Below are 44,230 nucleotides of genomic sequence, written 5' to 3'. Positions count from 1 at the left end.
TGGGCCGGGTCTATCGCCCGGATGTCGCCATCAATGCGTCGCAACGCTCCTTCCTGCGCGCCATTGCCATGATGGAGCCGGTGGATGGCCGCGCGCGTGATGAAATGATTGAAACCGCGCACGCCAATTACATCGCCTTTTCCACCCCGGTCGAAACGCCGGGCGATGTCAAAATGGCCCATGTGGTGGCGGAACTGCGCGATAAACTGCCCGATAATGCGATTGTCACCAATGGGGCCGGCAACTATGCCGCCTTCCTGCATCGCTTCTTCCGCTATCGGGAATACCGCACCGAACTGGCCCCGACGTCGGGATCGATGGGTTATGGCCTGCCGGCCTCGGTCTCGGCAAAGCTCGCCCATCCGGATCGCCCGGTGGTCTGTCTTGCAGGTGATGGATGCTTTTTGATGCACGGCCAGGAATTCGCCACCGCCGTGCAATATGGTGCCAATATCATCACGCTGGTCGTCAATAACGGCATGTTTGGCACGATCCGCATGCACCAGGAACGCAACTATCCCGGTCGCGTTTCGGGCACCGAACTGCACAACCCTGATTTCGCCGCCTACGCCAAGGCCTTTGGCGGATATGGCGAAACCGTCACCAAAACCGGGGATTTCGGCCCGGCTTTTGAGCGCGCTGTCGCATCAAACAAACCAGCCATCCTCGAAATCCAGGTCGACCCACAGGCCCTCACCCCGATCAAAACCCTTGATCAGATCCGCGCGGGTACCTGAGAAAAGTCAGTTGTTTCGAAAATGCAATAAGTGAGATCAGCGTTTGGGAATGCTGATCTCGCCGCTTTCAAGTCCGGCCTTGAGCGCATCGACGGCAACGGCCAGTTTTTCATCGACCACATGCAGATAGGCCGTCCAGTCGGAAAGCTTGGAAAGCTCTTCCTTGCCGTCGGAAATGCCGCGCAAACCGATTAGCGGCACCTCAAACTTGTGGCACGCGCGCAGGATGGCAAAGCTTTCCATATCAACCATGTCGGCATCAATCACGTCGTAGGCCGCACCCGACACCACATTAGCCCCGGTCGACAACCGCGCTTCCGGGATGCCTGGAATACGATGCGGCATCGCGATTTCGGCAGGCAACTCGACAAACGGCGTGCAACCCTTCTCAAAACCCAGAACCGACGCATCCATATCGCGATAGGATACCGAAACCGCCTGATAAACTTCGGCCTGCTCAAGTGTCCGCGACCCGGCCGACCCCAAGGTCACCACAAGTTCCGGCAAATCATCCGACAGCTTCAATTCGGTCAGCGCAGCCGTCAGATTAATTGCAGCCTCCACCGGTCCAACCCCGATCATCAAAGGCGTAAACCGCTCCTTGAGGTATTCGCCATACTCCGCCGGTGCCGCCATACAAAACAGCACGTTGTGACCAGACAGGTTGTGAAGGTAGCCGCGCATCTATGATCTTCCAAATTCTTGAAACCGAGAATGACACCTTAAGGGCACGAAAAGATTTTCGCAGCCCCAAATCAAACATCCACCATCACCTAAACCGGATTTGATCAGATGGCTTTCGAACGCTTTGGACCAAAGAGTTTGGCGAGAAAACCAAGTCCCAGCGCAAGCGCAATCAGATCAAGGAATGCCATCGTAATCACCCCGATCACGGCAACACTCGTGTCTTCAAGAAGTGGTTCGAAACACTGATCATTGATTTCCATAAGCAAACCGATAATGAGCAGATAAGCCCCATAGCGTTCTTAGAGCTCATTAAATTCGTGTTCTTTCTCTGCGACCTCTTCGCCATAGGCCCGTTTTGTCAGAAGCCCACGCTCTTCAAGAAAGACCCCGAAACCCACCAGAATGACAGCGATATCTTCTTCGAGCGTTACGTCAGCACCCAGTATGCCTGCTGCAAATGCATAGGACAGGGTTTCGAAATGTGCCCAGCCGGTCATCACGACCATCGCCATGACAACAAAGGTCCAGATTGCCAAAGAAACCGGATGAATGGTGAATAGGAAAAAGAGCTTCGTCATCGTTCCCCCAAAAATGCGACAACTCATTCCAGCCGGCTAACAAACAGGGAAAAACGGTCCCGTCGCAGTTAATCCGACAGCTGAAAACGAGTATAGCAACTTTTGGGAAATTTGGCGCACCCGACAGGATTCGAACCTGTGGCCTTTGCCTTCGGAGGGCAACGCTCTATCCAGCTGAGCTACGGGTGCCTAATAGCGGATTGCGTGATACAGGTTTTGAGGACAGCAAGCAAGAATTTTCAGTGCAGTTTAATAGAGCTGCTTTGCAAGCGGAGTTCAACCGCTCAAAACAAACTCGGGAAGCCCATCAACCTCGCACAGACAGCACTTTGCAAAGATTAAAATTTCCAATCTATAAATTTTTCTCTGCTATCAGTTGAATACAGTCATGCATAATATCGCTTCATATCGGCTTTATAGTGGTTATTCCAATGCAGCAGTCAAACGCCTACGATATCGCCAAATCTCTCATTCAGATGGCCGATCAGTTCTTTGCTGTTCCGGCAGATTTCGAAGCAACCTCTGAGTACTCGACATTACGCACAGAACCTGTTCTGCAAGCTGCGCTTGAACTCGCACCGGATAGTCCGGATATCGCATACGCACTGGCTCGCTTCTACGAGAGCCGGGAAAACATGGCCGCTGCGATCAAAACGCTGACTGATCTACGATTTAGAGGCATCATTGCGGATGCGACCATCCTTCTTGAATGTAAGTTACGTTTGCATATGAGTGATCTTGACGGCGCACTTGATGTGTTCAGACAAGCAAAAGATCAACTAAGCCCAAACTTTTTCCAACCCAAGAACCTTTCTGTGCTGCTAAGAACGTTTGTCGGATCTGAGGCGTTTAAACAACCGTTAGACAAGTATTTCGACAAACTTTTCTTTATTGAACACCTTTTAAGCAAGCCCAATAGCTGGCTGCAGTCGATCGGACCGGCTCTTCAGGAAAGCGTTATGTACGACCTCTTTGCATATATGAAGGCAAAGGTTGAGAGTCAGGGCGCGCGCTTTATCGTTTTTTATAATGACGATGTGCTACGTGTGAAAAATCGTAGCGAAACGGAAAACATGCTTCTTGGCATGAAGCTTTGGCAAAATATGGGGTTCCGTGAAAAGTGGCTAAGAGGCTGCCCGCCGCATATTGAAGAACATTATAAAGACATCCCGCATTTCTCTACTGAGTATCTCGGTCAGGTTTTTGATGGCCCGCAAAGTCACATCCAATCAACGCGGCTTGTTCTTCAGGACATGGAATCTTCTTACATCAATGTAAGCCAAGGCTGCCGCCATACGGTGGGACAACCCAAGAACGCAGATAATCGGGTCATGCTATTTGGTGCATCAGATGTTTTTGGATATGGCTCAGAAGATGGCCACACAATTTCCAGCCACCTGCAAAGCTATCTTACCCAAAAATCCGGTAAAGGCGGAGATAAGACATTCAAAGTTGAGAACCATGGACTGCGTGGATCAACCGTTCTTGTCTGGTTCAACAATATCCTTCACCAGCATCTGGTAAAAGATGATGTTGTAATTGTTTGGTCGACATTTGAATTACCTGAAGAGTTCGTTTCAAAGTCTGGAATTGAGTACGAACACATCAATCTCAGTCGACCACACGATCATGGCGAACTATTCATTGACCATTCCCACGTCGGCCCGCGTGGCAACAAACTTTTCGGCGAACGGATTGCTCAAAGACTTTCTAAGCCTGCTGCCACAACACAGCCCGATGCTGCCCCAATAACGGCGGAGCAATACGCACGTGCTCACAATGCCCTTGGTCTGCAAAAATACACTTTGTACCGGACATTTAGCAAAATGTTCGAATCACAAGGTCTCGATACATATTTGTCGTATCTTGATGAAGTGCAGGTCCCCGGACACAAAAAATACGGCAGCGTGGCTGTAAATTGTAACCCGTTTACACTCGGCCATTTGCACTTGCTTGAATATGCGGCAAAGCAAGTTGATTTTCTTTATGTGTTTGTCATTGAGGAGGATATGTCATTCTTCCCATTCAAACACCGCAAAGAGATGGTGCGCAACGGGCTCGCGCATCTCAAGAATGTCAAAGTGATCGACGGAGGGCGTTACATCTGCACTACGGTCACTTTCCCAGAGTACTTTTCTAAAGAAGATAAAAATGATGTACCTGCAGATGCCTCGGTAGAAGCCTGGTTTTTCTGCGAATACATCGCCCCACGCCTCGGCATAACCGAGATCTTTCTGGGGGATGAGCCAAAGTGCCAACTCACCAAAAAATACAATGCAAAAATGGCTGAAATACTTCCAACCTTCGGGATTGGGGGGGATATTATTCCAAGAATTTCAAACGGAAATCAGGTCATTAGCGCATCTAGCGTACGTGCCTTCCTCAAAGAAGGTGATTTTGAATCCATTGGACAAATCACCCCGGAAACAACGCTGGAGTTTCTTAAGAAGCACTATGCACCACAGACCGCCTAATGCGTAACTACACAAGTCAAACCTTCGGGTTTGACTTGTGTATATGTATGTCATCATCGTGCTGGAATGAAAGCCCCCAGAACGCAGCAAGCTTCTTATACTTTTCTTTGTCATAAAGGTCGGCACAGAAGAAGCGCTTTGGATCTTTATCTTCAAAAAATGCGCGGATCTGAAGGCGATGGTTCATGAATGCGCGACGGTAAACTTCTTTCCGTGAAGCTAAATCAAGTCTCGCAGGCAACCCTCGATCTACCAAACCGTAATAGTCTTCAAGGCAATTGTAGACAGTTGCGTGACGTTTTGCATTCCCTGGGTTTGCTCCTTTTGAATGGCTTATCATAGAGTCAAACCAGTCTTCAAAAGGTCGATCAAAGTAAACAAAATACGAATTGGGCACAGCCCAGTAGAGGTATTTCACCAAGTTTACGTGTGACCAGGGACCATCCTCGAAAATCTCGCCGTTTTTAAATTCTTCGCTCTCCAAAATGGCCGGAAAATTCCCGTCAATCGATAGTTGCGGCCAATTTTTCGCATGAGATACAGACCAACTAACAGCCTTATAACCGTTATTGGCAAAAAACTGCCCAAAAGACTTGGTTCCTGTTCTTTGCAGAGAAACATAAAAAATCTTGTCAGACATAAATTAGCGGCCCCAAGAACTTAAAAAAAACACAAGACTGTTTACAGCTTGAGTATCAAGAAAAACGAAATCTAACCTTAACTTTCAACATCGCGGCGTTCATAAGGATCACGAACCACCCATGTACCGTTCCATTCGCGGTCTTGCTCGCGCCTCTCAAGGCGTTCCATGCGGTTCATCATCAGCTGGGCGGCGAAGTCGCTGTCATCAAATTCGATAACTTCTTCATAAAGCGGGCGGGCGACATCGAAATTGCCGTCACGGTAATGCGCCATGGCGGTTTCGTATTTGCTGCGCCATTCGCGCCGTTCATCGGAAAGCTGTCCGCCGGGGGCGAGGACTTCATACAGGAAGACGACCTTTTCAGTACCCAGCAGCACGACATGGTCAAGATCGCGCATTTCCACTTCGCCCGACGCCATATTGGCAGTTTCGTGCGATGCCAGAATTTGCGTGCCATAGACCCGGTTGGCCTTTTCAAGGCGGTTGGCATAGTTCACGCAATCGCCGACCACGGTATAGGCGCGGGACTTGTCTGTGCCGATGGAGCCGACAACCACCTCGCCGGTCGCGATACCCACGCGGATTTCAAGGCCGTGATCGCCGATCAGATCGGCATATTTCGTTTTAAGCGCGTTAAAGCGTGCAACCTGCTCAAGGGCGGCCTGACAGGCATGTTTGGCATGTGCGCCTTCGCCACAAAACGGCGGCCCCCAGAAACCGATGACGCGGTCACCAACGAAATTGTCGATAATGCCACTTTGATTGGCGATCGGTTCGGTCATCGCGGTGAGATAATCATTGAGGAAATCGACAAGCTTTTCCGGCGGTGTATGTTCGGCCAGCCAGTCAAACCCGGTCAGGTTCACGACACTGACCGTCATCACGCGCTTTTCGGAGTTCTCAAGCGCGGTTTCCTGATTGATAAGATTATTGATGACTTTCGGATCGACATATTTGCCAAACCGCTCGCGCATCCGAAAACGTACACGTAGTTCACGGGTCATGCGGTTAAAGGCTTCGCCCAAGCGGCCAAAATCACCCTTGGAACTGAATTCAAGCTTGGTATCGAGCTTGCCCGATTGAATGGCATTAAGCGCGTTTGTGGTTTTGCGCACGGCAACCACCACCGCATGCGCCATGTAATAGGCCAACGAAATACCGATAATGACGGCGGCCAGCATCATGATGAATTCGGCCTGGATCAGGAAATCTTCACGTTTGGAGACGTTTTCCACCGTCTGGGCGGCGTAATCTTCAAGAAGGCGGATTTCATTGCGCAGGTTAAGCACGATAATCCGGTGCAATCCGCGCACGGTTTTTTCCTGCGCCCCGGCATCGGGAAGGTTGCCCGCCCGGACCTGATCAAGCAGCCGTTCAACACCCAGCGAAAACTGCGCGGATACATCGGCGAATTCGCGCATGCGGACATCAAGATCAAGCAGCACACCCTCTTCAAAGTGACCGGATGCCTGCGCCCGACCAAGGGCGGCAAAGGTAAAGGATTTGCGGAAGGCCTGTTCGATCTGGGTCTGTTTGGCCTCAATCTCGATCTCGATACCATTCAGGAGCGATGTCTGCGGCCCGTCGCTTTCGACCACGCGCATATAGCGATCAATCAGCGAAATCTGTTCAAGCTGGCGCGCACGTACGTCGGAAAGCGAATCCTTGACCGGCGTCACATAACGCGACACCGCCTCAAGATCACCATTGATGCCAAGGGACTGGATCACGGAGAACCCGGTGGCCACAACGAGCCACACGACAAAAAAGGCCGCGACACCCAGGAACTTTGCCCGAATGGTCCTTAGCATGCCGGTCCTGATCCTCCGGTTAAGTGATGTTGCACCGTCAATCGCTGCTTGGCATATCGGAACGAAACAGCGGTTCGACAACCCGCATAATGCATTGCAACTCTTTAAAAAAGGCTACCTGATCACGGTTTGTGGGTCAAAATGCAATCATTTGATTGTGCAGGAATAATTTTGATCGGTTTTGCCGCCTATCACCCGGCGCCGGATATCCTCGATCACCACCGGCCCGTTCAGATCGCGCAGAAGCATGTGATAACCCGCCGGATAAAGGCAGCGGTCATAGGTCGGCAGATTGCCCGCAGATAACACCTCATCAAGGGCTGTAACCGCCTCGGGCGGAATGACCTGATCCTGTTCACCCGACAGCAAAAGGGTCGGCACGGTAATATCACCGGCCCGAAGGCGCGCCAGATCCATGATATCGGCAACCCCGGCAATCAGATCCACACGCACTGATGACATCATGTATGGATCACGCGATAACCTGCGCAGCATTTCGATATTATCCGATGGCCAGATATCAAGCCCCCGCCCGGTCAGCGGCAACCAAGGCAAGCTGTGCGAAATGATCGAAAGCGGCGCTGTCTGATACCACGGCATCATATCGCGATTCCAAACGGCTGGTGCCACCAGCACCAAACCATCCATCAAATGCCCACGGGTGGCCGCCGTGATGATCGCCACCGCCCCGCCCATCGAATTGCCCAGAAGATAAACCGGTTTGTCAGGATAGCGCGCCCGCAAAAGAGTCAGAACATCACTGGCATCATTGACCATGCTGGCCGCCCCGGCCCAGAACGGACGCGACGGGCTTCGGCCAAAGCCGCGCTGGTCATAGGCAAAGATCGCAATGCCCTTTGGGCCGATCTGTTCACCCAACTCCATGAAGGCATTGGCGTAATCACCCATCCCGTGCAGGGCAAGGATCACCGCATCGGGATTTTCAAGATCGCCCCAGCTTTGTAGCGGCAGTTCCGTGCCATCAGATGCAACAAAAACATCCGGCCCAAGCACGGTTTGGGCAATCGGCGGCCCCGCCGGGCGAACCGTCGGCGCACAGGCCGCAACCAGCCCGATCAGAACAACGGCAACGAGCGGCTTCAAAAGCATCTGGAGACGGGCAAGCAAGGACACAGGGCACCGGATCAGCACGGGGTGAGGAAAGGCAACTAAAGCCGATAAAACAAAACCCCGCAAGGATTTGCGGGGTTTTGCATGTCATCAGTAACGCGATTGATCAGGCGGCCTTGCCTGCGCGTTCCTTGTTATTGTCACGGGTCAGCTTCAGGAAGATGTCCTCAAGATCACCTTCCTCGGTCGAGAGATCCTTGATCGCAAGGCCACAGCCATGGATCGCCTCAAGGATTTCCGCCATTTGCGTGTTGCTTGGGCGGTACGAAAGCGCGATCTGGTTTTCCGATTTAAGCTCTGCCCCCCAGGGCGAAAGCGCATCAGGAACGGCGTTCAGTTCGTTATTCACGGTCAGAACCAGCGTCTTGTGATCAATCCGGCGCAGCAGACTGCGCTTGTCTTCATGGGCAATGACATTGCCCTGATTGATGATCGCGATCTCGTCACAAAGTTCTTCGGCTTCTTCCAGATAGTGCGTGGTCAGAACGATGGTGACACCAGCGGCGTTCAGCTCCTTGACGTAGGCCCAAAGCTGCTGACGCAATTCGATATCGACACCCGCGGTCGGTTCATCAAGAACCAGAACCGGCGGGGGATGCACCATCGCCTTGCCGACCAGAAGACGGCGACGCATGCCGCCTGAAAGCGACCGGGCATACGAGTCTGCCTTGTCAGACAGGCCGATGGCGGCCAGAATCTCATCCGTGCGGCGTTCGGATTTCGGCACGCCATAGAGGCCCGCCTGCAATTCCATCACCTGACGAGGGGTGAAAAATGCATCAAGGTTCAGTTCCTGCGGCACGATCCCGATGGAGCAGCGGGCGGCCCGCATCTGGGCTTCGATATCGTGGCCCCAGATTTTCGCCGTACCGCTGGTCTTGGTGACCAGACCGGCCAGGATGTTGATAAACGTAGACTTTCCGGCTCCGTTCGGGCCCAGAAGGGCAAAAAACGAGCCGCGCGGGATCTTGAGCGAAACGTTATCAAGCGCACGTTTTTCGCCGTTCGAACCCTTATAGACCTTGGTCAGCCCTTCGACTTCGATGGCATAGTCGGGCATTGCAGTCATATGTCAGTGATCTCCACTCTTTTCCGCGTCGCTTGTTTGCGCTAAGACCATGGGGCGCCATGAGCACGCGGAAGTATTGATTGAATATGCCCAATCGGTATCATTCCCGGGAAACCGGGGTCAATGCTGTCCACAGTGCGTGGCCAATCCCGATGGTCATACAAGCCTGAAAATGGCAAACTTGGAACTGGATATATGAAGATCACCGAAGAAATCAAAGTCGGCACGCTAAATGTTGCCTGTGACGGCGGAAAAGGTCACCTTGGGCACCCGACCGTTTACCTCAATCTTGAGGACAAGGGTGAGGTGGTCTGCCCGTATTGCTCGAAAAAATATATCTTCGACAAATCCCAGGCCGAGCACGCAGCCCACTAATCCAATCTGCACCAATTCGGGTACAGTATGGTGTCAGACCCCGCCGGTCCTTGCGCACTGGCGTTCTGGCAAACCATATAGTGTCACCTGATTTGTACCTGCATTTGTACCTGCCTATGCTGTCGTGAGCGCCATCACGGCCAATCCACGGGGAACTTCCATGACGTCTTCTGCACCTAACAGCTTTCGCGCTCTGCCCGATCCGGACGGACATTTTGGCAATTTCGGTGGACGCTTTGTCGCCGAAACCCTGATGCCGCTGATCCTTGATCTTGAGCAGGCCTACAAGGACGCCAAGGCAGACCCCGCCTTCAAAAAGGAGATGGATTACTATCTCCGTCACTATGTTGGCCGTGAAAACCCGCTTTATTTTGCCGAACGCCTGTCTGATCACCTTGGCGGTGCAAAGATCTATTTCAAGCGCGAGGATCTCAACCATACCGGCGCGCACAAGATCAATAACTGCATCGGCCAGATCCTGCTGGCCAAGCGCATGGGCAAAACCCGTATCATCGCCGAAACCGGCGCCGGTCAGCATGGCGTTGCGACCGCGACCGTCTGCGCACGCTTCGGCCTGCCCTGCACGGTTTATATGGGCTCCAAGGATATCGAACGTCAGTCGCCCAACGTCTTCCGCATGAAGCTGCTGGGGGCCGAGGTCAAACCCGTGGTGTCGGGTTCGAACTCGCTGAAAGATGCGATGAACGAGGCACTGCGTGACTGGGTCACCAACGTTGAAGATACCTTCTACATCATTGGTACGGCAGCTGGCCCGCACCCCTATCCGGAATTGGTACGTGATTTCCAGTCGGTGATTGGCAACGAAGCGCGCGAACAGATCATGGAAGCCGAAGGCCGCCTGCCCGATCAGGTTGTTGCTGCTGTTGGCGGCGGATCAAACGCGATTGGCCTGTTCCATCCGTTCCTGGATGACAAGGGTGTTGAAGTTGTCGGTGTCGAGGCCGCCGGTCATGGCGTTCATACCGGCAACCATGCTGCCAGCCTGTCGGCCGGTCGCCCGGGCGTTCTGCATGGCAACCGTACTTATCTGCTGATGGATGATGACGGCCAGATCAAGGAAGCCGATTCGATTTCGGCCGGTCTTGATTATCCGGGCATCGGGCCGGAGCATAGTTGGCTTAAGGATATCGGTCGCGCGCGCTACGAGCCGATCACGGACAAGGAGGCGCTTGAGGCCTTCAAACTGTGTTCGGAACTCGAAGGCATCATTCCGGCACTGGAATGCAGCCACGCGATTGCGCAGATCATGAAAGAAGCCCCGAAAATGGGCAAGGACAAGATCATCGTCATGTGCCTGAGTGGCCGGGGTGACAAGGACATCTTTACCGTGGCCGAAGCACTGGGAGTAGAATTGTGAGCGACGCTATCATCGGCGGCCAGGACCGCATCGCCAAACGCTTTGCCAAGCTCAAGGAAGAAGGCCGTGCCGGTCTGGTGACCTTTATCACCGCAGGCGACCCGGACCCGGAAACCTCGTTCGAAATTCTCAAACAGCTGCCTGATGCTGGTGCCGATATCATCGAACTCGGCATGCCGTTCACCGATCCGATGGCCGATGGCCCCGCCATTCAGGAAGCATCGATCCGTGCCCTTGATGCCGGCATGCATATGCGCAAGACGCTTTCGATTGTGCGTGGCTTCCGCGATGAAGACCATGAAACGCCGATCATTCTGATGGGCTATTACAACCCGATCTATATCTATGGCGTTGCCGAATTCCTTGAAGATGCCCGCAATGCAGGCGTTGATGGCCTGATCGTTGTGGACCTGCCGCCGGAAGAAGATCCGGAACTGTGCATTCCGACCGTGGAAAAGGGTCTTTCATTCATTCGCCTGACGACGCCGACCTCGGATGACAAACGTCTTCCGAAACTTGTTCAGAATACCTCGGGCTTTGTTTACTATGTCTCGGTTGCCGGTGTGACCGGTGCCGGTTCGGCCAGCAATGACCAGATTATTGAAGCGATGGGGCGTCTGCGCCGCCACACCGACCTTCCGATTGCGGTGGGCTTTGGCATCAAAACCGCCGAGCAGGCCGCAGACGTTGCCAAGCAGGCAGATGCCGCAGTGGTCGGGTCGGCAATCGTATCAAAAATTGCCGAAAGTCTTGACGAAAACGGCAAGGCCACCGATAAGACCGCCTCTATGGTTACCGGCCTTGTAAGTGAACTTGCAAACGGGGTCCGAAACGCGCGCAAATAGCTGGCGCTGCGTTTGAAAGAACCGATATAGACAGAACCAAGGATCAGTATCCGATATGTCGTGGCTGACTGAATTCGTCCGTCCAAAGATTCAGAAACTTGTTCGCCGCACCGATGTGCCCGAAAATCTCTGGCACAAATGCAAATCCTGCGAACAGATGATCTTCCATCGCGATCTGGCAAAGAACAATCATGTTTGCCAGCATTGCGGTCATCACATGCGGATTTCCGCCAAGGACCGTCTCGAAACCCTGTTTGATGGTGGCAAGTACCAGACCATCGAACTGCCGAATGTTCCGGTCGATCCGCTGAAATTCCGCGATCAGAAGAAATATACCGACCGCCTCAAGGCGGCCCAGGCCAAGGCAACCTTCAAGGATGCGCTGGCTGTGGCCCATGGCGAAGTTGGTGGCCATGCTACCGTTATTGCTGTTTTCGATTTCTCCTTCATGGGTGGATCGATGGGCATCGCGGTTGGCGAAGGCATTGTTGCCGCAGCTGAACTGGCCTGCGTGCAGGATGCGGCCCTGATCGTCGTTCCGGCATCGGGTGGCGCGCGTATGCAGGAAGGCATTCTCAGCCTGATGCAGATGGCCCGCACCACGGCCGCCATCGAAAAGGTCAAGGAAAAGGGCCTGCCCTATTTCGTGCTTCTGACCGATCCGACCACCGGCGGTGTTTCGGCATCCTTTGCCATGCTGGGCGACATCCAGATCGCAGAACCCGGCGCACAGATCGGCTTTGCCGGTCGCCGCGTGATCGAAAGCACCATCCGCGAAAAACTGCCTGATGACTTCCAGACGGCCGAATACCTTCTGGAACATGGCATGGTGGATATGGTCGTGCCACGTTCGGAACTGAACGCGACCTTTGGCCGCCTGATCGATATGATCCGTCGCACCAAACCGGGTGCCGCCGTAGTTCCGATCAAGGACGCCAAGGCCAAGTCGTCCAAGGCCAAAACCCCGAGTGCGGATAAGTAACTTGGCCAAAAGCGACGCAATCCTTGCTCGCCTTGGCAAGCTGCACCCGAAAGTCATCGATCTTTCGCTAGGGCGGATTACCCGGCTTCTTGAGAAGCTTGGCAATCCGCACCTTTCGCTTCCGCCCGTCATTCATATCGCCGGCACCAATGGCAAGGGATCGACCCTTGCCTATCTGCGTGCGATCTATGAGGCAGCCGGCCTTCGGGTGCATTGCTCCACCTCGCCGCATCTGGTGCGTTTCCACGAACGCATCACCCTTGCCGGTCAGATGATTTCCGAAGACGCGCTTTGTGACCTTCTTGAAGAAGTCGAGACGGTCAATGGTGGGGAATCGATTACCTTTTTTGAAATCACCCAGGCTGCTGCGTTCCTCGCATTCTCGCGCGCACCGGCCGATGTGCTGTTGCTTGAAACCGGGCTTGGCGGGCGTGTCGATGCGTCCAACGTCATTGATAAACCTGCAGCAACCGTGATCACACCGATCTCGCTCGATCATCAGGGCTTCCTCGGCGATACAATCGCCAAGATCGCGTTTGAGAAGGCCGGGATCATGAAAACCGGGGTTCCGTGCATCACCGCCCCGCAAAGTCTTGAGGCGTTTAACACGCTGGCCTGTCACGCCAACCGTATTTCGGCCCCGATCTTCAATGATTTCGAGGTTACCGAGGAACGCGAGGACGGCTTTGCCATTCGTATTGGCACCGATCAGATCGATTTGCCGCATCCGGCCCTGCCCGGACGTCATCAATATACCAACGCCGCCACGGCGATTGCGACGGTGTGCAAGGCGCGCATTCCCGGCTGTGACGGCATGGATACCAAGATCCTTGCCCGCGGCCTTGAAACAGCAAGCTGGCCTGCGCGGTTGCAAAAACTGACTTCCGGGCCGCTTTGCGCTGCCCTGCCGGATGGTTGCGATCTGATTTTGGATGGCGGCCACAACATTGCCGCCGCCGAAGCCATTGCCGATTGGCTATCGCGCCAGCCTGCCGGTGACACGGTTGTCATCATGGGCATGCTCGATAACCGCGATGCCGAGGCTTTTCTCAAGCCACTAGCACCCCACATCAAAGCCTTTGCCGGTGTGCCGATCCCCGGCGAGCATCAGGCCCACCTGCCTGAAACCCTGCGCGATGCCGCGATTGCGTCCGGAATTACCCCGGCCTTTTCCTGTGACGGGTTCGAAGCGGCCATTACCCCGCTTCTGGATGCCTGCCCGCGACCCAAACGCGTGCTGATTCTCGGCTCGCTTTATCTTGCGGGTCTGGTTCTGGACAATCATTCCTGAATTATCCTACAGTTTGGATTGATACTATCCTTTAACTGTAACAACCTCCCCATTCGGGGAGTGCAATCACTCAACTAAAACAATATATCAGTCGGTACAAATTCAAACCGACGCACAGGGAACGCCAAGAATGTCTACTCTTGCCAAATCAAGCGGGCGCACTGATGTGCCATCCGGCTCGGTCGCAGTTATTTCTGCGTCATTGCCTCTGACCTTCAAATCCAACGTTGAAAAGGCGCTTGCTGCAGTTGTCAGCGACTTTTCCGGGCGGTTTAGTATCAACGAAGACAGTCAGGAACTGCTTCCCTACTGGATGTCCGTTCTTGGCTATGACAGCGAGTTTGCTCAAAGCCCGGCGGTCGATCGCCTTGCTGCGACTTTCTTCAAGTCCGAGATGGACGGCAGTGATATCGCCAACGTCTATGCCGCAGCACTTGAGAAAGTCACGGCAATCCTTCTTGCCGGATCACGCTGGAAGCCTGGTCAGGCAGCAGCCATGATCAATGCATCGCAAACGGCATTTCTGCAGTCACAGGAAGTTCTCACGCATGCGCTGTGTCAGCAGCGTTTCGCCGAAATTCAAAACAGCGCAAGCAACAAGTTTGCCGACGAGATGCTTGATCAGAACGTCGATCTATCGATGTCGATCAACGAAGTGGCTGTGATTAACTCAACCCTGATGAAAGAAATGGCCGACATTGACGGTCAGGCCCAGTCAATCGCAGCCGCTGTTGAAGAAATGGCGACCGGCATTACAACCATCAGCGAGAATTCCCGCGAGATCGCCGAAAAGTCGCAAAGCGCGCGCAACACCGCGCAAGGCGGGGCAGATACCATCTCAAACACGGCGGAAAACATGCGCCGGGTGGCCCATGCGGTTAATGACGCGACCAAACGCGTAGAATCGCTTGCCGAGACCTCTGAAAAGATCGGCGCGATGGTCGAAACCATTGAAAATATTGCATCCCAAACCAACCTGCTTGCACTTAACGCCACGATTGAGGCCGCGCGTGCCGGTGAAGCTGGCAAGGGGTTTGCCGTGGTTGCCGGTGAAGTGAAAAACCTTTCAAGCCAAACAGCCAAAGCCACGGTCGATATTCGCGACAATATCGTCATGCTGCGCGAAGAAATCGGCGGCATTGTCGAAGCAATGCGCACTGGCGCCGAGGCTGTTGAGGCTGGCGATGCCTCAATGAACGAGGCCGTCGGCTCGATGAACGACATTGGCGACATGGTTTCAGACGTCACGGACCGTATGGGCGACATCGCGGCCATTCTCGAACAGCAGGAACAGGTCGCAGCAGAAGTTTCAGACCGTGTGGCAAATATCGCCGCCGATACGGCCGATAACGTCAAACGCATCGAAACCAGCATCAGTGCGACGGACTCTGTCGTCACCAAGGTTGGTCAGCAAATTGGTGCCTTGGCCGAGTTCGACATTCCCAAGAAGGCCATTCGCATTGCCAAGTCTGACCACGTTATCTGGAAGAAACGTCTGGCAGACATGCTCGCCGGTCGTCAGGCCCTTTATGCCGACGAATTGGCAAGTCATATGAGCTGCCGATTGGGCAAATGGTACTACAGCCCCGAGGGCAAGGCGCTTGCCGGTTCTGCGGCCTATAAGGAAATCGAAGGTCCGCACAAGATCGTGCATGAATGCGGGATCGAGGCCGTCAAACGCTATAACGACGGGGATGTCGAAGGTGCACTGGAACTTTATGGCAAGGTTGAAAGCGCCTCGCGTGAAGTCGTTCGACTGCTCGATGCCTTGGTGAAAAGCTGATTGAAGAAGATATCATAAAACACTGATATATCTTCGCTTTCAAAATCCGGATCATCATCTGCGATAAGGGCGGATCACATTTCCCGTCCCTTTCGCAGGTGATTATCCATAAATCCTAATATTTGGCATTATGGATATTCCGCAAGCTGTTGAAATCATAGTTGAACAGTACGGTCAGACGTCAGGCAATTCGATCTTGCGGCGTGCGGTGCCATTTGTCGACCCGTCAGCGCCATCCGTGCTGCGCAGGCGCAGGTTGCCTGCCTTGTGCACGCGGCGGCGATCGCCCTGAACCGGGGGTGGCAGGCCTCTTCCGCCCTTGCCCGCTGCATCATTTTTGGTCAGGCCGGGATCGCCGTTTTTCGCGGCCTCGCGCTTGACCTTGCGGCCGGTAATCCAGGTATAGCCCAGCACATAAAGCAGAAATCCGCCCACACCCACAGTCAGGGTCAGGAACTGCAGAACCGGCAGGAAACTGCCAAATATCTGGCCGCCGCCATAGATCATGAAGATGCAAAGGGCAGCCACTGGTGCCAGTGCCAAGAAGAAGATCCCACGCACCCTGTGGCGGATCGGGCCGTAATGCATCAGCATCGCATAGAACAGATACATCAGCGCGACAAACACCACGAGTTTGATCAGCAAGATGAAATGATCAAAGTTGGCAAGGCGTTGATTGCGTTCGTAAATACCGAAAACCACAAACAGGCCATGGACGATCAGGCCAAAACTGCCAAAGGTCAGAATAAAGCGCAGCCATACATTGACGCTAAAAAAGCTGCGCCATCCTGAACCGTTCGCCTTGCGACGGTCTTTCTGCTTTTTGCGTTTCCGACTGGCGAGCTTCATGTCATCTGAAAGCTCACGCGCCGGACCTGCAGTTTCCACGCCGATGCCTTTTGGCAAAAATTCCGGCTTGCTTGTTTTCCGGGCCACGAACCCGCTCTCCCATGTCCCTTGGGATGAAGTTACCCGCTACAATAGCAACCCCGGAGCAGGCTGATAAGCACAAAGAAGAATGATGCTAAAAAACCCGGGAAATGAGGGCCTTACCCTTCATGTTTCGAATTCGAAACAATACAGGAAGCAGGCTTTGATTTGCCCGGCAATCACATGGACATTTCTGTCAGGAGGCTTGGCTGTTTTTGCCCGAAATCCTCAGGCGGCACTCGACTTCATGGCCCGGATCGGGCATTCTTCGGGCCAATCATTTCAAAGCATAAAAGAGCACGAAACGCATGACAGATTCCGCCCCGTCCAGCACCGGTTCGTCCGCCGACAAATCCCCGCGTCGCGTCGTTCTGGTTGACGGTTCCGGCTTTATTTTCCGCGCTTTCCACGCCCTGCCGCCGATGACGAGCCCCGATGGCACGCCGGTGAATGCGGTTTATGGCTTCTGCACCATGTTGATGAAGCTGCGCGAAGATACCAAACCCGACCATATGGCGGTGATCTTTGACACAAAGGGCAAGTCGTTCCGAAACGATTTTTACCCGGAATACAAGGCACACCGGCCGCCGCCCCCCGAAGAACTGGTCCCGCAATTCGGCCTGATCCGCGATGCGACGCGGGCCTTTAACCTGCCGTCGATCGAACTTGAAGGCTACGAGGCCGACGATCTGATCGCGACCTATGCCCGCCAGGCCGAGGCCGAAGGTTCTGACGTGATTATCGTGTCTTCGGACAAGGACCTCATGCAGCTTGTCACCGATCGGGTGCAAATGTTTGATGCGATGAAGAATCGCACCATCGGGACTGCCGAAGTGCTTGAGAAATTCGGCGTCAGCCCGGACAAGGTCATTGATATTCAGGCGCTTGCTGGTGATTCCGTTGATAACGTACCGGGTGTGCCCGGGATTGGCGTTAAAACCGCCGCCCAACTGATTGATGAATATGGCGATCTTGATTCTCTACTGGAGCGCGCTGGGGAAATCAAACAGCCCAAGCGCCGCGAGAAACTGATCGAGAATGCCGAACTTGCCCGCGTTTCGCGCGATCTGGTGACGCTCAAAACCGATGTGCCGGTGGTCGAACCGCTGGGCGACTTCGAATTGCGCGAACCCGATCCGGAAGTTCTTTTAAGCTTCATCGCAAGTCACGGCTTTAAATCATTGCTTTCTAAAGTAAAGTCGAAATTCGGCGGTGATGTTGAATTTGAAAGCCCTACGGCCGCCGGCATTGGCGTTAATGATATCAAGGTCGAAAAGGCCGAATATGAACTGGTGCAGGATGAAGATCGTCTAAAGCACTGGATTTCCGAAGCAGAATACCTTGGAACAGTTGCGGTCGATACCGAAACCACATCGCTTGATGCCCATACGGCCAAACTGGTCGGCGTTTCGCTGTCGACCGAGCCCGGCAATGGCTGCTACATCCCGCTCGGTCATGTCAGCGGCGAAGCACAGGGCGGATTTGACTTTGGCGATAACCCCGCAGAAAGCAAGGACGCACCCAAGCAGATCAAGCTTGAACGCGCGATCGAGCTACTCAAGCCGCTGCTTGAAGATCCGGGCGTGCTCAAGGTCGGTCAGAACCTTAAATACGATATGATCGTTCTGGCCCGTCACGGCATCAAGGTCGCGCCGATGGATGACACCATGGTGCTGTCCTATGTGCTTGATGGCACCAGCCACGGGCACGGCATGGATGAACTGGCCGAGCTGCATCTTGATTACAAACCGATTTCCTTTAAGGACGTCTGCGGCAGCGGCAAGACCCAGATCACCTTTGATCAGGTCCCGCTCGACAAGGCGCTGGATTACGCGGCCGAGGATGCCGATATCACGCTGCGCCTGCACCGGTTGCTCAAGCCCCGCATCGCCCAAGAACATATGGCCAGCGTCTATGAGACGCTTGATCGCCCGCTGGTCCCGGTTCTGGCCGAAATGGAAGGGCTTGGCGTCAAGGTCGATGCCGAAATCCTTAAAACCCTGTCTGATGATTTCGCCAAACGCATGGCCGCCCTTGAAGAAACCATTCACGAAATGGCGGGCGAGCCGTTCAATCTTGGCAGTCCCAAGCAGCTGGGCGAGATCCTGTTTGATAAAATGAGCCTGCCGGGCGGGAAAAAAACCAAAACCGGCGCCTGGCAGACCGGGGCGGATGTGCTTGAAGCGCTCGCCGCCCAGGGTCATGACCTGCCGGCCAAGCTTCTGGAATGGCGTCAGCTTTCCAAGCTGAAAAGCACCTACACAGATGCTCTGGCTCATCACATCAATCCCAATACCGGGCGTGTGCACACCAGCTACGGTCAGACCAACGTCAATACCGGGCGTTTGTCATCCAATGACCCGAACCTGCAAAACATCCCGATCCGAAGCGAGGAAGGCCGCAAGATCCGCACCGCCTTTGTCGCCGAGCCGGGTTACAAGCTTATTTCTGCCGACTATTCGCAGATCGAACTGCGCCTTCTGGCCCACGTCGCCGAAATCGAAGCACTTCGCGATGCCTTTAAAAACGGCGAGGATATCCACGCCGCGACCGCATCAAAGGTCTTTGGCGTCCCGATCGAGGGCATGGACCCGATGGTCCGCCGCAAGGCCAAGGCGATCAACTTCGGCATCATTTACGGCATCTCGGCCTTTGGTCTGGCCAATCAGCTTGGCATTGCCCAGAAGGAAGCCAAGGAATTCATCGAAGCCTATTTCGAGATTTATCCGGGCATCCGCGACTACATGGATGAGGCCAAGGAATTCGCCAAAAAGCACGGCTTTGTCCGCACCCTGTTTGGCCGCCATATCCATATCAGCGGCATCAATGACAAGAACGGCATGCGCCGAAGCTTTGGCGAACGTGCTGCCATCAACGCGCCCATTCAGGGCGGGGCTGCCGACATCATCAAACGCGCGATGATCGCGGTGCCCGGTGCCTTGCTTGATGCCGGGCTCAAGACCCGCATGCTGCTTCAGGTCCACGATGAATTGATCTTTGAAGCCCCGGAAGACGAAACCGAAAAGGCGATCAAAACCATCCGCGAGGTCATGGAAAACGCGGCCCATCTGTCGGTACCGCTTATTGCGGACGCTGGCATTGGCGATAGCTGGGCCGACGCCCACTAGTCCGGGTACCTAAAACCACAAAAAAAGACCCCGCTGCAGATCATTGCAGCGGGGTCTTTTCGTATCAGTTCAGCTTAAGCGTGCTAAACGCTTAGAGTCCCAGTACTTCACGCATGGAATAAAGCCCCGGCGCCTTCCCTTCGGCCCATTTCGCCGCACGAACCGCACCCTTGGCGAAGACTTCGCGTGAGGATGCCTTGTGGGTGATCTCGATCCGCTCGCCCTCGCAGGCAAAGACCACCGTGTGATCGCCGACAACATCGCCACCGCGAAGGGTCGCAAAGCCGATGGTGCCGTCTTCGCGTGCACCGGTATGACCATCACGCGATCGGACGGAAACTTCATCAAGGTTCACACCACGGCCCTTGGCAGCGGCTTCACCCAGACCGAGTGCTGTACCCGACGGCGCATCGACCTTGTGTTTGTGGTGCATTTCAACGATTTCGATGTCTGCGACATCCTTATCAAGGATGCTTGCCACCTTCTCGACCAGCGCAAAGGCAAGGTTTACACCGACACTCATATTCGGGGCAAAAATGATCGGGGCCTTTTGGGCTGCGACTTTCAGCTCGTCCTTCTGATCATTGGAAAGGCCGGTGGTGCCGATCACAAGGATGGTTCCGGTTTCTGCGGCCAGTTTCGCGTGCTTCATGGTCGCAGCCGGGGCGGTGAAATCAATCACCGCATCAACCGCTTCAAACAGCGCCTTGGGATCGTCACCGACGACAACGCCGCTTTCTTCAAGACCGGCGATCAGGGTGACGTCCTTGCCGATGAACGGGCTTCCGGGCAGGTCGGTGCCGCCACCAACTTCACAGCCCTTGGTCTTGGCGGTTTCATTCACCAGCATCCGCCCCATACGGCCAGCACATCCAACAATCCCGATCTTCATTTCCGGTCTCCTCCGGGCAAGCAAATTCATACGTGCGTTTGCTTTAGCACATGCAGGCCCGTAATGGCATCACCGGAAATGCACAAAATCCGGTGATGCCGATAAGGATCAGGCTTGGGACTGCCCCGCGATCCCGTCCAGTTCGGCAATCGCATCAGCAGGTAGCGACAGCTCGACAGATGCAAGGTTCTGTTTGAGATGATCCAGTGAGGAAGTCCCGGGGATCAGCAAGATGTTGGGGGATCGCTGCAACAACCAAGCAAGGGCAACCTGCATCGGCGTCGCGTCCAGACGCTTCGCAACGCCTGAAAGCGTGTCAGATTGAAGCGGCGTAAAACCACCAAGCGGGAAGAATGGCACATAGGGGATGCCATCCTTGGCCAGCTGATCAATCAATGTGTCATCGCCGCGATACGCCAGATTATACTGGTTCTGGACACAAACGATGTCGCAGATCTTGCGACCTTCTTCGATCTGTTTGGCCGTCACATTCGAAAGACCAATATGCCTGATAAGGCCTTTCTCCTGCAGTTCCGCCAGAACACTGACCTGTTCTTCAATCGATCCTTCTGCCGGACCATGCAGGCCATGCATGGAGCGGAAATTGACCACATCAAGAACATCCAAGCCAAGATTGCGCAGATTGTCATGCACGGCATTGGTCAGTTCTTCCGGGCTCAGGGCCGGTAACCAGGATCCGTCGTCACCACGCTTTGCACTGATCTTGGTAACAATCGTCAGGTCATCCGGATAGGGATGAAGAGCTTCGCGGATCAGCTGGTTGGTAATATGCGGCCCGTAAAAATCACTGGTATCAATGTGATCAACACCGGCCTCGATCACGGCGCGCAGCACAGCAATCGCGGCTTCCTTGTCCTTGGGTGGACCAAACACACCCGGACCTGCCAGCTGCATCGCGCCATACCCCATGCGCTTTACGCGGCGATCCCCGATGGTAAAGGTTCCTGCCTGTTTCAAATCACTCATGAAAGCCTCCTTGGCTGTCTGGAAATTGGACATGCGGGAAGGCTACCGATTGCATCAGTGATCAACAATCCGCTACAATTTAAACAAGCTGTACGGATTTAAGAACAATGAAACTTGATCTCGCAACAATCACCGCCTTTGTCACCGTTGCCCGCGCAGGCGGCTTTCGCGAGGGCGCACGCGCCAGTGGCGGCAGTGCATCACGGCTTTCCGAGCAAGTCCGACGGCTTGAGGCACAGCTTGGTGTCAGGCTGTTTAACCGCAGCACACGCAGCGTCACCCTGACCGAGGCCGGCGAAGGGCTGCTTAATCGATTGTCGCCCGCGATTGACGAGATGGAACTGGCCCTTGATGTGGTCAACAGCTTCCGCGACAGGCCTGTCGGCAACCTGAAACTTAATGTGCCCACAGTGGTCGCGCGATTGATCCTGCCCAAGATCCTGCCGGACTTTCTGGCCGCCTATCCCGATATCCGGGTCGAGATTCTGACCGAGGAAAGCTTTGTCGATGTGCTGGCTGAGGGCTGTGACGCTGGCATTCGCTATGACGAAGCGCTTGAACTCGACATGATAGCGGTTACGATTGGTCCTGCCACGCAACGCTATGCTCTGGCTGCGTCGCCTGCCTATCTTGAAACACATGGCACGCCGGAACATCCACGCGACCTTCTGAAGCATGCCTGTATTCGCGGGCGGTTTCCCAGTGGGGCTATGATGGAATGGGAATTTGAGCGCGGCGATGATCTGATCGTGGTTAATCCCGATGGGCCGCTTCTGGTGCGTCCGGGCGGCGGTACCGATCTTGCGATTGATGCGGCCTGTGCCGGAACCGGGATCATTTACCTGTTTGAAGACTGGCTCAATCCCTATCTTGATGACGGGCGTCTTGTTCCCGTCATGAAAGACTGGTGGCTAAGCTTTCCGGGGCCAAAGCTTTACTACCCGGATCGCAGACTTGTCCCAAGCCCCTTGCGGGCCTTCATTGATTACATCAAGGCACATCCTTGGCACTAACCAACCATAAGAAAACCCCGCCTCGACATCCCGAAGCGGGGTTTGAAATCTTAAAGTTCTTGGCAAAAACACCTGCTCAAAGACTTAGTCGGTCAGGTCTTTCCAGATTTCTTTCATCTTGGAGAAGAACCCTTCGCTTTCCGGGTGCGAACCTTCTTCGCGCGAAATCTCGTCGAATTCCTCAAGCAGTTCTTTCTGACGGTCTGTCAGATTGACCGGGGTTTCGACGCTGACTTCGACAAACATGTCACCGCGTGCCTGGCTGCGCAGGATGGTCATGCCCTTGCCGCGCAGACGAAGCTGTTGGCCGGACTGTGTGCCCGCCGGGATATTGATCCGCGTACGCGTGCCTTCGATCGTCGGGACCTCGATGGTGCCACCAAGGGCAGCCTTGCTCATCGGGATCGGAATCCGGCAATAAAGGTTGGCACTTTCGCGCTGGAAGAAGCGGTGATGCTGAATATCAAGGAAGATATACAGATCGCCCGGAGGTGCACCATTGGTGCCCGCCTCGCCCTCGCCCGCAAGGCGAATGCGCGTGCCGTCTTCGACACCGGCCGGAATGGTGACCTGAAGGGTCTTTTCCTTTTCAACGCGGCCAACCCCGTGACAAGCCTTGCACGGGTTTTTGACCATCTTGCCCTTGCCATGACAGCTCGGGCAGGTGCGTTCAATGGTAAAGAAGCCCTGCTGTGCGCGAACCTTGCCATGACCGTTACAGGTCGGGCAGGTAACCGGCTGGGAACCGGGTTCTGCGCCGGTTCCGTCACATTCGTCGCACTGGACCGATCCGGGAATGGTAATTTCGGCCTTCTTGCCTTCGAATGCTTCTTCAAGCGTGATCGCCATGTTGTAGCGCAGATCCGCCCCACGGGACGATCCACCGCCACCACCGCGACGTCCGCCGCCCATGGCGCCAAAGATCTCGTCAAAGACATCGGCAAAACCGCCGCCGCCAAATCCACCGCCGAAGCCGCCACCAAAGCCGCCTCCGCCACCGGGGCCGCCCTGTTCAAAAGCAGCGTGGCCAAAGCGGTCATAGGCCGCACGTTTTTCCTGATCCTTCAGGACTTCGTAGGCTTCGTTAACCTGTTTGAATTTGACTTCTGCTTCGGTATCGCCCGGGTTTTTATCCGGGTGATATTTCATGGCTTGCTTGCGATAGGCGCTTTTCAGCTCGGCTGCGCTGGCATCTTTGCTGACACCCAGCAGCTCGTAATAATCTTCTTTCGCCATCTGTAACTCCGAAATACGGTCGGGCCGTTCCAGCAAATCCTTGCGTCCGGAACGGCCCGATTTTTCTTTACAGGGCGTCGTTCAAGACGACCTCTGCGGTCGCCTTACTTGTCTTTTTTGTTGTCATCGACTTCTTCGAAGTCGGCGTCAACAACACCGTCGTCGGCCTGTGCAGAGGCATCGGCTTCTGCCGCTTCACCGTCGCCAGCTTCTTCCTGCTGAGCCTGATACATGGCTTCGCCAAGTTTCATCGAGGCCTGCTGCAGTTCGTTCAGCTTGGTGGTGATGGCTTCAGCATCTTCACCGTCCTTGGCTTCTTTCAAAGCCGACAGGGCGTTTTCGATTTCCGACTTGGTCGCGTCGTCAACCTTGTCACCATGCTCCGAAAGGTTCTTTTCGGTGGCGTGGATGATGGCTTCTGCCTGGTTGCGGGCTTCCACAAGGGCTTTACGCTTCTTGTCGGCTTCGGCGTTGCTTTCCGCGTCCTTGACCATGTTTTCGATCTCGTCGTCGGAAAGACCACCAGATGCCTGAATGCGGATCTGCTGTTCCTTGTTGGTCGCCTTGTCCTTGGCAGACACGTTGACGATACCGTTGGCATCAATGTCAAAGGTCACTTCAATCTGCGGAACACCGCGCGGTGCCGGCGGGATACCAACCAGATCGAACTGGCCAAGCATCTTGTTGTCGGCCGCCATTTCACGTTCACCCTGGAAGACGCGGATGGTCACGGCCGTCTGATTGTCTTCAGCGGTCGAGAAGGTCTGCGACTTGCGGGTCGGGATCGTGGTGTTACGGTCGATCAGGCGGGTGAAGACACCACCGAGCGTCTCGATACCAAGCGACAGCGGGGTCACATCAAGCAGAAGAACGTCTTTGACGTCACCCTGCAGGACACCACCCTGAATCGCGGCACCAAGGGCAACAACCTCATCCGGGTTCACACCTTTGTGCGGATCACGGCCAAAGAACTCTTTAACGCGTTCCTGAACCTTCGGCATACGGGTCATACCACCGACCAGAATGACGTCGTCGATTTCACCTGCGGTGATACCGGCGTCTTTCAGGGCCGCTTTACACGGGGTCATGGTGCGTTCGATCAGATCGCCCACCAGACCTTCAAGCTTCGCACGCGACAGCTTGATGTTGAGATGTTTCGGGCCGGATGCGTCTGCGGTGATGAACGGCAGGTTGACATCGGTCTGCATCGACGAGGAAAGCTCGATCTTGGCTTTCTCGGCAGCTTCTTTCAGACGCTGCAGGGCCAGACGGTCCTTGCGCAGGTCGATCTGCTGTTCCTTTTTGAACTCGTCAGCAAGGTAATCAATGATCTGTTTGTCGAAGTCTTCACCACCAAGGAAGGTGTCACCGTTGGTCGATTTAACTTCGAAAACGCCATCGCCGATTTCCAGAACCGACACGTCAAAGGTACCACCACCAAGGTCATAAACGACCACGGTGCCGCCGTCTTTCTTGTCCAGGCCATAAGCCAGCGCTGCTGCAGTCGGCTCGTTGATGATACGTTTGACTTCAAGACCCGCAATCTTGCCGGCGTCTTTGGTCGCCTGGCGCTGGGAATCGTTGAAGTATGCCGGAACGGTAATCACGGCTTCGGTTACCGGCTCGCCAAGATGGCCTTCGGCGGTTTCCTTCATTTTCTGAAGCACCATGGCTGCGATCTGGCTCGGGGCCATTTTCTCGCCATTGACTTCAACCCATGCGTCGCCGTTCTCGCCCGAAACGATTTTGTACGGAACGAGGTCTTTGTCTTTTTCGACTTCCGGGTCGCCGTAGCGACGGCCGATCAGACGTTTGATGGCAAACAGGGTGTTTTCCGGGTTGGTGACAGCCTGGCGTTTCGCCGGCTGACCGACAAGGCGCTCACCATCATCGGTGAAAGCGACCATTGACGGAGTGGTACGAGCACCTTCGCTGTTTTCAATCACGCGGCCTTCTTTGCCGTCCATGACTGCTACGCACGAGTTGGTGGTGCCAAGGTCGATACCAATAATCTTACCCATAGTAAGTTCCTCTTTTAGCGGCCGGTCCGTCCCGCAGCCTCCGAAATGAAGCGCCGCGCAGGACCTCCTGGGACCAATGGTTGTAATACACGTAATTTTTCTGGGGGCTCTTCGTTACCCCGCGAACCTATATATGAAAGTCGCCACAAAGTCGCAAGCGGTCAAAGTGGGGAATCTTGGCTGTTTTTTTTCCCTTCAAACCGCAAATTTGGCCCGATCAACCCTATCAGAGCCCGACCAAACCGGCAAAATCACGAAAAATCACCGTTTTTTCGGACGCGAAACCGGGCTTGGGCCAAGGTTTCAAATTGTCTCATAACCGGGTTGCAAAACAGTCAGACCACAGGACTCAGATCGGAATATCGGCAGGATTGCAGCGAGTTTGGCGCAAGACAGTCTCAAGCTTGATCGCAAGACTTTCCTTTTCATCGGCACCTAGAAAACGCGCAATTTCGAGACTTTTGCCATGTGTGCGCAGGAAAAGGGTCGCTTGTTCATCCTCACCACGTTCGAGGACCACGCGCAGCCAATAGGGCTGGAAATCAAATTCCTGACGCTCTCCGCGCACCGAAATCCGTGTCACCCGAAGATTGCCCGGAGCCAGTTCAATGCGCTCTTCCTGGCGGGCAGATCGGAAGCTGAAATAAAACGCCAGCGACAGCAAGATCACATCAAGCCCCAGGAACCCGATCACCGGCCAGGCACCGACCGACCAGAAGATAAACCCGATGGTCGTGGTCAGGGCTGTCAGAAACAGCACAATATTCCGAGCAGCCCGGCGCGACAGCGATCGCGGCGGAAACAGATCCACCCGAAAGATCGGTTTTGCTGAACGCGGCACGTTTGGCATTTGAATTACCTGTTGCTGGATATCGAATTGTGCGCCGGGCTACAGCCCAGCTGCAATCAAAATTCGATTTTTCAAACCTCACCGTTTATATAGTTTGCGAAGAAGAGATCGGATCAGGGGATAAGCATCAGCAACATGCCCCGCCGCAAATATCGATACATAAAAAGAGATTGCAGTCCATGGCCCGCCCGATGAACAAAGCCGCCATCGAAGAGTTTTTCCAGCGTCTGTCCGATGCCGATCCGGAACCGAAGGGGGAGCTGGATTACACCAATCCCTATACCCTTCTGGTGGCGGTTGCTTTGTCAGCACAGGCGACCGATGTCGGGGTCAACAAAGCGACCAAGAAGCTGTTTCAGATCGTCGAAACCCCGCAGGATATGCTGGATCTTGGTGAAGAGACGCTGATCGAGCACATCAAGACCATCGGGCTTTATCGCGGCAAGGCCAAGAATGTCATGGCAGCCGCCAGGATCCTTGTCGAGAAACATGGCGGGATCGTTCCCAACGATCAGGAAGCGCTGGAAGAATTGCCCGGTGTCGGGCGCAAAACCGCCAATGTCGTGCGCAACATCGCCTGGGGCGAGCATACCATGGCGGTTGACACCCACATTTTCCGGCTGGGTAATAGGACCGGCATGGCCAACGGCAAGACGGTTCTGGCCGTTGAAAAGGCACTTTTGAAAAAGGTCCCGGCGCGCTTCATGACCCATGCCCATCACTGGCTGATCCTGCATGGGCGCTATATCTGCAAGGCGCGCAAGCCGCGTTGTGGCGACTGCATCGTCAATGATCTGTGCAATTACAAAGACAAAACGCCTGCCGAGGCATAACCCGGCAGGCGTTGTGAAATTAAGCGTTTCAGGCGTTTCTGATCAGAAAACCAGATCAAAGCTTGCCGGGGCCGGTGCCACCACCTGCGCCCCTTCCGGCTGGATTTGCATGATGGCGTAGCCGCGTTCAGACTGCCCATCCGGCGTCAGGCGGAAAATACCATCCACACCGACAAAGCCCCCCGGATTGGTCAGGGTTTGCTGGCTCATATTATTTTCATCACGCGCCATCAGGGCCGCCAAAGCCGTGCTGTCATAGGCAAGGCTTGAGATACGCGGCGGCTGACTGCCAAAGGTGCGCTCAAAGCGCGCAGCAAACAGTTCCCAGTTTTCCGGGTTGGGTGCGGCAAAAATCCCGCCCTTAAGGGCCGGTTCGGCAAACAGGCCCGGATCGTTCCAACCGAACGTGCCAATAAACTGAACGACTGACGGATCAATATCGTAATAGGCCAGAAGCGAGGAGACCTGACGCAACTCGCCCCCCGTTGCCGGCAGGATCAAGGCATCAAAATCAAGCTCGCCAAAAGTGTCGACCCCTTCAAGACGGCGCAGCGCCCGTTTCGAGCCGGCACTGCCATCGGCTTCAAGCTGGGCCTTGTGGGCGCGAAGGTTTGCACGGCGTGCATCGTAATTGGCAAAATCGCGAATGGTTTGCTGCAATTCGTCGGAGCCGGGCTGATAGAACGCCACTCGGCCAAGGCTGCCGCCGACCCGAGAAACAACGTTATTCAGACCGCTTGCGATCTGACGGCCATAATCATTTTGCGGCAGAAGGGCTGCAAAGCGATAACGCCCCTGTGTCGTCGCATAGCCCGCCGCACGCGCAATCTGGTCTTCGGGGATCAGGCCATTGACCCAAACACCACTTTCCGCCACCCGACGGTTATTGGAAAAGGCCACCACCGGCACATTGGCCGATTTGGCCACTTCGCTGGCACCACTAACCGATTCGGCAAAGAGCGGGCCCAGGATCATCTTGGCCCCCGCATCGACTGCCTCACGCGCGGCGTTCTGCCCACCCTGATAGGTCCCGGCCGTATCAATCGGCATCAGGATGAAGTCATCGCCGGCAATATCAAACATGGCCAGTTCTGCGGCATGACGCATCGCCCGGCCAAGCTCGCCATGCTGGCCCGAAAGCGGCAGCAAAAGCGCCACCCGCTTTTCAAAGACGGCCGCATCATCGTTATAAAGCATCGGAAGCTCAGCCCCCTCGCCTTCAGGCAGGGCGGCTTCACTTGGCCATGGATTGGCATCGGGGATCAGGCCCTGATCAGGCGCACTGTTCGGATCAACGGTGTTCTGGCCGGGCTGATTTGCACTTTGAACCGGGGCCCCATCACGTTGCATGCCGAAAAGGTCCGTGATACTCGTGGTCGCATTACATGCGCTCAGCCCGAGAGAGAGGACAACCACAGATGCCGTCCGGCGCGCGATCCGGCCCCAAGCCGGAAATAGATCCGAAAACCGATCCTGATCTGACAACGCCTGACTTGGCAGCGCCTCTTTCTGCATCCGGTTCTTTGACGGATGACGTTTCGGACAACCCACTCTCACCTCCAGATAAGTCGTTTCGTCCGCAGGGTAATGCGGGCGAGGATGCAAGTAAACATGATGAAAGCCATTTGCCGCTTTCAGCTGGTCTTTATCTTGTCGCTACTCCAATCGGAAATTTGGGCGATATTACGTTCAGAGCGCTCGAAATTCTTAAACGCGCCGATGTGATCCTGTGCGAAGACACAAGAACGTCGGGCAAATTGCTGTCGCGTTATGGCGTAAAAACCAAGCGAATCGCCTATCACGAACATAATGCCGCGCGCATGCGCCCCGAAATCATGGACCGTCTTGGCAAGGGTCAGGGACTGGCACTGATTTCCGACGCTGGCACACCCTTGATCAATGATCCGGGCTATAAGCTGGTGCGTGATTGCAAGGAAGAAGGCTTTAACGTCACCGCCGCCCCGGGTGCGGCATCGCCGATTGTGGCCCTGATCCTGTCGGGATTGCCGAGCGATCATTTCTTTTATGCCGGGTTCCTGCCGCCGAAATCCATGGCGCGTAAAAAGGAACTGGCGCGGTTTGCACCGATCCCGGGCAGCCTGATCTTTCTTGAAAGCCCCAAACGCCTGGCCGCAAGCATTGCCGATATGGCCGAAACGCTGGGCGGCACACGCGAAGCCGCCGTGACTCGCGAACTGACCAAGATGTTTGAAGAAGTCCGCAACGGCACATTGGCCGATCTCGCCGCCCATTATGATGAGACCGGCGCGCCGAAGGGCGAGATTGTGGTGATTGTCGGCCCGGCAGATGCCAGCGACAACGAACCAAGTGCCGAGGATATTGACGCACGCCTGAGCGAGTTAATCAAAACCCACCGCACCAAGGAGGCCGCCGATATCCTGGCAAAAGAAACCGGCCTTAAGAAGCGTGACCTTTATAATCGCGCGCTTGAACTCGCCAAATCGGACCCGGACTGACCATGGCCCGACCCCGTTCCTTGCCTGATGACACATCAAGCCGCAAGCGGGCGGAAAAGGCTGGACGGCGGGCTGAAACACTCTGTGCTCTTTGGTTACGTCTAAAAGGCTATCGCATTCTCGCAAGCCGCCATAAAAGCCCGGTCGGTGAAATCGACATCATCGCCAAGCGCGGAAATATCCTGATCGCGGTTGAGGTCAAAAATCGCACCGATCGCACAACCGCCCTGCATGCCATCACCCCCAAGCAACAAAACCGTATTGCCCGCGCGCTCGAAGCTTACGCGGGCAATATCGGCCATGCGGGTGATCTTCGCCTTGATCTGATGATTGTTGGTCGCTGGGGGCGGTTGGAGCATCTCAGAAATGCCTGGCAGGTTTCGTAAAGGCCGAAGCCTGCCGACCGGCATGAGCGTCAGGGATGCATCTTCGCACCCTTGGTGATTTTATCGACACTGCGCTTATCAGCGTGAATGCCAAGACCGACAAATCGGGCGTTTTCCGGATCGGCCTTGGCAAACACATCGCGATTGGCCTCGTCATGGCCGGTCGAAAACATCTCCTCGATATAGGCCGAGACCCGCACACCACGATTCAGGGCGCGCTGATGAATTTTCGTTATCGTGTCGCCGTCTGCCGCCAAAACGATGGCCGGTTGGCGCGATAGCGGGTTATAGACATTCTGGTTGGCGTCAATATAGGGCGCACCAATAATGTCGGGCGTCTGGGCAACAATGCCGCTCATCAAAAACGCCGTGACATTCAGGGATTGCCAAGTTTCAAGATCATTGCGCAAAATCAGGGCGACTTTGGTATCAAACATTTCCTTCCTCCAGTCGGTCAGATGATCCGGTAATGAAAGAAGCAATAGACCAGCCAGATGATCGCGGTATTGAACGTTTGTGCAAAAAGCGCGAACGGTTCGTTGCCGCCCCGACCGCACCCGGGATCGAACGGATCGAAGCCCTGTTTTACGGCAATATGTTCACCCCGCATCGCCACGATACCTATGCGCTGGGCATCACGATGCAAGGCGTTCAGACCTTTAACTACCGTGGTGAATTTCGCGCCAGCAACCCGGGCAACGTGATCATCTTGCACCCTGACGAGCTGCATGACGGCGGGGCGGGGACCGATGATGGCTTGCAATATCGCATGCTCTATCTTGAACCGGCCTTGTTGCGTTCGGGCCTTGATCACGAAGCCGACCCCCTGCCCTTTGTCGGCGAACCGGTCATTCAGGACCCGGCTCTGTGGTCAATCATGGCCTCTGCCCTTGGCGAGCTTGAACGCGATATGGATCCGCTGTTGCGTGATCAGTTTGTCGGCGACATTGCCCAGCGCCTGTCACTGCACGCCAAGACCCCGCTGAAGCGTCCGCGCTTTACCGCCAGCGAACGCATGGATCAGGTCCGGGCGTTCCTTGAAGATAACTTTGACCGCCCGGTGCAATCTGACGAGCTTGAACAGGTTGCCGATATGGATCGCTTTCGCCTGATCCGGCATTTCCGGGCGCGCTTCGGGACGACACCCTATCGCTATTTGATGATGCGCCGATTGCAAAAGGCCCGCGCACTGATGGCACTTCACCAGCCGCTTGCCGGGATCGCGGCCGAAACCGGCTTTGCCGATCAAAGCCATTTCAACCGGCATTTCCGCCAAACCTATGGCGTATCGCCGGGGCGCTGGACAGAATTGTTTGCCGGCAAAACCCACTGATCGCAGTTCTCTGCCAGCTAGCCCGGTCACGAATCTGCAGAAAAATGCATTTTTGCTGATAAAGCGGTGCAGATTTTAAAACTCTTTAACCCCCACGCGCGAATATTAAGTCCAGAGACTGGGGGAACTGGGCGAGACATCCGTAAATGTCATCAAAAAGAATGGTCAATCGACCACTTGGCTTTGCCAAGGCACTTCTTCTGACGGGTATGTGCATTTTGCCGCTTTCGGGATGCACACCTGCATCCGTTGTACTCGGAGCTGGCGCGACCGCCGGGGTTGCAGCTTTTCAGGAACGCGGGTTTGACGGCGCGGTCAGCGATACGGCTATCACCGCCCAGATCTGGCAGAAGTTTCTGGCACAGGACGAAAAACTGTTTCTCGATATCGAGATTGAAGTGGTTGAAGGCGAAGTTCTTTTGGCCGGGCAAGTGCCCACCGTCACCGATCAGCTTGAAGCCGTACGGCTTAGCTGGCAGGTTGACGGGGTCAAAAGTGTTCATAACGAGATCGAGATCGGTGACAGCATGACGTTCGTCGACAGTGCGAGCGATCTGTTGATCACCACAAAGATCAAAACCGCCTTGATGTTTGATGGCGATGTTTTCGCGATCAATTACAGCGTTGAAACCGTCAATGGCACCGTCCACCTGATGGGCATTGCCCAGGACGACCTTGAACGCAGCCGCGTGATTTCACATGCCCGCGACACCAGTTATGTCAAACGGGTTGTCAGTCACATCCGCCTGAAAGACGACGCCATCCGACAAGGAACCTGAACCATCAGTACCGTAAGCCACATAACAGCACCGAGCGATCCGGATCGCCAATGGCTTGTCGATTATGGCAAGGGCAAAAAGCCTGACGCCAGCGTGGCGGAGGCGGCCCTGCATTTTGCCCGTCTCAATCAGTCAAACGGCACGCATAAGCGTGACATCGCACCGTTTCTGGCCATCCTTGATGATCTTGCCGATCAGGTCCGGGCTGAACTGGCCGGGCTGACCTTACAACCCGATCTTGCCACCGATGGCACGGATCAGCGCACCTTACCCGTTGATGACAAGGAAGCCGAACCGACCATTGATCAGGTTGTCCGCGCCTTGCAGACCGTCATTGCCGAGCGCAACGGTTTTCAGGGGGATGCGGAAAACTATGACGACATGGCCAATGCCGACCTGATGCAGGTGATTGAGCGCAAGCGGGGTCTCCCGGTTGCACTGGGCATGCTTTATATCCATGCGGCCCGACGATGCGGCATTGCAGTGACCGGCATTGATTTCCCCGGCCATTTCCTGCTGCGCGTGCAGGCCAACGGCAAACGCAAGATGATCGACCCGTTCCATGGCGCAATTAGCCTGGGACCGGCCGAACTGCGCGAATTGTTGAAGTCCTTTAGCGGCCTTGATGCCGAACTGGCACCACAACATTACCGCCCGTCTTCCGATATCGATATTTTGTTACGACTTCAAAACAACATAAAGGTACGGGCGCTTAGGGCCGGTGAATTGCAGCTCGCAACCCGCGTGGTCGAGCACAGTTTGCTGATCGCGCCAGAGCATGAAGGCCTTTGGCATCAGCTTGGCGCGCTATATGCCCGCCTTGATCAGGACCATATGGCGCTTGGTGCGTTTGAGCAGTTCGTCAAGCGCTGCGAAGACCCCCTTCACCGCGCCCGGATCGAAGCCGTGATCGAAGAATTGCGTGATCGGCTCAGCCAGGATGCCGTCCACACGGACAGCAAAGGCAAAACCGACGCTGGCACGGCGGGCCACATCAATGAGGACAGCACGGGATCAGAGAAAAGCAACGATCCGATCCCGCTTTTCCCCGATAAGTAGTCCCCGGATTTCCCTGAATCTCCCCCGATCTATCCTGAAATGACCCGGTTTGGCGGCGTGCCGTTCATGACGCCCCGCCTCTACTCTCGCACATCGAAATGGCCTATTTCGATATGTAGAGATAAACAATAATATCTAATTATAGCAATATAACATAACTTCATTTTATCTATTTCAAGACAAAACAGTTTGTCCGGATTTTCACACCCCTGCAAAATCGGCAAATTGACGATTCAAAATCATGTAAATTTGCTTGTTGTGGCATTTTTGGCCAATTTTCAGGCCACAAGCACCGTGTTATCTGCGAAAAGACTAAACAAAGCGCGAACCGTTGATTTCCGGGGGTTTGCGGCCGAGCCCTTTTGGCCGGGCGAGTTCAAAAGCGATTTTCTCCACCCTTGGTTTTGATTTCGGATCGCCATCAGATCGAATTTTGCCGATCATCGCCCGAAAAAACATCTTTTGTAGTTTTTCTGATGGTTAAGGCGGGGTTAAACGACCGGGGACGAAACAGTTGCAAGACTTGCACCGCAAAATCCATTCCCTATACTCCGCAACAGTCCATATTGAAGGCAGTCGGGGGCGGCCTTGCGCCACCCTTGTACCGCGCGGCTTACCGGGATCATCACGGTGCCGTTCAAACCGAATAACCGCAGGAAACTACTACATGAACGACACCAAATTCGACGTCGTCGGGATCGGCAACGCCATTGTCGATGTCCTTGCCCACTGCAAGGAAGAAGACCTTGAGCGTCTTGAGCTTGTTAAAAACGCCATGACCCTGATTGATGCCGACCGTGCAGACGCACTGTATGAACAGATGGGACCGGGTCTTGAAATGTCGGGCGGATCGGCCGGCAACACGATGGCCGGCATCGCAGCCCTTGGCGGCAAGGGTGCCTATATCGGCAAGGTGCGCGACGATCAGCTCGGTCAGGTTTTCCGCCACGATATCCGTGCGATTGGTGTCGCATTTGATTCTGCTGCGGCCACCGCAGGTTCGCCGACCGCGCGTTGCCTGATCTTTGTCACCCCGGATGGTCACCGCACCATGAACACCTTCCTTGGCGCCTGCACCGAGCTTGGCCCGGAAGACATTGATGAAGATCTGATCAAATCCGCCAAGGTCACCTACATGGAAGGCTATCTGTGGGATCGTCCGGAAGCCAAGGATGCCTTTGTCAAGGCTGCCAAGGTTGCCCATGACGCCGGTCGTCAGGTTTCCATCAGCCTGTCTGACTCGTTCTGCGTTGATCGCCACCGCGAATCCTTCCGCGAACTGGTCGATGACCATATTGACGTCCTGTTCGCCAACGAGGACGAGATCAAGTCGCTTTATGAGGTTGAAACCTTTGAAGAAGCACTGGCCGAAGTCCGCAAGCATTGCCGTGTCGCGGCCCTCACCCGCAGCGAAAAGGGTGCGGTGATCGTAAGCCAGGACGAGCTTTATGAAATCAGCGCCGAGCCGGTCTCCAAAGTCGTCGACACCACCGGTGCCGGCGATCTGTTCGCATCAGGCTTCCTGTATGGGTACACCCAGGGTCACACCCTTGAGATCTGTGGTCAACTCGGCGCGATCTGTGCGGCCGAGGTGATTTCGCACATGGGCGCACGCCCGGATGCCGATCTTAAGGAACTGATCGCAAAGGCGATCTGATCACGCCTTTATATAAAGCGTGACCACATCCAAAAGATTTCACGGGACGGCAACAATTGGCTGCCGTCCCGTTTTTTTGCGCCCAAGGGCACGGTTTGCAAAGCGCTGCAGCGCAACACAAGCATTGACTTTGTCCAGAGTTTGGCGCAAACAGCCCGCATTGCAGAATAATCAACCCGACATGGCGCTTACAACGCTGGCCTTTCGCCTCCACATTGGCTATGACAGGGCGGCCTTCGGGCATATCTGCACGATTACGATCCGGGCCAGTAAACATTCAGCACATATGTTGATGTCGGGTTCCCGCCGGTGATACCGGCGTGTGGCAACCCCAAACCGTTTTGCTGAATATCTACTGGCCTTGAAACACTTACTTATTGACCGATGCGCATGGGCGTTTCCCGGCGCGCGGCATTTTTATTTCTGGAGTCCGCGCCCATGAGCTTGCGCAATATCGCCATCATCGCCCACGTTGACCACGGCAAAACCACGCTGGTCGATTCCATGTTCCGCCAGTCCGGTGTCTATCGTGACAACCAGCGTGTCGACGAACGCGCCATGGACAGCAACGATCTGGAACGTGAACGCGGCATTACCATCGTCGCAAAACCGACGGCCGTTCAGTGGGGCGACACCCGCGTAAACATCGTTGATACCCCGGGCCACGCCGATTTCGGTGGCGAGGTTGAGCGTATCCTTTCCATGGTCGAAGGCGTTGTTCTGCTTGTTGACTCGGCCGAAGGCCCGATGCCGCAGACCAAATTCGTTCTCGGCAAGGCGCTGAAACTTGGTCTGAAGCCGATTGTTGTCATCAACAAGATCGACCGTCCGGACCAGCGCGCCGAAGAAGTCCTCGACGAGATTTTCGATCTGTTCGTATCGCTCGAAGCATCCGAAGAACAGCTCGACTTCCCGGTTCTGTATGCATCCGGTCGTGACGGCTGGGCGGCTGAAAGCCCGGAAGGCCCGAAAGAAAACCTGACTCCGCTGATGGAGCTGGTTCTCAAGCACGTTCCGGCACCGGACGTTGATGAAAACGCACCGTTCGCCATGCTGGCCACCATGCTGCATGCTGATAACTTCCTCGGTCGTATTCTGACCGGCCGTGTCTATCAGGGCCGTGCGAAACTCAACATGCCGGTGAAGGTCCTTCGCGAAGATGGCACGGTTGAAACCGGCCGCCTGTCCAAACTGATGGGCTTCCGCGGCCTGGAACGTGTCCCGCAGGACGAAGCTGTCGCTGGTGACATCATCGCGATTGCCGGTCTGACCGAAGCAACCGTGGCCGACACCATCTGCTCGACCGAAGTCACCAAATCCATCGAAAGCCAGCCGATCGATCCGCCGACCCTGGCGATGACCTTCTCGGTCAACAACTCGCCGCTGGCCGGTCAGGAAGGTGACAAGGTTACCTCGCGCATGATCCGTGCCCGTCTGGAACGCGAAGCCGAAGGCAACATCGCCATCAAAATTGGCGAAACCGCCGACAAGGATGCGTTCGAAGTTGCCGGTCGTGGCGAACTTCAGCTGGGCGTTCTGGTTGAAACCATGCGCCGCGAAGGCTTTGAGCTTTCGATCTCGCGTCCGCGCGTTCTGTTCCAGGAAGTCGACGGCGTCATGTCCGAGCCGTTCGAAGAAGTCCAGGTTGACGTTGACGAAGAATATTCCGGCGTCGTGGTCGAGAAAATGAGCCTGCGCAAGGCCGAAATGACCGACATGCGCTCAAGCGGTGGCGGCAAGACCCGTATCATCTTCATCGCGCCGTCGCGTGGCCTGATCGGTTATCACGGTGAATTCCTGACCGATACCCGCGGTACCGGTGTGATGAACCGCGTGTTCCATTCCTATGGTCCGGTCAAGGGTGCCATCGCGGGCCGTCGTAACGGTGCGCTGATCTCCAACGATCAGGGCGAAGCGGTTGCCTATGCGCTGTTTAACCTTGAAGATCGCGGCATCATGTTCATCGAACATGGCGAACGCGTCTATCAGGGCATGATCATCGGTGAGCACAACCGTGACAACGATCTTGAAGTCAACGTGCTCAAGGGCAAGAAGTTGACCAACGTCCGTGCATCGGGCAAAGACGAAGCTGTTACCCTGACCCCGCCGCGCCGTATGTCGCTTGAAGAAGCCCTGTCCTACATTCAGGACGACGAACTGGTCGAAGTCACCCCGCAGAGCGTGCGTATCCGCAAACTGCACCTCGATCCGAACGTTCGTAAGCGCGAAAGCCGCAAGAAAGAAGGCTAAGCCTTCCTTTCACGCCAAATTCAAAAAGGCCGGTCCGATGGATCGGCCTTTTTTCTTGCCCGCATCCTGCCCCGCACCCGGGCTTTTTTGGTTTCATTAACCAGTTTGGCCTAGCTTCATGCCAGCATATTTCAACGCGGGGGAAATCAATGGACAGCATGGAAAAGCGAAGCTGGGGGGCGGCCTTTGGTGCCTTCATCCATCCACGCGTCATTACGATGCTGTTTCTGGGCCTTTCGGCCGGCATTCCCATCCTCCTGATTTTCTCGACCCTGTCGATCTGGCTGCGCGAAGCGGGTGTTGATCGCTCCACCGTGACCTATTTCAGCTGGGCGGCCCTTGGCTATTCCTTCAAGTTTGTCTGGGCGCCACTGATTGACCGGCTGCCCTTCCCGGTCCTGCACAGCCTGATGGGCAGAAGACGCTCCTGGCTGATCATTGCCCAGGTCGCGATTATCGCCGCCATCCTGTGGATGGGCCTGACCGATCCGGCCGAAAACCTGACCATGATGGCCTTTGCCGCCGTGGCACTTGGTTTTGCCTCAGCCACTCAGGACATCGTCATTGATGCCTATCGTATCGAGGCGGCCGACGCCGACCTGCAAGCGATGATGAGTTCAGCCTATATCGGCGGCTATCGCATCGGCATGATAATTGCCGGGGCTGGCGCGCTGACCATTGCCGGCCTGTTTGAGGCCGAAGGCGTCTATCAGCATTACGCCTGGACGGTTGCCTATGGCTGCATGGCGCTTGCCATGTGTATCGGGGTGATCACGACCCTGCTGGTCAGTGAACCCGATATCCCGCGCATGGAAAGCAAGTTCTTCCACAAGACATCGGACTATGCCCGGTTTCTGGCGATGTTTGCCGTCACCGTCATCGCCTTTGTTGCCGCGATCTACTATTCCGGCAACATCACCGATCCGCTGCGTGCCTCGCTCACAGATGGTGGCATGATTACCGAGCTTTCCGGCTTTATCGCAGGGACGCTCAAACTTGGGATTGCCATCGCCTTTGCCATCCTTGTTGCCTGGCTGACCACGCGCGTTGGACTGACCCCGACCGGCATGGTGCAGGAAGCCTATATTTCGCCGGTGAAGGATTTCGTTGATCGCTATGGCAAGGCGGCCATTGTCGTGCTGGTGCTGATTGGTGTCTATCGCATCGCAGACATCGTCATGGGTGTTATGGCCAACGTGTTCTATACCGCCCTTGGCTTTTCCAAGGAAGAAATCGCCGCCGTGTCCAAGACGTTTGGTTTGTTCATGACGATTGGCGGCAGTTTCCTGGGCGGATTACTATCAGTCCGCTATGGCGTGCTCAGGATCCTGTTCCTTGGCGCGTTTTTGGCGGCCATTTCCAACATCCTGTTCGCCTTCCTCGCCCAGATCGGTGCAAACACTACAATGTTCATTATTGTGGTGATGGCCGATAACCTGTGTGGTGGTTTGGCAACGGCAGCCTTCATCGCCTATCTGTCCGGGCTGACCAACATTTCGTTCACCGCCATGCAGTACGCGATCTTCAGTTCGATCATGACCCTGTTTCCGAAAATCCTTGCCGGGTTCTCGGGCACGGTGGTCGATAGTGTCGGCTATAGCTGGTTCTTTATCGGCACGGCCGTGATCGGCATTCCGGTTCTGTATCTGGTGGTCCTTGCCGGTCGCCTGACCAACGTCAAGGAAGCCGAAGACGCCGAGGACACAAAGAAGAACGCCGAGGCCTGATCAGGCTGGCCGTAAACCCGGCCAGCAGCCACAACCAGATACCCAAAACAAAACCGGACGCCTGATGTGGCGTCCGGTTTTTTTTAATCTTGTCTCTGTTACGGGGGTTACCCGCCGCTCACTGACCGTTTCACGCGGCCTGTTCGGCCTCGTCCTGGGTCAGCAATGCGTAGATCGCGTCGGCCGAGCCGGCCCCGCGGAGCTTGTCACACATGCCCTGATTGCGCAGCAGACGGGAAATCCGTGCCAGCGCTTTCAGATGATCTGCACCGGCTTCTTCGGGTGCAATCAGCATGCAAAACAGATCGACCGGATGTTCGTCGACCGCATCAAACTCGATCGGGTTACCTGCACGGGCAAAGACCATATACAGGCGGTCCAGATCATTGAGTTTGCCATGCGGAATCGCGACACCGCCACCGACACCGGTGCTACCAAGCTTTTCACGGTCAAGCAGGACAGAGAAAATCTCGCTGGCAGGACGGCCGGTAACTTCGGCGGCCTTTTCGGCAAGTTCCTCAAGCACAGCCTTCTTCGCACCGGAACGCAGTGCCGGAATAACTCCGGAAGGAGTAAGAATAGATGATATGTCCATTTTTCGCGTTGCGTTGTTTGGCTCGGAATCTGTGTCTGTCACGCGCCGCTCGCTTCGCTATCGTTTGGGTCAAGCCATCCGATATTTCCGTCCGAGCGACGGTAGACAACGTTCAGTCCGCCATGTTTGCCATTCCGGAACATCAGTGCCGGAATGTCCCCCAAGTCGAGCCGCATGACAGCTTCCCCAACGGAAAGCGTATCGATGCGATCGGGTGTCTCGGCAACAATCACCGGTTCGTAGCCGTTTGTGTGATTATCATCCGAATGATCTTCGTCTTCCTGTTCGATCACATAATGGATCGCTTCCAGGCGAGCCTCTTCAAAATGATCTCGGGTCGCGTGATGGTCACGCAGGCGTCGTTTATAACGCCGCAACTGTTTGGCCACTCTGTCACAGGCGGCATCAAAAGCGGGATAAACCTCGTCCGCTGATGCCTTGGCCTGAACCATCATGCCTTTGCCGACATGGACCGATATCTGCGCATTATAGAGATGTGCCTGTTTGGTGAGGGTCACCGTGGCTTCGATCGCGTGATCGAAATACTTCTCTACTGCAGGGTCCAAGGTCTCGACGACGTGTTGGCGAAGTGCATCGCCGACGTCAAGTTGCTTACCGATAACCGTAATTTGCATGGATCGCCTATCCCCGGTTGAGTGACTTACCAGTACATGTGGATGTTTGGTGCCCCTCGCTCAGGTGGGCGCACCATATTCCCTCGTCATTACCAAGTCAAGATATGGGTATGTTCCCTTGAATTACAGCACCTTAAGGTGCATTTTTTTCGATAAAATCGTGCTAGGAAGCACGTGATTTTTTCTCGCGCCGACGCTGCACTGACGATGGGATGCGCATCGCTTCGCGGTATTTTGCCACTGTTCGACGCGCAATGTCGATCCCTTCCTTGCCCAGAAGTTCAACCAGTTTGTCATCCGACAAAATCTTCTTGGGTTCTTCGTTGTCGATCAAGGACTTGATCCGGTGGCGCACCGCTTCGGACGAATAGGCATCGCCACCATCAGAAGATGAAATAGCCGTGGTAAAGAAGTATTTCAGCTCGAACATGCCGCGCGGGGTCGACATGAATTTACCATTGGTGACACGCGAAACCGTACTTTCGTGCATGCCGATCGCCTCGGCAATGTCGCGCAGGATCAACGGGCGCAGATGCCCGACCCCGTGGGTAAAGAACCCGTCCTGCTGCCGGACAATCTCGCTGGCCACCTTCATGATGGTGGTGGCGCGCTGATGCAACGCCTTGACCAGCCAGTTGGCACTTTGAAGCCGCTCGCTCATGAAGCCGCGTTCTTCGCGACCCTTAAGGCCCGATCCGATCTGGGCCACATAATCTTCATTGACCAGAACACGTGGCAAGGCCTCGGAATTAAGCTCCAGATGCCAGTTGCCATTCCCCGCCGCCCGCATCAGAACGTCCGGGATCACGGGCGTTGCGATCTCACCATCGGCGGTCTTGCCCGGGCGCGGATCAAGGGTTTTGATCTCGGCGATCATGTCATGGAGATCATCCGAATCGACCCCGCAAACCCGGCGCAGGCGATCAAAGTCACGCTTGGCCAGCAATTCAAGGTTTGCCAGCAATGCCGCCATCGCCGGATCAAACCGGTTGAGTTCGCGCAGCTGCAGCTCCAGACATTCCGACAGATCACGGGCAAAAATCCCGACCGGATCAAACCCCTGCAGGGTTTTTAGCACCCGTTCGACATCTTTGATGTCGCATTCAAGCGCTTCGGAAACTTCATCAAGATCGCCGCTGATATAGCCGTTCTCATCAAGCATATCGATCAGGTAGCTGCCGATCATGCGCGACATGGCATCGGCAAAGGCGATGTTAAGCTGATCATCAAGGCTCTGGCGCAGGGTTGCTTCATCGGCCAGGGTCTGTTCAAGCCCCGGAAGGTCATCGCCACCGGCCGAACCACCGCCAGCACCCCCCGCACTGCCATAGGGGGCGGAATAATCATGGCTGCCCGACACCGGCTCGCCATTACGGGTGATTTCGCCCTCGCCGCCATAAAGCGCATCGCTTGAAACATCGAGCGGGCCGTCATCGCTGCCCATGGTTTCACTTGATGTCAGGCGGTCGGTGCCAAACTGGTCATCGCGGTCGGAAAAATTGTCGCTTGATCGGCTATCAAGCCCGTCATCGCCATTGCCCACCGCACCGTCACCGGCCTCGGCATAGGTCTGACCGGGGTCGGCCCGCTCCAGCAGCGGGTTTTCCATCAGTTCACTGTCGATGAAATTGGAAAGCTCAATATTATTGAATTGCAGCAGCTTGATTGCCTGCTGCAGCTGGGGAGTCATGACAAGTGACTGGGACTGGCGTAGATCCAGACGCGCCTTCAGGGCCATTTATGCACTACCCCGTGTCAATCCGAACTCCCCCAAGACTTCAATGACGGTCCGGCGGCCTTATCAGAGGCTGAAACGATCGCCCAGATAAACCCTGCGGACATCGTCGTTACGAACGATTTCCTCAGGACCACCTTCCATCAAAACCCGACCGTCATGCAAGATATATGCCCGGTCAATAATGTCGAGAGTCTCGCGCACATTGTGGTCAGTAATCAAGACCCCAATGCCACGATCTTTCAGATGACGTACAAGATCGCGAATATCACCCACTGCAATCGGGTCAATCCCGGCAAGTGGTTCATCAAGCAGAACAAAGTTCGGATGGGCCGCAAGGGCACGGGCAATCTCGCAACGGCGGCGTTCCCCACCCGAAAGGGCAAGGGCCGGTGTGCGGCGCAAATGTTCGATTGCAAATTCTGCCAGAAGGTCTTCAAGAGTCTGTTCACGCTTGAGGCGGTCATCCTCGACCACTTCAAGAACAGCCATGATGTTCTGTTCAACCGTCATGCCGCGGAAAATCGAGGCTTCCTGCGGCAAATAGCCGATTCCCATGCGTGCGCGCTGATACATCGGCATCATGGTGATGTCGCGCCCATCCAGCGAAATCGTGCCACGGTCTGCGGCAATCAGGCCGGTAATGATATAGAAACTGGTGGTCTTGCCAGCACCGTTCGGGCCCAGAAGGCCAACCGCCTCGCCACGCTGTACTGAAACAGACACGTCTTTAAGCACCGGGCGCTTCTTGAAGCTTTTGCCCAGGTTATGCGCCACAAGACCCTTGTTCGTGGTGATCAGGCGCGGGCCGGATGCCCCGCCGTCAGATGGCTGTGCGCTGCCCGATGCAGCTGTCGCCTTTGCGTTGTCGGATTTTACGCTTTTGCGCGACCAGAACAAATGACCGACCTTTCTCAGTTACCGGTCCCGGCATCAGCCGGGCTGTTGTTTTCGTCTTTTTGCGGGACCAGAAGGCCCCGAACGCGGGTTTTGCCATCGCCATTACCGTCAGCCATCAGGCGACTGACCCCGGTATTGAGGTCGACCACGGCACGATCCCCGTTCAACTGGTTCTCTCCGCGGGTGATCTTAACCGATCCGATAAGGGTGGCGATACCTGTTTTCGCATCATAAACACCCTGATCCCCGACAACAAACTCAGTTGCTGTGCGAATATTCACATTGCCTTGTCCATCAATGCGGCGCAACTCGTTTGCGCCTGCCTGACCGGCATCAAAGCGTGCCGTCAGGACATCGCCGCGAAGGGTGCGATCTTCCGATACGGCAACCGCGTCACCGCGCGCCACTGCGACCCGTTCTGTTTCCCAGTATTCAAGGCTGTCACGCGCCGTCAACGTTTCGCTGGGTGTGGTATATTTAAGGTTCTCACCAGTCAGAACGACCACGGCTTCGTCAATGTCATAGACGGCACGATCGCCAACGGCGACATCGGTATCGGATGACAGTTTGACATTGCCGGTCGCAATGATGCGGTAAATCTCGCTATTGCCATCACGATCGCGATACAGCGCCTGGAGCTCATCGGCATCAACGCGCGATGTGCCGCGCTTGGCGACCGCATTTCCGCGTGCGATCAGGACCTGTTCATTGCGGCGCCATTCGATGCCGTTATCAGACTCGACCTCAAGTCCGCCACTGCCGTTTTGCGCCAGTCCCAGCGGATTGGCCGCAGCGGTTTGCGACATACTGGACAGGCCAATCACGGCCGCACCCAGCATAAGGCCCCCTAGCATGAAGGGTGTCAGCAGCGTTCCAGTCTTGCGGGCGAGATGCGGCATCGCAATCATGACTTCCCTCTCATTGCTCCGTCGAATTCATTGCACTGTCGAAAATCACCAGACGGGATTTCCCCAAAAAGCGGATCACCGCCCCCTTGTCTTCAAGCTCAAACCCGGAATCGGA

The 44,230-nt window shown here is 55.2% G+C and carries 39 protein-coding genes and 1 tRNA gene; 19 read left to right on the top strand and 21 right to left on the bottom strand.

Going from position 1 to position 44,230, the window contains the following annotated elements; genetic code table 11:
- The coding region (locus CMO10_RS13595; protein ID WP_297023121.1) for a thiamine pyrophosphate-dependent enzyme at positions 1–737 on the top strand (737 nt) is incomplete at its 5' end.
- Between the two features lie 36 nt (positions 738–773).
- On the opposite strand, the gene CMO10_RS13590 is transcribed toward CMO10_RS13595, so the two are convergent.
- From CMO10_RS13590 to CMO10_RS13575, 4 genes are all read right to left on the bottom strand, one after another.
- The gene (locus CMO10_RS13590; protein ID WP_297023119.1) at positions 774–1,421 is read right to left on the bottom strand and encodes a 5'-methylthioadenosine/S-adenosylhomocysteine nucleosidase; all 648 of its coding nucleotides are present in this window, start codon (positions 1,419–1,421) and stop codon (positions 774–776) included.
- A gap of 104 nt (positions 1,422–1,525) precedes the next feature.
- Positions 1,526–1,684, bottom strand: a complete 159-nt coding sequence (locus tag CMO10_RS13585) for a hypothetical protein (RefSeq protein WP_297023116.1) — start codon at positions 1,682–1,684, stop codon at positions 1,526–1,528.
- Positions 1,685–1,723: 39 nt separating this feature from the next.
- Complete coding sequence (locus CMO10_RS13580) at positions 1,724–2,002, bottom strand: hypothetical protein (RefSeq protein WP_297023115.1); 279 nt, start codon at positions 2,000–2,002, stop codon at positions 1,724–1,726.
- Positions 2,003–2,114: 112 nt separating this feature from the next.
- Positions 2,115–2,191, bottom strand: a tRNA-Arg gene (locus tag CMO10_RS13575).
- Between the two features lie 242 nt (positions 2,192–2,433).
- On the opposite strand from CMO10_RS13575, the gene CMO10_RS13570 reads away from it, so the two are divergent.
- Positions 2,434–4,476 carry a hypothetical protein gene (locus tag CMO10_RS13570; protein WP_297023112.1) on the top strand — a complete coding sequence of 681 codons (2,043 nt, stop codon included), beginning with the start codon at positions 2,434–2,436 and terminating at the stop codon, positions 4,474–4,476.
- Between the two features lie 16 nt (positions 4,477–4,492).
- Here the strand turns inward: CMO10_RS13570 and CMO10_RS13565 are convergent, their stop codons facing one another.
- The 4 genes from CMO10_RS13565 to CMO10_RS13550 form a co-directional block, all read right to left on the bottom strand.
- Complete coding sequence (locus CMO10_RS13565; RefSeq protein ID WP_297023109.1) at positions 4,493–5,116, bottom strand: sulfotransferase; 624 nt, start codon at positions 5,114–5,116, stop codon at positions 4,493–4,495.
- Positions 5,117–5,193: 77 nt separating this feature from the next.
- Complete coding sequence (locus tag CMO10_RS13560; protein ID WP_297023106.1) at positions 5,194–6,930, bottom strand: adenylate/guanylate cyclase domain-containing protein; 1,737 nt, start codon at positions 6,928–6,930, stop codon at positions 5,194–5,196.
- 147 nt (positions 6,931–7,077) lie between these two features.
- On the bottom strand, positions 7,078–8,058 hold the full coding sequence (locus CMO10_RS13555; RefSeq protein WP_297023100.1) for an alpha/beta hydrolase: 981 nt from the start codon (positions 8,056–8,058) through the stop codon (positions 7,078–7,080).
- Positions 8,059–8,167: 109 nt separating this feature from the next.
- On the bottom strand, positions 8,168–9,130 hold the full coding sequence (locus CMO10_RS13550; protein ID WP_297023097.1) for an ABC transporter ATP-binding protein: 963 nt from the start codon (positions 9,128–9,130) through the stop codon (positions 8,168–8,170).
- Positions 9,131–9,325: 195 nt separating this feature from the next.
- Here CMO10_RS13550 and CMO10_RS13545 point away from each other — a divergent pair, with 195 nt between their 5' ends.
- The 6 genes from CMO10_RS13545 to CMO10_RS13520 all read left to right on the top strand — a co-directional run bounded on the left by CMO10_RS13545 (position 9,326) and on the right by CMO10_RS13520 (position 15,784).
- Complete coding sequence (locus tag CMO10_RS13545; RefSeq protein WP_044829953.1) at positions 9,326–9,505, top strand: zinc-finger domain-containing protein; 180 nt, start codon at positions 9,326–9,328, stop codon at positions 9,503–9,505.
- Positions 9,506–9,665: 160 nt separating this feature from the next.
- A complete protein-coding gene (trpB, locus tag CMO10_RS13540) occupies positions 9,666–10,883 on the top strand; it encodes a tryptophan synthase subunit beta (protein WP_297023092.1) in 1,218 nt (405 codons plus the stop codon).
- Entirely contained in the window at positions 10,880–11,728 is an 849-nt protein-coding gene (gene trpA / locus CMO10_RS13535) for a tryptophan synthase subunit alpha (RefSeq protein WP_297023089.1), read from the top strand. The genes trpB and trpA overlap by 4 nt, the downstream gene beginning before the upstream one ends.
- A 55-nt stretch (positions 11,729–11,783) precedes the next feature.
- Positions 11,784–12,710: an acetyl-CoA carboxylase, carboxyltransferase subunit beta gene (gene accD / locus CMO10_RS13530; RefSeq protein ID WP_044829829.1), complete on the top strand. Its 927-nt coding sequence runs from the start codon at positions 11,784–11,786 to the stop codon at positions 12,708–12,710.
- A 1-nt stretch (position 12,711) separates the two neighbouring features.
- On the top strand, positions 12,712–14,001 hold the full coding sequence (locus CMO10_RS13525) for a bifunctional folylpolyglutamate synthase/dihydrofolate synthase (RefSeq protein WP_297023083.1): 1,290 nt from the start codon (positions 12,712–12,714) through the stop codon (positions 13,999–14,001).
- A 130-nt stretch (positions 14,002–14,131) separates the two neighbouring features.
- Complete coding sequence (locus CMO10_RS13520) at positions 14,132–15,784, top strand: methyl-accepting chemotaxis protein (protein WP_297023080.1); 1,653 nt, start codon at positions 14,132–14,134, stop codon at positions 15,782–15,784.
- Positions 15,785–15,958: 174 nt separating this feature from the next.
- Here CMO10_RS13520 and CMO10_RS13515 read toward each other — a convergent pair whose 3' ends face one another.
- Positions 15,959–16,720, bottom strand: a complete 762-nt coding sequence (locus CMO10_RS13515) for a hypothetical protein (RefSeq protein ID WP_297023075.1) — start codon at positions 16,718–16,720, stop codon at positions 15,959–15,961.
- Positions 16,721–17,022: 302 nt separating this feature from the next.
- On the opposite strand from CMO10_RS13515, the gene polA reads away from it, so the two are divergent.
- Positions 17,023–19,842 (top strand): DNA polymerase I, encoded by a 2,820-nt coding sequence (gene polA, locus CMO10_RS13510; protein ID WP_297023072.1) that lies wholly within the window; start codon positions 17,023–17,025, stop codon positions 19,840–19,842.
- A gap of 91 nt (positions 19,843–19,933) precedes the next feature.
- Here the strand turns inward: polA and dapB are convergent, their stop codons facing one another.
- Both dapB and CMO10_RS13500 read right to left on the bottom strand, forming a co-directional pair.
- Positions 19,934–20,734 (bottom strand): 4-hydroxy-tetrahydrodipicolinate reductase, encoded by an 801-nt coding sequence (gene dapB, locus CMO10_RS13505; protein ID WP_297023069.1) that lies wholly within the window; start codon positions 20,732–20,734, stop codon positions 19,934–19,936.
- 108 nt (positions 20,735–20,842) lie between these two features.
- Complete coding sequence (locus CMO10_RS13500; protein WP_297023067.1) at positions 20,843–21,721, bottom strand: aldo/keto reductase family oxidoreductase; 879 nt, start codon at positions 21,719–21,721, stop codon at positions 20,843–20,845.
- A gap of 107 nt (positions 21,722–21,828) precedes the next feature.
- Here CMO10_RS13500 and CMO10_RS13495 point away from each other — a divergent pair, with 107 nt between their 5' ends.
- The gene (locus CMO10_RS13495; protein WP_297023063.1) at positions 21,829–22,734 is read left to right on the top strand and encodes a LysR family transcriptional regulator; all 906 of its coding nucleotides are present in this window, start codon (positions 21,829–21,831) and stop codon (positions 22,732–22,734) included.
- Between the two features lie 84 nt (positions 22,735–22,818).
- Here CMO10_RS13495 and dnaJ read toward each other — a convergent pair whose 3' ends face one another.
- From dnaJ to CMO10_RS13480, 3 genes are all read right to left on the bottom strand, one after another.
- Positions 22,819–23,970: a molecular chaperone DnaJ gene (gene dnaJ / locus CMO10_RS13490; protein WP_297023060.1), complete on the bottom strand. Its 1,152-nt coding sequence runs from the start codon at positions 23,968–23,970 to the stop codon at positions 22,819–22,821.
- Positions 23,971–24,074: 104 nt separating this feature from the next.
- Positions 24,075–25,991 carry a molecular chaperone DnaK gene (gene dnaK / locus CMO10_RS13485; protein ID WP_044829835.1) on the bottom strand — a complete coding sequence of 639 codons (1,917 nt, stop codon included), beginning with the start codon at positions 25,989–25,991 and terminating at the stop codon, positions 24,075–24,077.
- A 349-nt stretch (positions 25,992–26,340) separates the two neighbouring features.
- Complete coding sequence (locus tag CMO10_RS13480; protein WP_297023058.1) at positions 26,341–26,841, bottom strand: DUF2244 domain-containing protein; 501 nt, start codon at positions 26,839–26,841, stop codon at positions 26,341–26,343.
- Between the two features lie 191 nt (positions 26,842–27,032).
- Between CMO10_RS13480 and nth the strand changes: the two genes are divergently transcribed.
- Positions 27,033–27,674 carry an endonuclease III gene (gene nth / locus CMO10_RS13475; protein ID WP_297023124.1) on the top strand — a complete coding sequence of 214 codons (642 nt, stop codon included), beginning with the start codon at positions 27,033–27,035 and terminating at the stop codon, positions 27,672–27,674.
- A 42-nt stretch (positions 27,675–27,716) separates the two neighbouring features.
- On the opposite strand, the gene CMO10_RS13470 is transcribed toward nth, so the two are convergent.
- A complete protein-coding gene (locus tag CMO10_RS13470; protein WP_297023056.1) occupies positions 27,717–29,024 on the bottom strand; it encodes a penicillin-binding protein activator in 1,308 nt (435 codons plus the stop codon).
- Between the two features lie 68 nt (positions 29,025–29,092).
- On the opposite strand from CMO10_RS13470, the gene rsmI reads away from it, so the two are divergent.
- Together rsmI and CMO10_RS13460 are read left to right on the top strand one after the other, a co-directional pair.
- Complete coding sequence (gene rsmI / locus CMO10_RS13465; RefSeq protein ID WP_297023053.1) at positions 29,093–30,151, top strand: 16S rRNA (cytidine(1402)-2'-O)-methyltransferase; 1,059 nt, start codon at positions 29,093–29,095, stop codon at positions 30,149–30,151.
- Positions 30,152–30,153: 2 nt separating this feature from the next.
- Positions 30,154–30,537 carry a YraN family protein gene (locus tag CMO10_RS13460; RefSeq protein WP_297023050.1) on the top strand — a complete coding sequence of 128 codons (384 nt, stop codon included), beginning with the start codon at positions 30,154–30,156 and terminating at the stop codon, positions 30,535–30,537.
- A gap of 29 nt (positions 30,538–30,566) precedes the next feature.
- On the opposite strand, the gene CMO10_RS13455 is transcribed toward CMO10_RS13460, so the two are convergent.
- Positions 30,567–30,974, bottom strand: a complete 408-nt coding sequence (locus CMO10_RS13455; RefSeq protein ID WP_297023049.1) for a DUF2000 family protein — start codon at positions 30,972–30,974, stop codon at positions 30,567–30,569.
- A gap of 32 nt (positions 30,975–31,006) precedes the next feature.
- On the opposite strand from CMO10_RS13455, the gene CMO10_RS13450 reads away from it, so the two are divergent.
- The 6 genes from CMO10_RS13450 to CMO10_RS13425 all read left to right on the top strand — a co-directional run bounded on the left by CMO10_RS13450 (position 31,007) and on the right by CMO10_RS13425 (position 39,342).
- Positions 31,007–31,870: an AraC family transcriptional regulator gene (locus CMO10_RS13450; RefSeq protein WP_297023046.1), complete on the top strand. Its 864-nt coding sequence runs from the start codon at positions 31,007–31,009 to the stop codon at positions 31,868–31,870.
- Positions 31,871–32,016: 146 nt separating this feature from the next.
- Entirely contained in the window at positions 32,017–32,649 is a 633-nt protein-coding gene (locus tag CMO10_RS13445; RefSeq protein ID WP_297023044.1) for a BON domain-containing protein, read from the top strand.
- Between the two features lie 93 nt (positions 32,650–32,742).
- Complete coding sequence (locus CMO10_RS13440; protein WP_297023041.1) at positions 32,743–33,708, top strand: SirB1 family protein; 966 nt, start codon at positions 32,743–32,745, stop codon at positions 33,706–33,708.
- Positions 33,709–34,375: 667 nt separating this feature from the next.
- Positions 34,376–35,365, top strand: a complete 990-nt coding sequence (locus tag CMO10_RS13435) for an adenosine kinase (RefSeq protein WP_297023038.1) — start codon at positions 34,376–34,378, stop codon at positions 35,363–35,365.
- A 438-nt stretch (positions 35,366–35,803) separates the two neighbouring features.
- Positions 35,804–37,615 carry a translational GTPase TypA gene (gene typA, locus CMO10_RS13430; protein WP_297023034.1) on the top strand — a complete coding sequence of 604 codons (1,812 nt, stop codon included), beginning with the start codon at positions 35,804–35,806 and terminating at the stop codon, positions 37,613–37,615.
- A 149-nt stretch (positions 37,616–37,764) separates the two neighbouring features.
- Positions 37,765–39,342, top strand: a complete 1,578-nt coding sequence (locus CMO10_RS13425) for an AmpG family muropeptide MFS transporter (RefSeq protein WP_297023031.1) — start codon at positions 37,765–37,767, stop codon at positions 39,340–39,342.
- Between the two features lie 130 nt (positions 39,343–39,472).
- Here CMO10_RS13425 and ptsN read toward each other — a convergent pair whose 3' ends face one another.
- The 5 genes from ptsN to CMO10_RS13400 all read right to left on the bottom strand — a co-directional run bounded on the left by ptsN (position 39,473) and on the right by CMO10_RS13400 (position 44,115).
- The gene (gene ptsN, locus CMO10_RS13420; RefSeq protein WP_044829846.1) at positions 39,473–39,937 is read right to left on the bottom strand and encodes a PTS IIA-like nitrogen regulatory protein PtsN; all 465 of its coding nucleotides are present in this window, start codon (positions 39,935–39,937) and stop codon (positions 39,473–39,475) included.
- Positions 39,938–39,975: 38 nt separating this feature from the next.
- On the bottom strand, positions 39,976–40,572 hold the full coding sequence (gene hpf, locus CMO10_RS13415) for a ribosome hibernation-promoting factor, HPF/YfiA family (protein ID WP_044829847.1): 597 nt from the start codon (positions 40,570–40,572) through the stop codon (positions 39,976–39,978).
- A gap of 163 nt (positions 40,573–40,735) precedes the next feature.
- The gene (gene rpoN / locus CMO10_RS13410) at positions 40,736–42,310 is read right to left on the bottom strand and encodes an RNA polymerase factor sigma-54 (RefSeq protein ID WP_297023026.1); all 1,575 of its coding nucleotides are present in this window, start codon (positions 42,308–42,310) and stop codon (positions 40,736–40,738) included.
- A gap of 63 nt (positions 42,311–42,373) precedes the next feature.
- Positions 42,374–43,207, bottom strand: coding sequence for an LPS export ABC transporter ATP-binding protein (lptB, locus tag CMO10_RS13405; protein WP_044829849.1), 834 nt, complete (start codon positions 43,205–43,207; stop codon positions 42,374–42,376).
- A 14-nt stretch (positions 43,208–43,221) separates the two neighbouring features.
- Positions 43,222–44,115 (bottom strand): LptA/OstA family protein, encoded by an 894-nt coding sequence (locus CMO10_RS13400; RefSeq protein ID WP_297023022.1) that lies wholly within the window; start codon positions 44,113–44,115, stop codon positions 43,222–43,224.
- Positions 44,116–44,230 lie beyond the last annotated feature (115 nt).

Source organism: Thalassospira sp. (genome assembly GCF_002709775.1).
Lineage (GTDB): Bacteria > Pseudomonadota > Alphaproteobacteria > Rhodospirillales > Thalassospiraceae > Thalassospira.
The sequence above is the reverse complement of the archived record's forward strand: the minus strand, read 5'-3'. Positions and strand labels throughout refer to the sequence as shown.

What these genes read in the sequence shown, in the direction of transcription:
- dnaJ (WP_297023060.1), bottom strand. Translation starts at nt 23,970, where the DNA reads ATGGCGAAAGAAGATTATTACGAGCTGCTGGGTGTCAGCAAAGATGCC.
- accD (WP_044829829.1), top strand. Translation starts at nt 11,784, where the DNA reads ATGTCGTGGCTGACTGAATTCGTCCGTCCAAAGATTCAGAAACTTGTT.
- CMO10_RS13425 (WP_297023031.1), top strand. Translation starts at nt 37,765, where the DNA reads ATGGACAGCATGGAAAAGCGAAGCTGGGGGGCGGCCTTTGGTGCCTTC.
- rsmI (WP_297023053.1), top strand. Translation starts at nt 29,093, where the DNA reads ATGCCGTCCGGCGCGCGATCCGGCCCCAAGCCGGAAATAGATCCGAAA.
- nth (WP_297023124.1), top strand. Translation starts at nt 27,033, where the DNA reads ATGAACAAAGCCGCCATCGAAGAGTTTTTCCAGCGTCTGTCCGATGCC.
- CMO10_RS13480 (WP_297023058.1), bottom strand. Translation starts at nt 26,841, where the DNA reads ATGCCAAACGTGCCGCGTTCAGCAAAACCGATCTTTCGGGTGGATCTG.
- CMO10_RS13495 (WP_297023063.1), top strand. Translation starts at nt 21,829, where the DNA reads ATGAAACTTGATCTCGCAACAATCACCGCCTTTGTCACCGTTGCCCGC.
- trpB (WP_297023092.1), top strand. Translation starts at nt 9,666, where the DNA reads ATGACGTCTTCTGCACCTAACAGCTTTCGCGCTCTGCCCGATCCGGAC.
- CMO10_RS13455 (WP_297023049.1), bottom strand. Translation starts at nt 30,974, where the DNA reads ATGTTTGATACCAAAGTCGCCCTGATTTTGCGCAATGATCTTGAAACT.
- CMO10_RS13565 (WP_297023109.1), bottom strand. Translation starts at nt 5,116, where the DNA reads ATGTCTGACAAGATTTTTTATGTTTCTCTGCAAAGAACAGGAACCAAG.
- CMO10_RS13460 (WP_297023050.1), top strand. Translation starts at nt 30,154, where the DNA reads ATGGCCCGACCCCGTTCCTTGCCTGATGACACATCAAGCCGCAAGCGG.
- rpoN (WP_297023026.1), bottom strand. Translation starts at nt 42,310, where the DNA reads ATGGCCCTGAAGGCGCGTCTGGATCTACGCCAGTCCCAGTCACTTGTC.
- typA (WP_297023034.1), top strand. Translation starts at nt 35,804, where the DNA reads ATGAGCTTGCGCAATATCGCCATCATCGCCCACGTTGACCACGGCAAA.
- CMO10_RS13570 (WP_297023112.1), top strand. Translation starts at nt 2,434, where the DNA reads ATGCAGCAGTCAAACGCCTACGATATCGCCAAATCTCTCATTCAGATG.
- CMO10_RS13550 (WP_297023097.1), bottom strand. Translation starts at nt 9,130, where the DNA reads ATGACTGCAATGCCCGACTATGCCATCGAAGTCGAAGGGCTGACCAAG.
- CMO10_RS13590 (WP_297023119.1), bottom strand. Translation starts at nt 1,421, where the DNA reads ATGCGCGGCTACCTTCACAACCTGTCTGGTCACAACGTGCTGTTTTGT.
- CMO10_RS13520 (WP_297023080.1), top strand. Translation starts at nt 14,132, where the DNA reads ATGTCTACTCTTGCCAAATCAAGCGGGCGCACTGATGTGCCATCCGGC.
- ptsN (WP_044829846.1), bottom strand. Translation starts at nt 39,937, where the DNA reads ATGGACATATCATCTATTCTTACTCCTTCCGGAGTTATTCCGGCACTG.
- hpf (WP_044829847.1), bottom strand. Translation starts at nt 40,572, where the DNA reads ATGCAAATTACGGTTATCGGTAAGCAACTTGACGTCGGCGATGCACTT.
- CMO10_RS13435 (WP_297023038.1), top strand. Translation starts at nt 34,376, where the DNA reads ATGAACGACACCAAATTCGACGTCGTCGGGATCGGCAACGCCATTGTC.
- CMO10_RS13545 (WP_044829953.1), top strand. Translation starts at nt 9,326, where the DNA reads ATGAAGATCACCGAAGAAATCAAAGTCGGCACGCTAAATGTTGCCTGT.
- CMO10_RS13580 (WP_297023115.1), bottom strand. Translation starts at nt 2,002, where the DNA reads ATGACGAAGCTCTTTTTCCTATTCACCATTCATCCGGTTTCTTTGGCA.
- CMO10_RS13500 (WP_297023067.1), bottom strand. Translation starts at nt 21,721, where the DNA reads ATGAGTGATTTGAAACAGGCAGGAACCTTTACCATCGGGGATCGCCGC.
- dapB (WP_297023069.1), bottom strand. Translation starts at nt 20,734, where the DNA reads ATGAAGATCGGGATTGTTGGATGTGCTGGCCGTATGGGGCGGATGCTG.
- polA (WP_297023072.1), top strand. Translation starts at nt 17,023, where the DNA reads ATGACAGATTCCGCCCCGTCCAGCACCGGTTCGTCCGCCGACAAATCC.
- CMO10_RS13470 (WP_297023056.1), bottom strand. Translation starts at nt 29,024, where the DNA reads ATGCAACGTGATGGGGCCCCGGTTCAAAGTGCAAATCAGCCCGGCCAG.
- dnaK (WP_044829835.1), bottom strand. Translation starts at nt 25,991, where the DNA reads ATGGGTAAGATTATTGGTATCGACCTTGGCACCACCAACTCGTGCGTA.
- CMO10_RS13445 (WP_297023044.1), top strand. Translation starts at nt 32,017, where the DNA reads ATGTCATCAAAAAGAATGGTCAATCGACCACTTGGCTTTGCCAAGGCA.
- CMO10_RS13400 (WP_297023022.1), bottom strand. Translation starts at nt 44,115, where the DNA reads ATGATTGCGATGCCGCATCTCGCCCGCAAGACTGGAACGCTGCTGACA.
- CMO10_RS13585 (WP_297023116.1), bottom strand. Translation starts at nt 1,684, where the DNA reads ATGGAAATCAATGATCAGTGTTTCGAACCACTTCTTGAAGACACGAGT.
- CMO10_RS13450 (WP_297023046.1), top strand. Translation starts at nt 31,007, where the DNA reads ATGAAAGAAGCAATAGACCAGCCAGATGATCGCGGTATTGAACGTTTG.
- CMO10_RS13560 (WP_297023106.1), bottom strand. Translation starts at nt 6,930, where the DNA reads ATGCTAAGGACCATTCGGGCAAAGTTCCTGGGTGTCGCGGCCTTTTTT.